The organism is Parasedimentitalea maritima, assembly GCF_005771405.1.
Classification (GTDB): domain Bacteria; phylum Pseudomonadota; class Alphaproteobacteria; order Rhodobacterales; family Rhodobacteraceae; genus Parasedimentitalea; species Parasedimentitalea maritima.
Genome location: NZ_VAUA01000009.1, coordinates 1 through 57,671 on the forward strand (window position 1 = coordinate 1; position 57,671 = coordinate 57,671).

General features: G+C 54.0%; 50 protein-coding genes and 1 tRNA gene (1 of these 51 running past the window's edge). 22 read left to right on the top strand and 29 right to left on the bottom strand.

The window, feature by feature from the left end; genetic code table 11:
• Positions 1-481: 481 nt before the first annotated feature.
• The gene (locus FEE96_RS16720; protein WP_138164270.1) at positions 482-1,021 is read right to left on the bottom strand and encodes an NADPH-dependent FMN reductase; all 540 of its coding nucleotides are present in this window, start codon (positions 1,019-1,021) and stop codon (positions 482-484) included.
• A gap of 113 nt (positions 1,022-1,134) precedes the next feature.
• On the bottom strand, positions 1,135-2,031 hold the full coding sequence (locus FEE96_RS16725; RefSeq protein WP_246079496.1) for a LysR family transcriptional regulator: 897 nt from the start codon (positions 2,029-2,031) through the stop codon (positions 1,135-1,137).
• Between the two features lie 76 nt (positions 2,032-2,107).
• On the opposite strand from FEE96_RS16725, the gene FEE96_RS16730 reads away from it, so the two are divergent.
• Positions 2,108-2,389: a DUF1330 domain-containing protein gene (locus tag FEE96_RS16730; protein WP_138164271.1), complete on the top strand. Its 282-nt coding sequence runs from the start codon at positions 2,108-2,110 to the stop codon at positions 2,387-2,389.
• A 128-nt stretch (positions 2,390-2,517) separates the two neighbouring features.
• On the opposite strand, the gene fdhF is transcribed toward FEE96_RS16730, so the two are convergent.
• From fdhF to FEE96_RS16745, 3 genes are all read right to left on the bottom strand, one after another.
• Positions 2,518-5,295 (bottom strand): formate dehydrogenase subunit alpha, encoded by a 2,778-nt coding sequence (gene fdhF, locus FEE96_RS16735; RefSeq protein WP_138164272.1) that lies wholly within the window; start codon positions 5,293-5,295, stop codon positions 2,518-2,520.
• 3 nt (positions 5,296-5,298) lie between these two features.
• Entirely contained in the window at positions 5,299-6,987 is a 1,689-nt protein-coding gene (locus FEE96_RS16740; RefSeq protein WP_138164273.1) for an NAD(P)H-dependent oxidoreductase subunit E, read from the bottom strand.
• Between the two features lie 94 nt (positions 6,988-7,081).
• The gene (locus FEE96_RS16745; RefSeq protein WP_138164274.1) at positions 7,082-7,969 is read right to left on the bottom strand and encodes a LysR family transcriptional regulator; all 888 of its coding nucleotides are present in this window, start codon (positions 7,967-7,969) and stop codon (positions 7,082-7,084) included.
• 221 nt (positions 7,970-8,190) lie between these two features.
• On the opposite strand from FEE96_RS16745, the gene FEE96_RS16750 reads away from it, so the two are divergent.
• The 3 genes from FEE96_RS16750 to FEE96_RS16760 all read left to right on the top strand — a co-directional run bounded on the left by FEE96_RS16750 (position 8,191) and on the right by FEE96_RS16760 (position 12,343).
• Entirely contained in the window at positions 8,191-8,853 is a 663-nt protein-coding gene (locus FEE96_RS16750) for a response regulator (protein ID WP_138164275.1), read from the top strand.
• A 110-nt stretch (positions 8,854-8,963) separates the two neighbouring features.
• Entirely contained in the window at positions 8,964-10,142 is a 1,179-nt protein-coding gene (locus tag FEE96_RS16755; protein ID WP_138164276.1) for an FIST N-terminal domain-containing protein, read from the top strand.
• A complete protein-coding gene (locus FEE96_RS16760) occupies positions 10,139-12,343 on the top strand; it encodes a hybrid sensor histidine kinase/response regulator (RefSeq protein WP_138164277.1) in 2,205 nt (734 codons plus the stop codon). Before FEE96_RS16755 ends, FEE96_RS16760 begins: the two co-directional genes overlap by 4 nt.
• Positions 12,344-12,348: 5 nt before the next feature.
• Here FEE96_RS16760 and FEE96_RS16765 read toward each other — a convergent pair whose 3' ends face one another.
• Positions 12,349-12,696 carry a RidA family protein gene (locus FEE96_RS16765; protein ID WP_138164278.1) on the bottom strand — a complete coding sequence of 116 codons (348 nt, stop codon included), beginning with the start codon at positions 12,694-12,696 and terminating at the stop codon, positions 12,349-12,351.
• Between the two features lie 263 nt (positions 12,697-12,959).
• On the opposite strand from FEE96_RS16765, the gene FEE96_RS16770 reads away from it, so the two are divergent.
• Together FEE96_RS16770 and FEE96_RS16775 are read left to right on the top strand one after the other, a co-directional pair.
• On the top strand, positions 12,960-13,538 hold the full coding sequence (locus tag FEE96_RS16770; RefSeq protein ID WP_246079498.1) for a hypothetical protein: 579 nt from the start codon (positions 12,960-12,962) through the stop codon (positions 13,536-13,538).
• A 43-nt stretch (positions 13,539-13,581) separates the two neighbouring features.
• The gene (locus tag FEE96_RS16775) at positions 13,582-15,411 is read left to right on the top strand and encodes a methyl-accepting chemotaxis protein (RefSeq protein WP_138164279.1); all 1,830 of its coding nucleotides are present in this window, start codon (positions 13,582-13,584) and stop codon (positions 15,409-15,411) included.
• Positions 15,412-15,538: 127 nt separating this feature from the next.
• Here the strand turns inward: FEE96_RS16775 and FEE96_RS16780 are convergent, their stop codons facing one another.
• From FEE96_RS16780 to FEE96_RS16805, 6 genes are all read right to left on the bottom strand, one after another.
• Entirely contained in the window at positions 15,539-18,316 is a 2,778-nt protein-coding gene (locus tag FEE96_RS16780) for an ATP-binding protein (protein WP_138164280.1), read from the bottom strand.
• Positions 18,317-19,849: 1,533 nt separating this feature from the next.
• Entirely contained in the window at positions 19,850-21,580 is a 1,731-nt protein-coding gene (locus FEE96_RS16785) for a hypothetical protein (RefSeq protein WP_138164281.1), read from the bottom strand.
• A gap of 541 nt (positions 21,581-22,121) precedes the next feature.
• Positions 22,122-22,493, bottom strand: coding sequence for a hypothetical protein (locus FEE96_RS16790; RefSeq protein WP_246079500.1), 372 nt, complete (start codon positions 22,491-22,493; stop codon positions 22,122-22,124).
• A gap of 827 nt (positions 22,494-23,320) precedes the next feature.
• Positions 23,321-24,772 (bottom strand): exopolysaccharide biosynthesis polyprenyl glycosylphosphotransferase, encoded by a 1,452-nt coding sequence (locus tag FEE96_RS16795; protein WP_138164282.1) that lies wholly within the window; start codon positions 24,770-24,772, stop codon positions 23,321-23,323.
• A gap of 451 nt (positions 24,773-25,223) precedes the next feature.
• The gene (locus tag FEE96_RS16800; RefSeq protein ID WP_138164283.1) at positions 25,224-26,150 is read right to left on the bottom strand and encodes an ATP-binding protein; all 927 of its coding nucleotides are present in this window, start codon (positions 26,148-26,150) and stop codon (positions 25,224-25,226) included.
• A gap of 11 nt (positions 26,151-26,161) precedes the next feature.
• Positions 26,162-27,556, bottom strand: a complete 1,395-nt coding sequence (locus FEE96_RS16805) for a hypothetical protein (RefSeq protein WP_212744791.1) — start codon at positions 27,554-27,556, stop codon at positions 26,162-26,164.
• A 176-nt stretch (positions 27,557-27,732) separates the two neighbouring features.
• Between FEE96_RS16805 and FEE96_RS16810 the strand changes: the two genes are divergently transcribed.
• Entirely contained in the window at positions 27,733-28,677 is a 945-nt protein-coding gene (locus FEE96_RS16810; protein WP_212744792.1) for a hypothetical protein, read from the top strand.
• Between the two features lie 204 nt (positions 28,678-28,881).
• Positions 28,882-31,077, top strand: coding sequence for a hypothetical protein (locus FEE96_RS16815; RefSeq protein WP_138164285.1), 2,196 nt, complete (start codon positions 28,882-28,884; stop codon positions 31,075-31,077).
• Between the two features lie 168 nt (positions 31,078-31,245).
• Here FEE96_RS16815 and FEE96_RS24000 read toward each other — a convergent pair whose 3' ends face one another.
• Positions 31,246-31,368: a hypothetical protein gene (locus tag FEE96_RS24000; RefSeq protein WP_281278369.1), complete on the bottom strand. Its 123-nt coding sequence runs from the start codon at positions 31,366-31,368 to the stop codon at positions 31,246-31,248.
• A 159-nt stretch (positions 31,369-31,527) separates the two neighbouring features.
• Here FEE96_RS24000 and FEE96_RS16820 point away from each other — a divergent pair, with 159 nt between their 5' ends.
• Entirely contained in the window at positions 31,528-33,198 is a 1,671-nt protein-coding gene (locus FEE96_RS16820; RefSeq protein WP_281278370.1) for a TniQ family protein, read from the top strand.
• 365 nt (positions 33,199-33,563) lie between these two features.
• Here the strand turns inward: FEE96_RS16820 and FEE96_RS16825 are convergent.
• The 3 genes from FEE96_RS16825 to FEE96_RS16835 form a co-directional block, all read right to left on the bottom strand.
• Positions 33,564-33,640 (bottom strand) — tRNA-Arg (locus tag FEE96_RS16825).
• A gap of 35 nt (positions 33,641-33,675) precedes the next feature.
• Positions 33,676-34,152: a GNAT family N-acetyltransferase gene (locus FEE96_RS16830; protein ID WP_138164287.1), complete on the bottom strand. Its 477-nt coding sequence runs from the start codon at positions 34,150-34,152 to the stop codon at positions 33,676-33,678.
• Complete coding sequence (locus FEE96_RS16835) at positions 34,153-34,464, bottom strand: ETC complex I subunit (RefSeq protein ID WP_138164288.1); 312 nt, start codon at positions 34,462-34,464, stop codon at positions 34,153-34,155.
• 172 nt (positions 34,465-34,636) lie between these two features.
• On the opposite strand from FEE96_RS16835, the gene uvrB reads away from it, so the two are divergent.
• The gene (uvrB, locus tag FEE96_RS16840; protein ID WP_138164289.1) at positions 34,637-36,829 is read left to right on the top strand and encodes an excinuclease ABC subunit UvrB; all 2,193 of its coding nucleotides are present in this window, start codon (positions 34,637-34,639) and stop codon (positions 36,827-36,829) included.
• A 118-nt stretch (positions 36,830-36,947) separates the two neighbouring features.
• Positions 36,948-37,226, top strand: coding sequence for a DUF4926 domain-containing protein (locus FEE96_RS16845; RefSeq protein WP_138164290.1), 279 nt, complete (start codon positions 36,948-36,950; stop codon positions 37,224-37,226).
• A 143-nt stretch (positions 37,227-37,369) separates the two neighbouring features.
• On the opposite strand, the gene FEE96_RS16850 is transcribed toward FEE96_RS16845, so the two are convergent.
• Positions 37,370-37,654, bottom strand: a complete 285-nt coding sequence (locus FEE96_RS16850; protein ID WP_171021743.1) for a cupin domain-containing protein — start codon at positions 37,652-37,654, stop codon at positions 37,370-37,372.
• A 208-nt stretch (positions 37,655-37,862) separates the two neighbouring features.
• On the opposite strand from FEE96_RS16850, the gene FEE96_RS16855 reads away from it, so the two are divergent.
• Both FEE96_RS16855 and FEE96_RS16860 read left to right on the top strand, forming a co-directional pair.
• Complete coding sequence (locus tag FEE96_RS16855; protein ID WP_138164291.1) at positions 37,863-38,333, top strand: aminoacyl-tRNA deacylase; 471 nt, start codon at positions 37,863-37,865, stop codon at positions 38,331-38,333.
• 85 nt (positions 38,334-38,418) lie between these two features.
• Positions 38,419-39,018 (top strand): hypothetical protein, encoded by a 600-nt coding sequence (locus tag FEE96_RS16860; RefSeq protein WP_138164292.1) that lies wholly within the window; start codon positions 38,419-38,421, stop codon positions 39,016-39,018.
• Positions 39,019-39,112: 94 nt separating this feature from the next.
• Here the strand turns inward: FEE96_RS16860 and FEE96_RS16865 are convergent, their stop codons facing one another.
• Together FEE96_RS16865 and FEE96_RS16870 are read right to left on the bottom strand one after the other, a co-directional pair.
• On the bottom strand, positions 39,113-39,703 hold the full coding sequence (locus FEE96_RS16865) for a rhodanese-like domain-containing protein (RefSeq protein WP_138164293.1): 591 nt from the start codon (positions 39,701-39,703) through the stop codon (positions 39,113-39,115).
• Positions 39,704-39,782: 79 nt separating this feature from the next.
• Complete coding sequence (locus FEE96_RS16870) at positions 39,783-40,190, bottom strand: universal stress protein (protein ID WP_138164294.1); 408 nt, start codon at positions 40,188-40,190, stop codon at positions 39,783-39,785.
• A gap of 343 nt (positions 40,191-40,533) precedes the next feature.
• On the opposite strand from FEE96_RS16870, the gene FEE96_RS16875 reads away from it, so the two are divergent.
• Entirely contained in the window at positions 40,534-41,091 is a 558-nt protein-coding gene (locus tag FEE96_RS16875; protein WP_138164295.1) for a hypothetical protein, read from the top strand.
• A gap of 8 nt (positions 41,092-41,099) precedes the next feature.
• On the opposite strand, the gene FEE96_RS16880 is transcribed toward FEE96_RS16875, so the two are convergent.
• Positions 41,100-41,420 carry an antibiotic biosynthesis monooxygenase family protein gene (locus tag FEE96_RS16880; protein WP_138164296.1) on the bottom strand — a complete coding sequence of 107 codons (321 nt, stop codon included), beginning with the start codon at positions 41,418-41,420 and terminating at the stop codon, positions 41,100-41,102.
• Between the two features lie 162 nt (positions 41,421-41,582).
• Here FEE96_RS16880 and FEE96_RS16885 point away from each other — a divergent pair, with 162 nt between their 5' ends.
• Positions 41,583-42,065, top strand: coding sequence for a HugZ family pyridoxamine 5'-phosphate oxidase (locus tag FEE96_RS16885; RefSeq protein ID WP_138164297.1), 483 nt, complete (start codon positions 41,583-41,585; stop codon positions 42,063-42,065).
• Here FEE96_RS16885 and FEE96_RS16890 read toward each other — a convergent pair whose 3' ends face one another.
• The 3 genes from FEE96_RS16890 to ettA all read right to left on the bottom strand — a co-directional run bounded on the left by FEE96_RS16890 (position 42,066) and on the right by ettA (position 47,420).
• Positions 42,066-44,351, bottom strand: coding sequence for a glycosyl hydrolase family 28-related protein (locus FEE96_RS16890; protein ID WP_138164298.1), 2,286 nt, complete (start codon positions 44,349-44,351; stop codon positions 42,066-42,068).
• A 634-nt stretch (positions 44,352-44,985) separates the two neighbouring features.
• The gene (locus tag FEE96_RS16895) at positions 44,986-45,705 is read right to left on the bottom strand and encodes a hypothetical protein (RefSeq protein WP_138164299.1); all 720 of its coding nucleotides are present in this window, start codon (positions 45,703-45,705) and stop codon (positions 44,986-44,988) included.
• Between the two features lie 59 nt (positions 45,706-45,764).
• Positions 45,765-47,420, bottom strand: a complete 1,656-nt coding sequence (gene ettA, locus FEE96_RS16900; RefSeq protein WP_138164300.1) for an energy-dependent translational throttle protein EttA — start codon at positions 47,418-47,420, stop codon at positions 45,765-45,767.
• Between the two features lie 95 nt (positions 47,421-47,515).
• Between ettA and FEE96_RS16905 the strand changes: the two genes are divergently transcribed.
• Positions 47,516-48,076: a hypothetical protein gene (locus FEE96_RS16905; protein WP_138164301.1), complete on the top strand. Its 561-nt coding sequence runs from the start codon at positions 47,516-47,518 to the stop codon at positions 48,074-48,076.
• 92 nt (positions 48,077-48,168) lie between these two features.
• Positions 48,169-48,783 (top strand): nicotinate-nucleotide adenylyltransferase, encoded by a 615-nt coding sequence (locus FEE96_RS16910; RefSeq protein ID WP_138164302.1) that lies wholly within the window; start codon positions 48,169-48,171, stop codon positions 48,781-48,783.
• Here FEE96_RS16910 and FEE96_RS16915 read toward each other — a convergent pair.
• Entirely contained in the window at positions 48,763-49,590 is an 828-nt protein-coding gene (locus FEE96_RS16915; RefSeq protein WP_138164303.1) for a DMT family transporter, read from the bottom strand. The two genes, FEE96_RS16910 and FEE96_RS16915, sit on opposite strands and share 21 nt — an antisense overlap.
• A 90-nt stretch (positions 49,591-49,680) precedes the next feature.
• Between FEE96_RS16915 and dacB the strand changes: the two genes are divergently transcribed.
• From dacB to FEE96_RS16930, 3 genes are all read left to right on the top strand, one after another.
• Positions 49,681-51,165 carry a D-alanyl-D-alanine carboxypeptidase/D-alanyl-D-alanine endopeptidase gene (dacB, locus tag FEE96_RS16920; RefSeq protein ID WP_138164478.1) on the top strand — a complete coding sequence of 495 codons (1,485 nt, stop codon included), beginning with the start codon at positions 49,681-49,683 and terminating at the stop codon, positions 51,163-51,165.
• Between the two features lie 206 nt (positions 51,166-51,371).
• The gene (locus FEE96_RS16925; protein ID WP_138164304.1) at positions 51,372-51,611 is read left to right on the top strand and encodes a hypothetical protein; all 240 of its coding nucleotides are present in this window, start codon (positions 51,372-51,374) and stop codon (positions 51,609-51,611) included.
• Between the two features lie 8 nt (positions 51,612-51,619).
• Positions 51,620-52,114 (top strand): hypothetical protein, encoded by a 495-nt coding sequence (locus tag FEE96_RS16930; RefSeq protein ID WP_138164305.1) that lies wholly within the window; start codon positions 51,620-51,622, stop codon positions 52,112-52,114.
• A gap of 158 nt (positions 52,115-52,272) precedes the next feature.
• Here the strand turns inward: FEE96_RS16930 and FEE96_RS16935 are convergent, their stop codons facing one another.
• The 4 genes from FEE96_RS16935 to FEE96_RS16950 form a co-directional block, all read right to left on the bottom strand.
• Complete coding sequence (locus FEE96_RS16935) at positions 52,273-52,788, bottom strand: GNAT family N-acetyltransferase (protein WP_138164306.1); 516 nt, start codon at positions 52,786-52,788, stop codon at positions 52,273-52,275.
• 47 nt (positions 52,789-52,835) lie between these two features.
• Positions 52,836-53,504 (bottom strand): pentapeptide repeat-containing protein, encoded by a 669-nt coding sequence (locus FEE96_RS16940; RefSeq protein ID WP_171021744.1) that lies wholly within the window; start codon positions 53,502-53,504, stop codon positions 52,836-52,838.
• Between the two features lie 76 nt (positions 53,505-53,580).
• A complete protein-coding gene (locus tag FEE96_RS16945; protein ID WP_138164308.1) occupies positions 53,581-54,003 on the bottom strand; it encodes a tellurite resistance TerB family protein in 423 nt (140 codons plus the stop codon).
• A gap of 89 nt (positions 54,004-54,092) precedes the next feature.
• Positions 54,093-54,551: a cupin domain-containing protein gene (locus tag FEE96_RS16950; RefSeq protein ID WP_138164309.1), complete on the bottom strand. Its 459-nt coding sequence runs from the start codon at positions 54,549-54,551 to the stop codon at positions 54,093-54,095.
• Between the two features lie 96 nt (positions 54,552-54,647).
• On the opposite strand from FEE96_RS16950, the gene FEE96_RS16955 reads away from it, so the two are divergent.
• Positions 54,648-55,535, top strand: a complete 888-nt coding sequence (locus FEE96_RS16955) for a LysR family transcriptional regulator (protein WP_138164310.1) — start codon at positions 54,648-54,650, stop codon at positions 55,533-55,535.
• Positions 55,536-55,656: 121 nt separating this feature from the next.
• Positions 55,657-57,303 (top strand): lysine--tRNA ligase, encoded by a 1,647-nt coding sequence (locus tag FEE96_RS16960; protein WP_138164311.1) that lies wholly within the window; start codon positions 55,657-55,659, stop codon positions 57,301-57,303.
• A gap of 56 nt (positions 57,304-57,359) precedes the next feature.
• Here FEE96_RS16960 and FEE96_RS16965 read toward each other — a convergent pair whose 3' ends face one another.
• Positions 57,360-57,671, bottom strand: partial view of a DMT family transporter gene (locus FEE96_RS16965; protein ID WP_138164312.1) — the end only. The gene runs 576 nt beyond the window's last position; the window shows 312 of its 888 coding nt (coding positions 577-888); the start codon falls outside the window, past its right edge; it ends in the stop codon at positions 57,360-57,362.

Here is a 57,671-nt window from a genome sequence, read left to right on the forward strand (position 1 = left end):
TATGCACAGGTTGATCCATCGAATGAACCAAACCGCCCACATATCTCTTCAGATATATAATTTGTCAAAGAGCAAGAGACAAAAACCAAACAGATGCGCCAATCTCTCAGCGCGCCCGCCTAACCCCGTATCTCCATCCCCGTCTCTCCGAGGCGTCCCACTGTCTCTCCAGCGTGTCCCTCCGTCTCTCCGAAGCGTCTCTAGCAGCGCCTCAGCGCCGCCGGTAAGGGGGGTTCTAGGGTGAGTACGAAGAACCCGCAACACTAAAATCACAAAATTACGAAGTTTCTTAACCCCAACCACTCAATCTCAACAAAAACAAAGACTTAAAGGGGGGAAAGGTCAGAAATCCTGACACAACTTTCAACCCAAAATCCGCCAAGCAACACAAATCCAACCCCACAATCCTACCATCTAGTACAATCCACAGACCTATCCACAGACTCAACTCAAGAAAACAACAAAAACGAGTCGGAATATGTCAAAACGAGTCGGTATGTTGGATGTAGGCGCTAAAATCCTTCAGGAAGGCCTCGATAGCCGAGGCGTTCTCTTCGGTCTCTAATGTGCGCCGTACATCCCGTGGGGTTTGCGACATCAGTGGGAACTGCACAAACAACTCCGCATTGAACCTCTGTGATACCGTGCCTAGCACCAACCGTAGCGAAGCCAGCATATCCAAGCCGCGATGTGAGGCATGCGCCAGAACAATTGGCTTTGCGATGATCCCGTCGCCTGACACCAGCCAATCTATCGCATTCTTCAATCCACCGGGGATGCACCGGACATGCTCAGGGCTGGCCACAATGATCCCCTCGGCCTGACGCACGGCTGAAATGAACTCGCTCGCCAATGCCGGAGTATTCTCACTTTCACGGTCAGGAGAGAATATCGGCAAGTCGGCCAGCCCATGAAAAAGCTCCAGTTCAATATCAAGTGGAGCCAGCCGGCAGAAACATTCCAGCATCGCTGTGTTGGTTGAAGCAGCGCGTGCACTTCCAAAGAGAGCAAGAAGCTTCATCGCCATTCCCAACCAGAGCTGTTCATGGGCAGCGTGTCTTTCATTTGGCTTTGCATTGGTCCTCCTTTGGCAAGGGCTAAAACAAAGCGAAGCTACCAACCGAGGACATGGGGTCAATGGCAGGTAAACAGATCAGCGTGCTCTTTGAACCAGGGTAATAGTACCCCCTTGAAGGCAGCCAGTTTGCCCGCATGTTGCAGATCTCGGTGGCTGAGCATCCAGATTGGAGCATATGGGGTTGTTGGTACCTGCGGCAGGGGCACCAGTCCAGGGGTCGCTCGCGCCAGGAATAAGGGCAGTCGCAAGGCCCCCATTCCAGCCTGCGCCGCTGCGATCAGGGCAACCATATCATCAAACCGACCACGGATGCGCGCATTGGGGTAGCAGGCCAGTGCTGCTTTGGGGGCGGCGGCGTGTTCTGAGAATAGAACCCAGTCTAACGGTGCACTTGGATCCTCAGAAGCGCGCCGTGCCAGCTCGGGCGTGGCGTAACAGGCACTGCGTTGATCACAAAGCCGCCGCCCAACCAGAGTATCACCGGGTTCAGCGCTGATCCGAATGGCCAAATCTGCTTCACGTCGGGTCAGGTCCAGCAGGTCGTTGCTGGCTTTTACTCTTAATTCTATTTCTGGATAGCGCAGGGTGAATTCAGCCAGCAAAGGGGCCAGCTGTGCCTGTATCAATAGTTGCGGTGCAGTTAGGGTAAAGGGGCCAGACAAGGACCGATCCTGCCCTGCCAGCTGGCGCAACAGTTGATGCTCCTGTTGTTCCATCTGCTCCGCTGCGTCCGCCATACTATGGGCCTGCGCTGTAGGCAGGTACCCATCGGGGTGGCGCTCAAACAGCGATTGGCCCAACATGTCTTCGGCCCTCTGCACCCGACGGGCGACTGTGGTATAGGTCACGCCCAACGCTTCACCCGCGCCAGCCAGTGTCCCCGCCCGCACCAGCGCAAGCACCGTGCGCATATCATCCCAGTTCACCTGCACCCAAGCATTTACGCATGTCATGCGTGCAAATGCACGTGTTTTCGTTTGCCGCACTTCCTTCCATGTATGCCGTGTCATTCAAACACGGAGCTTCAAAATGGTTTATGCCTACGCAAACATTATCGTAACTGCGCCTGAGTCACTGGCCGCTTACAAGGAAAAGGCAGGCGACGCGCTGTCCAAACATGGTGGCCGCGTTGTACAGGCCACCCCTCAGCAAACTGTGCTTGAAGGTACTCGCAGCGAAACGGGTCTTGGTGCCATTCTGGAATTTGAAACAGCCGACGCCGCAAAAGCCTGGATCAATGACCCTGAACTATCTGAGGTACACGCCCTGCGCCGCGGCGCAGGCAAAAGCACCGTAACCCTGATGGCGTGACCTCCGCGCCCTGTTGACAGGCCAATGAGGGCCACCCCTGCGCCGCGCGTCAGCGCGGCGCTACTAGAAATACGGGCGCGGAACCATTGGTTCCGCGCCCGCCTTGTTTCATAAAACTGGACCGCAACTCACTCTGCCGCGATCTGCCCTTCGGCTTTTTCCACACGCACCGCAGCGAATTTGAATTCGGGGATCTTACCATAGGGGTCAATCGCAGGGTTGGTCAGGATATTGGCAGCGGCCTCGACATAGGCAAAAGGTACAAAGACCATATCCTCGGCAATCGCCCGGTCTGCCCGCGCCATGATCTCGATTGAGCCACGGCGGGTTGATAGTCGCACCATATCGCCCGGCTCAACTCCCATCAGCTTCAATGTTCGTGGGTTCAACGAACAGTTTGCCTCTGGCTCGACCGCATCCAGCACTTTGGACCGACGGGTCATCGACCCAGTGTGCCAGTGCTCCAGCTGACGACCAGTGGTCATGATCATCGGATATTCAGCATCAGGCGCTTCATCCGGCGCAATAACGCTGGCTGGGGTAAACTTCGCCCGCCCTTCGGGACGTGGGAAGCCATCACCAAACACAATCGCCTGACCGGGGTCGGTCTCGTGCAGCGACGGATAGGTGATCGTCTCAGTCTTCAGACGCTCCCAAGTGATATTGTCCAGCGACTTCATGTTCAGCTTCATCTCGTTGAAGACTTCGCTGACATCTGTGTAGCCCCAATTCAGCCCAATACGCTGCGCCAGTTCCGTGGTTATCTTCCAATCCTCACGCGCCTCACCCGGAGGTGCCACCGCTGGACGCACCCGCTGAACCTGACGGTTGGTGTTGGAAACCGTGCCGTTCTTTTCATACAGAGTCGAAGCCGGCAGGATGATGTCCGCAAAGTTGGCGGTTTCGGTCAGGAAGATATCCTGCACAATCATCAGGTCCAGCTTGGCAAAGGCCTCGCGCGCATGGCCTGCGTCCGGGTCTGACATCGCCGGGTTTTCACCCTGAATATACATGCCCTTGATATTGCCTGCATAGACCTGATCAACGATCTCAGTGACGGTCAGCCCCTTCTCGTTCGAGAAATCATCGCTGTCCCAAACATCAGTAAAAGATTTGCGAATGCCATCATCCATCACCGACTGATAATCCGGCAGGAACATCGGGATCAAACCCGCATCCGAGGCCCCTTGGACGTTGTTTTGCCCACGCAACGGGTGCAGACCGGCACCCGGCTTGCCCACGTTGCCGGTCATTAGCGCCAGCGAAATCAGGCAGCGCGAGTTATCGGTGCCATGAATATGCTGGGAAATGCCCATACCCCAGAAAATCAACGCCGCTTTGCCATTGGCATAAATCCGGGCAACCCGGCGCAATTGCTCGGGGCTTACGCCACAAATCCCAGACATCGCTTCAGGGGTGAATTGCGCCAGATGGGCCTTCTCGGCCTCCCAGTTTTCCGTGTACTTCTCAATATAGGCCTCATCATAGAGACCTTCCTCGACAATCACATTCATGATCGCGTTCAGCATCGACACATCAGCGCCGGGACGGAACTGCACCATCTCTTCGGCAAAACGTCGCATGCCCACGCCGCGCGGATCCATTACAATCAGCTTGCCACCACGTTTGGTGAACTGCTTGAAATAGGTCGCGGCAACGGGGTGGTTTTCAATCGGGTTCGATCCGATGATGATCGCCACGTCCGAGTTTTCGATCTCGTTGAAGGTTGCGGTCACCGCGCCAGATCCAACGTTTTCAATCAGCGCCGCAACAGAGGACGCGTGGCACAACCGCGTACAGTGATCGACGTTGTTGTGCTTGAACCCCTGACGAATGAACTTTTGGAACAGGTAGGCTTCTTCGTTGGTGCACTTGGCCGAACCAAAGCCCGCAACCGAGCGCCCGCCGTGTTCATCCTTCAATCCTACCAGCCCTTTGGCCGCCAGATCCATCGCCTCTTCCCAAGTTGCCTCACGGAAATGAGTGCCCAGATTACCAGGATCGACGTTCAACCCTTTGGGTGGCGCGTCATCACGACGGATCAGCGGTTTGGTCAACCGGTGTGGGTGGTGGATATAGTCAAAGCCAAAGCGGCCCTTAACGCAGAGACGGCCTTCATTGGCAGGACCATTGATACCTTCGACCAATTTGACCTTGCCGTCTTTGACTTTCAGCGAGACCTTACAACCAACACCGCAGAACGGGCAGACGCTTTCGGTTTCACTGTCGAAATCCTTGGAATCCCCCTGCCCGGCGTCATCCAGTACTGCGGATGGCATCAGCGCCCCAGTTGGGCAGGCCTGCACACATTCGCCGCAGGCCACACAGGAGGATTGACCCATCGGATCTGCGACATCAAACACCGGATAGGCATCATGACCACGACCGGCCATGCCAATCACGTCATTGACTTGCACTTCACGGCAAGCCTGCACACAGAGATTACAGGAAATACAGGCGTCCAGGTTCACCGACATGGCAACATGAGTGTCATCCAGCAGCGGAATACGGGCTTTTTCAAGCTTGGGGAAGCGTGACTCCGAAACCCCGTTCAGCTCGGCCATGTCCCACAGGTGGCTGGATTTATCATGCGCCTCTTCCTGTTTGGGTTGGTCTGCGACCAGCAGTTCCATCACCATTTTGCGGGCACCTTCGGCGCGGGCGTTATTCGTGGTAACAACCATGCCTTCGGCAGGTTCACGAATACAGGACGCCGCCAGCACACGCTCGCCCTCAATCTCAACCATACAGGCGCGGCAATTGCCGTCAGGACGGTAACCCTGCGCTGGCTTGTGGCACAGATGCGGGATCTTCAATCCACGCCCATTGGCCACTTCCCAAATGCTCATGCCTGCTTCGGCGGTGACTTCTTTGCCATCGAGGGTAAAGGTGATCGAATTGCTCATGGCTTATACCTCGTCCGGGAAATGTTTCATGGTCAGGCGGATCGGGTTCGGTGCGGCCTGTCCCAAGCCACAGATCGAGGCATCCACCATGGTTGTGCTCAGCTCTTCCAACAGATCCTGATCCCACTTGGGCGCGTTCATCAGTTTGACCGCTTTTTCGCAACCAACGCGGCACGGGGTACACTGGCCACAGCTTTCATCTTCAAAGAACCGCAACATGTTCAGGGCCGCATCACGGGCAGAGTCCTGGTCAGACAAAACCACCACAGCGGCTGACCCGATAAAGGTGTCATGCGGCTGCAGTGTGTCAAAGTCGAGCGGCACATCATGCATCGAGGCTGGCAACAGACCCGACGATGGTCCACCCGGCTGGTAGGCCTTGAACACATGACCTTCCAGCATTCCACCGCAGGCCTCGATGATATCGGTGATGGTTGAGCCGGCTGGCAGCAGATGCACGCCGGGGTTCTGGACGCGACCTGATACAGAATACGACCGCAGCCCTGTGCGACCGTTTTTTTCCACCGCGTTCAGACACTCTGGCCCTTCGCGGTTGATCTTGGCGATCCACAGCAGGGTTTCAACATTGTGCACCAGAGTCGGGCGACCAAAAATGCCCACCTGCGCCACAAATGGCGGCCGGTGACGCGGCATGCCGCGCTTGCCCTCGATGCTTTCAATCATCGCGCTTTCTTCACCGCAGATATAGGCCCCTGCCCCACGACGCAGATCGATATAGCCTTCCTCGACAAGACCAGCCTGTTCCAGCGCTTTGATCTCAGTCGCGAGGATTTCCAACACCGCCGGATATTCATCGCGCATATAGATGAATGCTTTTTCAGCTTCGACAGCCCAGGCCGCGATCAGCATGCCCTCCAAGAACAAATGTGGCGTACGCTCCAGATAATAGCGATCCTTAAACGTGCCCGGTTCGCCTTCATCGCCGTTCACTGCCAGATAACGAGTGCCCGCATTGGCGCGCACAAAACCCCATTTGGTGCCCGACGGAAAACCTGCGCCCCCCAGACCGCGCAAACCGGCCTCTTTGATTTTGGCTTGCACCTCTTCCCAGTCGCCATCCGCGCGCAAAGATTTCAAGGTCGCGTAGCCACCCTCGGCAACGTAAGCGTCATAGCCCTCATAATCAGGCACATGGGCATGGGTGTCATCCGCAGCAATTGCAGCCTGCACTTTTTCCGGCGTGGCGTGGTCAATATGGTTGTGACCGATTTCCAGCACCGGCGCGGTATCGCAACGGCCCATGCAGGGCGCGCGCAGAACCCGAACCTGACTTTCGTCCAACCCGTCCTTCAGCGCCTGTTGCAACTGTTCAGCACCGGCCAACTCGCAGGACAGTGAATCGCAGACCCGAATGGTCAGTGCAGGCGGAGGCGTTTCATCTTCGCGCACCACATCAAAATGGGCATAAAAACTGGCAACCTCATAGATCTCGGCCTGACCCGTGCGCATTTCCTCGGCCAAGGCCCGGATATGTGCCGCGCTAAGGTGGCCATATTCATCCTGTATAAGATGCAGGAATTCGATCAGCAGGTCGCGGCGACGCGGGTTATCACCCAGCAGGCTCTGAACTTCGCCCAGCGCGATGTCATCAACCTGACGTCCCTTGGGCGTTTTGCGGCCCTTGCCCTTACCGGACTTCCAAACGCCTTTGCCTTGATCCAATGGTGCCACGGTGATCTCCAATTCGCACGAGTCTTTCCAAGCGGAATGTCATCAGGAATGAATATCGTCAAATCTGAAAATCCAAAGGCACAATAACGAATGCTTATCGTGAAAAACCGGCAACCAGCTGCTTCAAGGCCCGCACGGTGGTCAACTCCGGTGTTCGGTCCAAAGTCGCTATACAAATCGGCTTTGCCTGCTCAGGCTCAATCAGCGTCAACACCCGTGTCCCCCCCAGATCGCCCAGGGCATCGACCAGCGCCAATGGTAGGATCGTCGCCGTAGACCCAGCCCGCGCCATCACCATCGACGTCATGAACCCATTGGATTCAGATACAATTTTTGGTGTCAGCCCAAGATCATCGAAAACCCGGTCCAGAATGCGCCGGTTCTGCATCTGTGGATCCAGCAAGCTCAACGGCAATTTAGCGGCCTCTGCCCAGCTGATGGAACCGTCGAACCCGGACACCATCTCTGTTGGTGCGAGCAGAACATAGGCTTCTTCATACAACTGTATGATATTGACCAGATCACGGCCCAGACTGTCATCATAAGTGATGCCAGCGTCGATTGTCCCATCATACAGCCGTTGCTGGATAGACAGCGACGTGGTCACCTCCACCCGCGCCAATATACGTGGGTGTTGGGCCAACACCTGATCAACCAGCTGCGCAGCATAGGCCGTAGCTGTGGGCACCACCCCCAGCACCAAGGTCCCGGACACCTCACCACGACTGGCAGCAATTTCTTGTTCCAGCGCTTTGACATCGTCCAAAATGCTCCGCGACCGTTGCAGGATCATCTGTCCTTCTTCGGTCAATCCCTGAAAACGATTGGCACGCCGTACAATTGAAACCCCCAGTCGCTCTTCCAGGTTGCGTATCCGCATGGAAAATGCCGGTTGTGACATGCCGCAATCCTGCGCGGCCTTGGCAAAATGCTGGTGTCGCGCCAGCGCGCTCAGCAGCTGCATGTCTTTCAGCTCAATCATCATAGACCTTTTTTCGGTTTGCCACATCTTGGCGTTGGATCGGACAAATGAACAGGGCAAAGGCACTCAATCGACAATCAGAAGCGGGGGCTGTCTGCCCCCGCACCCCCGAGGATATTTTTAGCTAGATGAAGGACCCCAGGCCAATGCCCCCTGCGACCTATGTGGCGGTTTGACCCGCAGGGAGGTTTTGCTAGTCTGCCCCTGCAAGGAGCCTGAACATGACCCTATCCGCTGCAGAGATTGCCCCTACCGGCTTTACTTCGGCCTTGATCATCGATGATCACCCGTTGTTTTGCGATGCACTGTTGATGACATTGCAATCGGTAGCAGGATTGCAGGAGATCGCCACCGCCCCCTGCCTGCAAGAGGCATTGCCGCAGCTCGAACTAGCCCCGGATTTGATTTTGCTGGATCTGAACCTGCCAGACGTTCAGGGCTTGGATGGCTTGAAGCAGCTGCGGCGGCTGACCAAGGCCCCTATTCTGGTAATCTCTTCCATGGCCGACAACCGGGTGATCAGCGCCGCGCTGCATGCTGGCGCCGCCGGGTTTATCCCCAAGCACAGCCAGCGCGAGGTGTTTCGCGCCGCAGTTGATGCCCTGCGCCGGGACGAACGCTTTTTACCTGCGGGGTATGTGCTGTTGCCAGAACAGCAAGACCAAGGTGGCACCGATGCGCTCAGCCGTTTGCGCAGCTTGACCCAACAACAAGCCCGCATTCTGCGACTGATTTGCGAGGGGAAACTAAACAAGCAAATCGCCTTTGACCTGTCGATCGCCGAAACCACGGTCAAGGCCCATGTCACCGCCATTATGCGCAAACTCGCCGTCCAAAGCCGTACACAGGCTGTGCTGCGGGCCAAGGACGCAGGGTTTCGCTAATCTGAACTCTGGATTTTTCTCTCCAAAGCGGCAACGCTATAGCTGTCGCAACCATAGTCAGAACGAAAGCCCCGAGCCTGAAACACCTCCCCGAAACCTCCCCCTCATTAATGAGAACAGCCTATGCAGACTGCCTGCACCCCGAAGCTGTAGCTCAGCTTGCTCAGGGTTTGGCCCCGTCCGACACCGCGAAAACAGCAACAGATTGTCCTGACCAGGAATTGGAACTGGTGTTGTTGTTTATCTCCCCTCTGGCGGACATCGCCCGGATTGCCGCCGAAGCATGTGCACAATTTGCGCCGGTCACGGTAGTAGGCTGCACCACAGCCGGAGAAATTTCACAGAGTGGGTATGGTGAGGGCGGGATCGTCGCCGTGGGCTTCCCAAAATCTCACTTCACCACATGTTGCACATTGATCGAGACACTGGACACCCCCGAGATACAAACCGCCTTGCACCAGATCATTCGCAACCGTCGTCAGATGACCCTGGCCGCCCCGGATTGGGAATCTGAATTCGCCTTTTTGATGGTCGATGGCCTATCGCGACGCGAGGATACCTTGACGGCACAACTGGCCCCGGGCCTAGGGCCTGTCCCGTTGTTTGGCGGATCCGCTGGCGATGGAGACGCTTTTCAGCAGACCTCAGTGTTGTATGATGGGAAGGTCTTTGAAAATGCTGCTGTCCTTACACAGGTCCGGTCAATCTGCCCCGTGAAGGTGTTTAAAGCAGATAATCTGACCCCGACGAATAACAGAATGGTGGTGACAGCCGCAGACCCGGGTCAGCGCCTTGTCCATGAGATCAACGCCGAACCTGCCGCGCGCGAGTTGGCCCGGATTCTGGGAAAAGATCCCGAGCAACTGTCGACCTATACCTTTGCAGCCCATCCCTTGCTGGTGCGATTGGGCGACCAACACCATGTCCGCGCCATTCAACAGGTCGCCCCAGACGGGTCGTTGGTGTTCTTCTCTGCCATCGACGAAGGCATGGTGCTGGCGCTAGCGGACCAGCAGGATATGGTGACACACCTGCAAAAGGAAATGCAGAGTTTGGGGCAGCAGAGGGCACCTGACATGATTTTGGCATGCGACTGCTTGTTGCGCCGTATAGATGCCGAGCAAAAACAACAAACCAATGCCGTGTCGCACATCCTTTCCGCCAATCGGGTGTTTGGGTTTTCCACCTACGGTGAGCAGGTGAATTCCATGCACGTAAACCAGACCCTGACCGGTGTGGCGATCTATCCGCCCCCCGATCTGGTACCGACACAGGCTGACGTGCCGTGAGCCATACATTGATCAACCCTGCCGACACGCTGGAACGACAAAACCAAAAGCTACTGAAAATCGCTGAAACGCTGATGCGCCGGGTCGAACAAAGCCCGTCAGATAGCGGCATGGCCTATGCTCAATTTGAACGCGCCGCACTACTGGAAGAGGAAGTTCGCAGCCGGACACTGGATCTGGAGCAGGCTCTGGATCAGCTGAATTTAACGCACAATGAGCTGGCAAGCGCCAATGCCGCCACAGAACGCGCCCGCGCTGATCTAAGCAATGCCATCGAAACAGTGCGCGAGGGTTTTGCACTGTTCAATGCCCGGGATGAGCTGGTGATGTGCAACAGCCGCTTTGGCAAATGGATGCGCGACGTACACCCAAAATTGTTACCGGGGTTAAGCTTCAAAACCTACGTAAAACTGGTTTCAAGAAGCAGTTCACTGGCCCTGCCCAAAGGGATCTCACCTGTCACTTGGGCCAAACGCAGGATGCTGCACCACCGGGACAAACACGCGGTATTCAATACCCGCATTGCGGGCCAACGCTGGTTACAAGTGAGTGAACAGCGCACCACTGACGGTGGTACTGTCATTCTGCAAACTGATGTCACCGACATGATGCGTTTGGAACGGCGCGAGCGAGACCGGCTGCTGGACGATCAGGCACAGTTGATCCGTGCCACTCTGGATCATCTGGATCAGGGGGTCTGTATCTTTGACACCCATAACCTATTGGCAGGCCGGAACCAGCGCCTTGGAGAGTTACTGGCATTGCCGCTGCGCCACCTGACGCTGGGCAGTCGTGCCGGGGCGCTATTCCAGCTGTTGCAGGACCAAGGACAGTTCCCCGATCCAGATGCCGCCGACACGTTTCATTCTTGGATTGCCCGCAAAGAAAACCGTGTACCACTGTCGTTTGACGTTTTGATCGGCTCGCGTGCACTCAGCGCCTTTGCCCAACAAATGCCAGACGGTGGTTTTGTAATATCTTTCTCTGACGTCACCATCGAACGGACCGCAGCCCGCGCCCTGGCCGAGGCCAACGAGACCCTGGAACGCCGCGTCGCAGAGCGTACTTTGGAACTGGAAGCCGCCCTGGCGGATGCCGAACGGGCCAATGCCTCCAAATCTCGTTTTGTTGCCGCCGCCAGCCATGACCTGTTGCAACCTTTGTCAGCAGCAAAATTGTATATGGCATCGCTCGCCGAAGGCATCACCACCCCCGAATTGCAGGACCGTCTTGATAAGGCTACCAATGCGCTTGTTGGCGTCGAAGACATTTTAGAAGCCCTGCTAGACATTTCAAAGCTCGATAGTGGTCGGGTAGCTGTTGATGTTACAGATGTGTCTTTGGCGGATATACTTGCCCAACTGGGTGACGAACTGGCGCCGCTCGCAATGCAAAAGGGGCTCGATTTTCGCATTGTCCTGCCGCGCGCCACCGTCCGCAGCGACGCCACCTTCTTACGCCGGATCTTGCAAAACCTGATTTCCAACGCTGTACGCTATACCAACAGCGGCAAAGTTCTGGTTGGAGCTCGTCGTTGTGGTGACAACCTGAGGATCGAGGTACATGACACCGGATCTGGTATCCCTTTGGATCAGCATCAACGTGTATTTGACGAATTTCACCGCATTGTCACGCCGTCCCACCCAAGCGAGGGCGTAGGACTGGGGCTTGCCATAGTCAAACGGGCCTGTGACTTGCTTGATCATCCACTTCAGCTTCGCTCAACCACTGGTCGCACGGTGTTTAGCGTCACGCTTCCTATTGTCAGCCCTCAAAAACCTGACAGCCCCCTCCCCGATCAAGTACTAGGGCCTGCCATCATGGCCCCGGCTATAGTGCTGCTGCTAGAAAATGACACCGGCCTGCGCAAAGCTTTGACCGCAACACTGGAAGATTGGGGGCTGGAGGTATTTGCCTGCTCAAGCGAAGCAGAGGCTCTCGCACTACTACATGAAGTGGACATCGCCCCGGACCTGGTGATTGCAGATTACCAGCTCGACGACGGGCTGTTGGGCAGCGACGCAATTATCCACCTCAGACAACAGTATGGTCCGCTGCCTGCCTGCCTGATCACAGCCAACCGCGATCCTGAGGTGACCGTTTTGTGCAGTGGTATAGACGTCGGTCTCTTGCACAAGCCGATCAACCCAGCCGCCTTGCGCATTGTCTTGCAACGCAGTCTGCAGTCAACGCAGACCTGATCCCATCAGCGGGCTGCGATTACCATGAATTCAACCTTGAATTCTGGTAGCGCTAGCTTTGCTTCACCACAGGCCCGTGCCGGAGTATGGCCCTGCGGCACCCAAGCATCCCAGACTGCATTCATCTCGGCAAAGTCAGCCATATCGGCCAGCCAGATGGTCGTTTGCAGGATTTTTGTCTTGTCTGACCCAACTTCACCAAGCAATGCATCAATTTTTTCCAGGCAACTTTGCGTTTGTTTTGCGACGCTTTCGCCAGCGGTGCCAACCTGGCCCGCCAGATAAATTGTGTCGCCGTGCATGACAATTTGGCTCATGCGAGCGCCGGTGTGTTTGCGAGTAATCTCAGACATATTATACCTTTCAGGACAGAGTATTAGGAGAAGCTAAATACGCGAACTCCACTCCCCTTTTACTTACGGCACCCATGCGCGGGGGAACAAGCCTTTCAATTCTGCCGCCACCTCTTGGGACACTGCCACAACAGAACTTCACCCCTCATTTCCTAAAATTTTAAGCAACATTCCAAAAGTGAATTAATTCACCGTAAACACCCTGTCCCCAAATTCAGCCTGTCCTCATTCACTCTGAGGGAACTATTCTAGGGGAACGACCAATGAAAACGATTACACTATCGGTACTCGCTGTAACGACCTCCATGCTGTCTGCTCATGTTCACGCAAATGAGTACGCGCCAGCCATGTCAGCTTTCTTGGAAGCAGAGATCCGGGACTGGGCCCAATCTCCAATCTTAGTGAGAGCAATTAATGCTCAGAACGAACACACCAGTACTTATGATCAGGGGATGATCGACCAGCTGGACAAAACCTGGCGCGCTGAAATCGGAACGCCTTCTACCCCAACTATTACGCCAGTCATCGTAGGCGCTACTGCGGACTTTCTACGCGAGCAGGTTGAAGCGTCTGGCGGCCGCGTCACCGAAGTTTTCATCATGGATGCCCAAGGTCTAAATGTGGCTGCTTCCAGCATGACCTCTGACATGTGGCAAGGCGACGAAGCCAAATTTTCTCAGACCTACAGTATAGGCCCTGATGCAGTTCACTTTGGAGATGTGGAGCTCGATGAATCCACCCAAAGTTATCAAGGCCAGATCTCGTTGACGATAATTGATCCTGAAACCGGGCAGTCCATTGGCGCAATGACCATCGGCATTGATGCAGAAGCCCTAATATAATCTCAGCCAACGCCGCTTGGCCTGGAACCGATAAGGCACTCACATGAAAATTCGAAATCCACTAAAACCAGTGTTTAACGGCATGTCGGTTTTTATCAAATGTACCCTGCTGATTACCGCGACAACACTGATTGTGGCTAGCGTTTTGATGTTTCAGAACCAACGGATCGTCAACAAGGCCATCGAAGATGGCGTTCTGGGCCTTGCGGCCGAAATCACTCAGGCCGCAGGCGCCCGCAATGGCGGAGCCATGCGATTTGGCGATGCCAGCGGTGTTCAGATCGCACTCGACCGCATTCTGGAAGAGTCCGAAGGTCGCGCACGTTATGCCATTGCCACCAACAGCTCGAATGAGGTGATTGCAACATCTGGTGTCGCCGATGAATCCCAAATGGGCCAACTGGCGACCCTGGCGCAGGCCTCTTTTGCAACGGGTGCAGGTGAAACCACGGGGGATGGATATTTCATCGCCATGCCAGCAACAGCTGGGGCCAAAGGGGACAGCATCGTGGGCGCGATCGCGATCATCTGGTCACCAGATCTGGCCCTTGCTGAAGTTGCCGAAGCCAAGCTGATTTCCTACATCGTAGCAGGCGTCGCTTTCCTGATCATGTGCACAATTTCTACTTTCTTGCTGCGTTCGATGATGTCACGCCCGCTGCAGGATGTTGGCAAACTGATCGACGAAATTGCTCATGGCACTTACGATCAAGACCCAATCCATCTGGAGCGCGGTGACGAAATCGGTGCCATTGCACGGACTGTGGAAAACCTCAAAACACAGCTATCCGAGGCCCGAGAAGTGGAGCAGCAACGCATCCAGGCTCAGGAAGGTCAAAAGAAAGTGGTCGACGATTTGACCGGTGCTCTTCAGCGGCTGTCAGAGGGCGATCTGACTGAAACCATCGACCAGCCCTTCGATCCTGAATACGAAACCCTGCGCGAGAACTATAACCTCACAATTGAAACATTGCTTGGTATCATCGGTTCTGTCGTTGGAAACTCAGAAAAGATCCGTGGCAGTTCCGAAGAAATCAACCAGTCTTCCAACGATCTGTCACAGCGCACCGAAAGTCAGGCCGCAACGCTAGAGCAAACTGCTGCTGCGTTGGACGAATTGACCTCCAGTGTGAAATCTGCGGCTTCTGGCGCAAAAGAGGTCGAGGGCATCGTTGCCAGCGCCAGCACCACAGCAGAGCAAAGCGGCGTTGTTGTGCGTGAAGCAGTAGATGCGATGGCAGAGATTGAAAAATCCTCGGTACAGATCTCTCAGATCATCTCGGTGATTGACGACATCTCATTCCAGACCAACCTGCTGGCTCTCAACGCCGGAGTAGAAGCTGCACGCGCTGGCGAAGCCGGTCGGGGATTTGCGGTGGTTGCCTCCGAAGTGCGGGCCCTTGCCCAGCGCTCCTCGGATGCCGCACAAGAGATCAAACAACTGATCAGCGACAGCTCGCAGCAGGTCAACCACGGCGTCGATCTTGTTGGACGTACTGGGGAAGAGCTGCGCAAAATCATCGACAGCGTCGGTACCATTTCCACCCATGTGGTTGGCATTGCTTCGGGTGCAGAAGAGCAGTCGATCGCACTGGCCGAAATCAACGCTGGCGTCTTACAGTTGGATCAGGTCACCCAGCACAATGCGGCTATGGTTGAAGAATCCACCGCTGCAAGCCAACTGCTGCGCAATGACGCCAATGAACTGGCTCTCCAAGTGTCCGTGTTCAAAACCGGCGATGGCAACGATAATCTGGTCTCGTTTGACAGTGCACCTGCAGCACCAATGGGGGACTCAGACTTTTCAGCGCACGAGCCTGATTTCGAAACACCCGAGCCAAGACGCGCAGCTTCGGGATGGGAAGATTTCTAAAGCCACCTTGCTATGTTGAAGTCTCATAAAAGGCGCGGTGCGATTTCGCACTGCGCTTTTTCCATTTGTGTTCAAAGGGGCCAATATTGAACGATTGCCAGCCGCCCCTTCTAGTTTACATGGGCCTTCAGCCGATCATAGTTTCCTTGATTGCAGTCAGAAGGTCGGTCCGCATGACAGGTTTCATCAGGCGGATGTCTTCGGGTCGTAACCCATTGCCGTGGACAGTTGCTTCGTTGGCGTAGCCGGACATAAAGATGACCGGTAAATCTGCCACTTTTTCGCGAACTGCCCTGCTTAATGCTATGCCCTTAAGAGTTCCGGGCATCATAATATCCGTCAAAAGCAGATCAAATGTCGGATCGGCTTCAAACAGGGCAAACGCTTCATCTCCAGATCTGGCTGCGGTTACACCGTAACCCGCCTTTTCAAGCGTCGCGACGAGAATGGGAAGAACATGTTTGTCATCCTCAGCGACAAGAATTTTCTGCCCGTCTCCATTTAAACCTACTGTTTGAACCCGCTCTGTTACTGTGGCCTCTACCTCATCGGTGAAAGCCTTGAAGTAGAGTTTAAACGTCGTGCCAACATCTGGTTCCGAGTAAACCTGCACCATACCACCAGATTGCCGCATAAAGCCTAGGATCATCGAAAGCCCAAGACCGGTTCCAGCGCCAAGTGCTTTGGTTGAAAAGAACGGTTCAAAAATCTTATCCAAAGCTGCATCCGGAATGCCATGCCCTGTATCACTGACCGCAAGCATGACATATCGGCCCGGTTCCATCTTCTCCTGACGCGCATCCAGATAGTCCTCGTCAATACGGATATTTGAGGTTTCAATCGTCAGCTGGCCTCCCTCACGCATCGCATCTCGGGCATTGACGATCAGGTTTAAAACCGCACTTTCAGTGGAACTAATGTCGGCCTTAATCGGCCATAATCCGACTGTTAGAAACGTATTGATGTCGATGCTGGAGGGAAGAGTACGCCCGGCCCAGTTGCAGGTTTCATTCACCAGTGCATTAAGATCAATCACACTGGGATCCAGACTAGCCCTGCGCGCAAAGGCCAACATGCTGCGGGTCAAATCGGCTCCCCGTTGGGTAGCCCTAATACCTGCATCAATCAGAGCTTGGTGCTCGGGGTCTGTTTCGTCATCTCGCAACAATTCCAGACTACCCATAATGGCCGCAAGCAGGTTGTTGAAATCATGCGCCATACCACCGGTCAGTTGACCAATGCTTTCAAGTTTTTGCGCGCGATCTGCAATTTTCCGTTGCCCTTCCAACTGTTCTTGTGTCCGGACTTCCGCACTCACATCCGAGATGAATCCTACGGTTAAAGTGCTCCCATCGTCTTGCATATAAGCACTGGAATTTGTTTCCAGCCACTTGCGCTGCCCCGAGCGAGAGGTGATTTGATAGCGGTGAGAATAGGGTTTGAGAGTCTCAGCGGAGGTCACAAAGAGTTGCCGAAGTGTGATCAGATCTTCTGGATCAAGCGTCCCCTCTAAAACACCCTTGGTGGTGTAGATTTCCTCGGGTGTATACCCCCAAACATCTTCGCACTGCGGGCTTACATAGATGACTTCAGACTCCCCAGTTTGCGAGAGTTTTCGACTAAGAACGACACCTGGTAAATTACTGATAAGCCGTTCTAGGCGGGCTTCAACGAGGGTGCGTTGTCTTTCTGCCCGGCGGCGTTTCGATATGTCGCGCACCACCAGAACCAGCTCCTCGCCTCCAGAGATGGGGCAAAGATGTGCTTCGCGGTCCCGCCGCTCACCCTCATATTCCAGAGTGTACTCCCAAGACACGACGCCCTGTGTATCCTGTTGCTTACGCATATTTTCCTGGAACAACAAAAGTGGATCAGGGGGAAGAATATCTGCCAAATTGCAGCCGAGAAATGCAACCGGGTCATTGACCGGACCAAACCCTGGACGAACCCGGTATTCTAAAATGGCCCCCATTTGGTCAATGCGGAAATAATTGTCAGGCAAGGCGCCCAGCAAAGCCGTCATTCGATCAACGCTTTCTTTGGCAACATCGTTTGCACTCTTCAGATCATTGCGCAGGTTGACCAGCGTCTTGCCAATCTGCCCTAACTCATCGCCTCGACTGGCTGCAGAAATTTCACCCTCCATATTTCCAGCAGCCAACACATCCATGTTTTCGCAGATTTTGGTAATCGGGCGGGTGATCGTTCGGGTTGTCGCCCAGACTATGAGGAGAAGCCCCAAACCCGCCAATGCGACACCAATCAGGATATTGCGCGTCAGATCAAGCGAAGCTGCCAGAGGCGCCTGGATGTTCTCACGCACCTCCAGCACGCCGCGAACGTCACCCAGCTTCCAGCCGTTTTTTGGTGAGTCGGGGTGTGAGTTGTGGCATGAAACACAGGCATCAACCACCATCAGATCCGCGACTGCTACACGCAAAAACGTCACCCCATCCACAACCTCTTGACGTTTAAAAGTCCCCTCCGGGTTTTCATTAAGATAGGTCCAAGCCTCTTGCATAAAACCATCCATTTGACGGTCTCGCCGGCCCGGAAACGGTAAGGCACTGTATAGTGAAAGGCTGATATCCTGATCTGCAATCAAATCACTGATATCGTGAACAAATGTGGCAGGCAATGGAACTACACCTGGGTTATCTTCGTGGTCTACCCCAACCGACAAACCCTCCACAGCCTCGACATCCACCACCACATTCCTGGTATAGTACCCGCGGATTTGCTTGATTTGGTTCGCCGCATTGGTGGCAGATTTCGTAACAAAATCTACAGTGCTGTTTTCAAGAATGCGTGGAACGGTAACCCAAGCGATACCCATACACAGTAAGAGAAATAGTGGGATTGGCATGGATAGTCTAAAAGCAATTGACTGAACCATTTTCTTCATACTGCCACTCCATATTTCCTACAGGATAGCGCATCCGCTCTGGCCCCAAACAGGCAGGCCTTTTGGTGGAATTGGCAGACTGGCCAGTAGGTTTGCAGAGAAAATTACCACATTTCCACCATCTGCGGCAAATTTTTGAGACTCTCGTCAAGGGGGGATGAGATGAGTAGGCTATGCACTGCGTTTCGACCAGCTGGCGATCCCTGAAGGACGGCTCTGATATTTATGTTTCAAGCCTTTATGCTGTAAAACATCCCTATCTACCCTCATTGATTGCTCCTCTATTGGGATCAGCGCCTCATTCGCAGCGCTTGGTAGAGCGAAATGCCAAGGGCCAGAACTGTCAGGGAAATCCAGACTTGCCCCGATTGTTCTAGATATACCGTTCCCGTTTCACGGTCATAGCATCGACCCAACTCATTAAAGCACGTTCGCCACTTAAAATATTGAACGTAGAAGAAAAATCCGAATATGGCCGCCAAACCGAGGGACACCAAAGAAATCAATTTTCTAACCACCAGCTCTCCTTTGATCAACTGACCCCACGTCACTCGATCGATTGACCCAATACTGTAAACTTTGATTAACTTCACATCTGTAGGCAGAAACAAATAAGTACCCTCATAGATGTCTGCACTCAACACTGGTTCTGTTGAGCGTATGTACAAGGCAGATTTGAGAGTTGAGAGCGGATGCGCAAGAAGTCCTCAGTGTCCGCTCTCACACAATTTTTAAGAACGAAACGCTCTCCTGTTGGACATCTCCTTCTCATCTACTGCCAACGTGCAACGTCCGCTCCGGGGGCCGCTGTAACCAATGCTGTGAGTGCAGAAATGAAAGCTCTCCGTAAAACTGAACGATGCGATATTTTCCTGACAAAATGAGTGTAACCTGCCAAAAAACAACCACCCTGAGTTGTTCAACCTTGAGCGAAATGCGCACCCTCAATGGCAGCTTGGGAGTACTCTGAGGTCGTTCGCCGCAGCGTCACGCTTGCTCGCTTTCGGTTATTCTGCACTCGTGGACAAAAGGTACTCAACGTTGAGACCTCTGATCTCAAGCGTACACATTTTAGCATATTTTCAATAGCCTGCTTGAAAAAACAGCCGATTTCCCGCAAGCATTCCGCAGACCAAAGTCACTTTCAAAAGCTTCCCCAAGGCAGGTTTTCTTTTTCTTGCTCAAGTAAATTATTTTAAAGGCCCATAATGCGCGCAGTTGGTTTCTTTCTATCGTCTTTTTTCTTATTCATTGGTGGAGCAGTTCAAGCTCAAGACGTCATTCCCCTTAGTTTTTGCCTTGATGCGCTGTCGAATGTTCAAAGCTAAAAGTCGCAGTTAGCATCACAGTGATAGCTGCCATAAACAGTGAAACTGAGCTTCAATAAAAATGGCTCCTGTCGGCCGCTTGCTGCGTTTTTTACAAATGCCTGCAAGTGCACACCTTATCCAGCCTTCGCAATGGATCGGCACCCCCAATTTTTAGTGGGATTGCCACAACGATAGTAGCAGGCGGGTTGGTACGAAACGAGTTTCACGCCACCCGTTGTTCAAGATCTGCCAGCATTTGTTTGACGTCTTCAAACTTGGCCTTGGTTCTGATGTAAGAGTTCCGCGAACCAGAATAGTGCTGATGTTTGACCGCTCTATCAAGATGCCCCCATGGGAAGTACCCCGACATTGAATATCCACCCTGCCCACTTGTAGACATTATTGTGGCTCGTGAAACGGCCTCCCGAACCAGCTTTCTAGTCTCTGCAGCTTCCGCTCTATTGTCTTCCCAATCCTTGACTATTGATTGAGCGGCTTCCGCCATAGCCTGAAGGTCGTCTGTATCTGCGCTAACGGATTGCACCATTTCCTCAACCAGTCTGGGCGCGTCATCATAGGCTTGTTGGGCGGCTTCAACGCTTTGATGTAATTTCCCGCTTTTGCAGTTGGCTTCCAGTCGGGAATTCAAAGTTTCCAATTTCTTCAGGGCACTAAGAAGTTCCTTATCGTCCTGACCGGCTTCAGAGCGAGATTTTGTGATCATAGCTGAAATTTTATTGACGGTGGGAATAAGGGTATCGTTCAACCCCGTCGTCGCCGTTTCAAACCATTCGTCTGCTGAACGACCTAACCTGCTACCCGTCGTACAATCCAAAAACATTTCCTTCGCATGCACCGCTGCGGTTTCGACGTCTTTTGCCAGTTTCGTAATCTTCTTAAGCGCGTCTTCCAGCTTGTCGACCACCTTGAAACTTCGCTTGCCGGGTGAGGCTTCGGTCGTCGTGGCGTCTATTTCATCCGCAAGTGTTTTGAACTCTGCAGTGGCCGTTGTAACACGCCGACTGGCATCGCCCAGTGCAGACGCGACAAGGCGCAGCGGAAATTCGTCGGAATGAATGCCGTTTTTCTGAGCCTGAAGTGCAACCAGACGCTTTGTAAAGGTTTCACTTGTTTCTTCGGTGAGTTTGTTCAGGTTGAGTTCGGCCTCAGAACGGCAACGCAAAGCACCTCGCTGGTCGCCAGCTGCAAGACACTTCTTACCTTGTTGCACAGACTTAATAAGCTCGGCCGATCTTTCTTTCGAAGTCTTAGTCAGAAAATCAATAATGACCCGCAGCACATTGCCGGCTTTAGCCTGGAATTGATCTTGTTTGGCCCGAACCGCCTTTTCGTGGAAAGCAATTCCAGCAACCAGTTTTTTAAGAAGAATGCGATCATTTTTAGCAGGAAAGGCAGCAATGACTTTACGGGCCTCTCCTTTGATACTGTCCAAAACCTGAATGGTTTCGTCAAACGCGCGCGCGGTTGTTATTCCGTTCAAAGTCTCGAGCTTGGATTGAAATTGTGGGATCATCGCATTCAAGTCTGATGGGTCCTGGACGGTTGAGCCTAGGGTCCTTTGCCACCATTCTACTGTCAGCGGATCACGCGCCGTCGCGCGACCCAAAACACCCTGATTTTTGGACTTACTGCTTAGCGCTTCCTCGCCCGAGATATCACCATAGTTGCGGATCAGAATAATGTCGTCTTCACCGAAATGGTGTTTCTTGTCATGTTTGATCCTGAAAACAAGGTTTTTTTGTACCAGTCCGATTTTGCAATAGGGCTTTTTTAACGCAGCCCCGGCAGCTTGGCCCATCAAGTTTTTGGCACGAGTGAGGCCTGTGGAATCGAAATCCACACCAACAAAGGCGCGGGCATCATTCCATTTGAATTGGCGGAGTTCGCGCTCATATTCCTTTTCCGATTTGTCCATTTTTGGAAATTTTGCCATGCGCACAATCCTTTTTGACCTGAACAGGCAAACGAATAAAACCGGCTAAATCCAACCGCCATTGCCCAACTTGAATGCAATCTTCTGCATGTTGTCGCGTTTTCATGTTCCAATCAAGCTGTCCTTCATCCCTTAAGAGGGACGGTCACCTGAGTTGCGCTATGCCAGCGACCGGAATTACCTGACCCCAAAAAAAGGCCTTCGTTTCGCTTCGATGCCACAATTATCAATTTTGGGTAATTGTAGCAGACCTTGGCTACACCACAGAAAATTCGCGAATGGTCCGCTGCTGCCACTCGCGACACCCTCCACGAAAGTCCACAATGTGCGTTCATGAACTCTCATATTGCATCAGGTTTAAGAGAATACTGTCGACCTCACAAAGACAGATTTAATTCATATATTCTAATAGGTTAATCGGCAAAAAGTATAGGCACCCCCATTGACATTCAACGATCTATTTTTCGATTTGTAAACATGTCGGGCGTTTTCGGCTGACGCACTGTCATTCATTCTACGTCAGAGCCTGCCTCCGATGAACTCAGACTCCTACACCTTCAAAGGTTTCAACCGAACCACCAGCAACAAAGTGATCTAGCAACAACCGACGCTGCTCTCCACTGGTCGCGTTCAGCACCCGAACCTCATGTTCAGTCAATTCACGCCGGGCATATCCCAGATCGGCCAAACATCTATCCACAGCACTCATTGCACCGCTGGTGCGAATACTGTCTTCTGTCGAAGCCACAACGACCGGACCAACAATGAGCCCCCCCAGCAGAACCCCGGCGACATAGCTGCCAACCACTGCGTTCTTTCCGCCTTTTGGCCCATTTGGAGCGCAGCTCAGCACTGCAGTCCGTGCTGAAGTGAAGTTCTTTCCGTTTTGAAACGGCACGGAGGGTCCCGGCATACCACTGCATCCTGCAATAGCTGCAACCATGGCCAGCAGAAGCAATTTCAGAAAAGTTTGGGATCTAAAAATCCAAGAGCAATGCAATATCACCAGTGTAATCCAATAAGTTCGCCAACAAGTTCCTCTAATTAGCCGAATTCAGGTTGTACAAACAAGACGATACTCTCCTTAAAAGCCCCTATCTAAGGCTCCCTAGTTGGACGTCTCGCGACTAGACGGTTCAGGTGGAAAGGTAATCCCCCCAAAATGAGTGGTGTTCAAATGTAGAGTTTTCTCGGCAAGATATCCGAGGAGATTTTTGATAAAGAACGGACGATTTGGCGACGCACAGATCATGGGCAGTCTGAAGCAGACAGAGGGCGGTGTGCCGGTCTCAGAGCTTTGCTGAGAGCATGGGATGAGCATGCCGAACGATCTGTTGAAGGCGGCGCTTGGGAAAAAGGATTAAGCCCGCCCACTACCCGACAGGCGAATGTCGGCATGACACCCGCCCTGAAACTAAAACGGCCACATGAGTTCTACTGCTGAGCCCCATTAAAAATTGGGGGGAATTGCCGGAACACCAGTGATCTCCACGCTTTACTGAAACATCGTCCCTATCTCAGTAAGCCCTTTCTATAGCGGGTCGAGACAGTTCATTGTGTCTGGAAAGCGTAGCCTCGCCGGCGACACAGCGCCCCGATCAACGTCGCCGGAGGTGAAGGATCTGCGCTCCGCGCCATTGGCTTTGAAAATATGCGTCGCCGATCTAATCCTACGAAACTGTCTGCTCAAAAGCATGGTCGGAGGTAAGGAGGCAGATGTTGGTTCTTTCTTAAGCAGCCTCAATAGGCTCCTTTGCTATGGAAAAGGCTCAAAGGCGTGCGAAAAAGAATTTTTACGTCCAACCAGAATGACCAGTTCTCAATGTAGAACAAATCGTGTTCAAATCGCTCCACTAGCTTTTGCGCCTCATCTATTTCGCCACGCCACCCGTTGATTTGAGCCCAACCGGTGATGCCAGGTGGCAAACGGTGTCGAGCCGAGTAACCCTCAATGATTTGGGTGAACCGTTCATGTTGACTAGACACTGCTTCGACCGCATGGGGACGCGGCCCAACCAGTGATAAATCCCCACGCAATACATTGAAAAGTTGGGGCAGTTCATCGATCGAGCTGCGCCGGAGGAAGCGACCGATGCGGGTTACTCGGGGATCGCCTTTTACCACCACCTGTTTGGCCAATGGATCTGACATTTCGGTATACATCGTGCGGAACTTAGTAATCTCGATAATTCGATTGTTATAGCCATGCCGAAGTTGTCGAAACATTATGGGACCGGGGCTATCAAACCGGACCGCAAGGGCTGCAACAAGGAGTACAGGCCACAGCACAGCCAAGGCACAAAGAGCAAAGAAAACGTCAAAGAGGCGCTTGATCAGTCGGCACTTTGGAGAAAAGCTACGCTCCAGTTTTCTCATAAAGGCAGCCTGACCGGATGGAGAAAAGGTATAGTCCTTGCTGTAGTTCGACAGGCCCACCTCGACTGGAAGGACGCGGAATTCATCCAACAGCCATTTGATGCGCTTTTCTGCGGTAAAGGGAAGGGTAATTATGACCAAATCAATTTCCGAGGAGCGAACAAAGGCGACTAGGTCCTCATATCCCCCGATCTTTGGAATTCCTAATATTTGCTTGGGCGATCGCGTATCGTCACGGTCGTCGAAAATACCATACAGGCGAATATCATTGACTTGCCGGTCGCCCAGACTCCGGATGAGGCACGCAGCCTCCTCTCCGCCGCCCGCGATGACTGTTCGACGCGCAATTAATCCCGTTTCGACGACCCATCTGACAACTATCTGGGCACCAAACCGGGTTGGCACAATAGCTATCGCCAGGCTAATCACGGCTGCCGAGAATGCCAATCCATGGCTCTCAATCGGAGCCAGAGAAATTAGTCCGATGACCGGAGCAATCACACACAAAACTGAGCGTGCGATGAACGAGGCCCGATCAGTCATCAACGCACTGCTATAGCCGTTGGTTATCGCCATAATGGTGACAAAAAGAACAGCGCCCAGTCCGGCCCACCCCCCAACGATCAAAGGAGCGAACCCATCGATCGACGTCGAGCCATAAAGCGCAAACCAAAAAGCCAATGTAAAGACTGGGAGGTCAATACATGCGGCCACGCAAGTCAGCCAAAGAGGTTCCAAAGCTCCGCGCTGCAGCCCAAAGGCTACATTTTGGGAAGCTTCGTTCAATTTGACCGCATGTCCACCCGCACTAGTCATGTTGACGGTTCCCCATACATTAGTTTTCCAGATCAGACGGTTTAGCCCGCAGCATAGCTATCAGCCCTTAAGGCCCAGTTATCGGAAACAAGACTGCTTACTTTCACCGAACTGTAGGGTTGGCTTCAAAACCACTTCGATAGGGAGTTCGCCTGCTACTGACCTCGGTGTAGGTCACAGGCTGTCAACCCGTCTCGTCCGGCATGATTTGCAACGAGTGAATTATGCGCAGTGGCTGCCAATGGAGCATAAGTGTGCACGAATCATTAGCTTCAATCGACAGATGGTGGCGCAAGTAGTTGATAATAAATCAATATGTTCACACCTACTTTGTGCCAAACACCATTAGCATGCACGTTGGAAGTATAAGCATGCACACTATGATCAAAGAAAAGGCCCGCCAAATGGCGAGCCGGGCACATCTTCTTTAGACCATTTACGACTGTTCCATTTATCCGCTCAGGTCGAAGAGCTTTTTCGGATCAAACGCTTCCATGAAATCTGGCGCAGTGAACGGCGAATAGTCTTTGGAAATTCCGGTTCTTGAAGCGTACTGCGCAGCAAAGTGTTGTACTCTCAGTTGAGTTTTTCCCTTCAGTTTCGCGTCAATCAACGTCTCGGTCAGAAGCTCAATGACAAGGCCCCATCGATGTGAGCTGGCATGATCAAGGCGAGCCAAGAATTCGGGTGTGACAATCTCCTCAATTTCGATTTGAACTTGATCCGCGAAAGCAAACAAGAGCATGACCAGCTGCTCCTTATCGCGCTTCAGTTTGATGGTACTGAAATGAACTGGGGCCAGGAGTCTATCGAGTTGCTCGTAAGACTGAATATATTTGGCCAGAGATGGCACCCCTGACAGGATCAACATCAAGGGCCAGCGTGGCTCTTTCATCATAGATTTGAAGCTGTCCAAAAATATTCTGTTCGATTTAGCCCCTTCGTAGAATACATGCTGGCATTCGTCATAGTGAATTCCGATAACACCTTGTCCTTCAGCCTGATCAAGAACCCTCTCCCAAATATACTCTTGGGTACGGGTCCCTTTGATTTCATACCCGAGGGCCTTCAGCGTCTTAATGCCGAGATCTTTGAACGTAACGCGCCCAGAAAGCAGGCAACTAACAACCTGTGCGGGTCGCTCATCTGGCATGAGTGTCGCACTGTCATTGAAGTCTCTGATCAGCTTCTTCATCTCACGTGATTTTCCGACTCTCGAATCTCCAGTCACTACCAGCCCACGCACCTCCAAGTCGCTGATTTCTTGACTTAAGTAGTAATCTTCCACACACTTTTGAAAGGCCACTCTTAGCTCTTCTGCCCTTGGCAGATTTAGGTGAGCGGCCTTAAGTTGCGCAGCGACTGCAATCTTGTCCATATTTACAAAGCTCACTTGAACGTACCTTTGTTTTTAGGTCGACCGATTGGCAGCAATTTTTGTTCATGCTGTCTTGTGTTAGGGAGAACGACGGGCTCTGGTTCTTGAACTGAATAGATTGGTACTTCGCCCTCGTCATCGGCAGTCGCGTACTCAACTGAGACAGCGGTCAAACCGTCATTCTGATGATCTATTGCTGCACCGCCATCACCAATCGAAAGAACACCCGGACCATTGAGGCTGGAATTGATTTCGCCGGGTTGTACCGTTCGACAATCATCGAATGACCGAACGATGCGGGCGCCTCCAAACACGTGGCTTGCTTTTGTTCGACATTCATCAAAGGTTGAGTAGCTCCGAGGCAAGTTGTTTTCGACGCCAATCCTTCTGAGCTGGTCAAATCGCTTGCGTCGCGTCGACGCGATACGATCTTCATGGATTTCTGTGACGCCTGGATGCTCCCTGCGGTGGGCCTCAGTTAATTCAAGCACTTCCGGAACAGTCATATCCGCAAATGCCGTAACCTGAAGCTGAAGCCGAAATTCACCTGCGACCCGTGGAATGATTGCAGTAGCTTCATTTACGTTATCGGGATCGACAAAAACAGAAACCTTGGTCACTGCATTGTCGTCTACGGCAATTTGAAACTCCGGAGAGTTGAACCAAATCCCTGAGAACACCCGAACACCTTCATCATTCGGCGTAACTTCGAGCTTCCAACCCAGATGAATTCGCCGTTGGTCTTCATCCATCAACTTGAAAAGGCCGCGCGTCTTATTGAGTTCTTTGATAACCTCAGCAGGGCGCCGTCCACCCATTCCAACACCCATATGGCGCAAGGATGGATACTCATCGATGAAGAACCGGGTCAGAATACCATAGAGTTCATCTATATCGAGGACGCCATTGGCTTTGGAATCATAGCCAGGAAGTTCGCCCGCTTTTCTGCCAGTGTATCCATGGATCAGTTTAACCAAGATAGACTCAGTTGTACCTATCAAGCGTTCTACGTAGGGCTTGTCAGCAGAAGCATGAGTTCTGACAGCTGTATATGCCGCAACTGTTCCGAGAAGGCTCTGGATGACAGGCTTGGCCCGCAGCCCAACGCCATTATCTGTTTTTACCATCCCTAAACCCATTGGCGGGGCAGGGTCTCCTTCGCAACCGTACTTGGCTTTTTCTTTCGCCTTGTCTCGCGTTGCCATCCTCAAAAGCGCAAGTGTCGCTACAGCTTTTGGCTGATCGCTTACGATCCACGCCAGCGGCATTCTTGTCGCCACATCAATCATCACGAGCAGAGTAAGGCGCGTCCTGATTTCCGCGTCGATTTCTTCGAGCGCTTTTTTGTCATTACTCGACAATCTCTCCCAATAACCCCGTTCCTTTGAAGAAGAGACCAACGACAATTTGCATTCATCTGCTTCGACAAGCTCACCAGGAAACAAAGCGCGAATATCTGTACTGCCACGTCCTCTTTTGTTCCGCCCGTGACGCTCACCCTTAGTTGCGACCAAGTATTCGGTAGGATTGAGCAGGAAAGATCGATGGGCTGTCAGGGTCTTCTGAGATGGGACAATGAGAGGTGCCAGGTCGAAGCATACCAGAGCGGGCTGGATCGGCGCAGCGCATTATGGCGACCGTGCGCCGTGAAAATTTCGATACGCTGGAAAACCGCGTCTTCCACGCCTACGTGCGTCTCGCTGTTGATGCCGCACGTGAATGGCTGCGCGAACATCCCAAGGCAATATCAAGCGATCGCTATGCACAAGTGGAGGGCTTCAGGAAAGCCTGTCGTTCGGCCGTTCGAGCTCTTCGTGATCTGGGAGTAGGCGTTGCAGAAGCCGGCGTGCAACCGAACTATGTCTTGATGCAGGACAAGGCCTACAGGCAGGTGCAAGAAAGCTGGCTCCGTTTGCTGTCGCGTAAGAAGATCGAAGACGATCTTTGGGCATGGCAAGCCGAAACCTGGACTGACTTTTCGGTGCTCGCAATCACTCTGGCCATCGATGAACTGGAGGAAGCGGAGCTTGTCGCACAGTCCCCGATTACCTGGAAGGAAGAAGCTGTTGGCGGGCGGTGGTTTGAGCAGGACCGACCGATTGCTGTGTTCTGGTTAAAAAAGACCGGCCGTATTGTCGAAGTGCGGTCCCGCCCTGAAAAACCCGGGGCTTTGTTGAGTGCAGCACGGGCACACGCAGCGCTGAGGATTACCGATCCAAGCCGGTCTGATGTGCCACGTAGGGTCGCTGTCTGGACGCCCCACGCCATGGAACGGTTGGATCTTCAGGAGGATGCAGCCCAAGCCGGATTGCACCTGCAACAGATCCAGCCGTTGGCTGTGAGTGAGGTGTTGCGTCACGGTTTAATTCTGATCCCGGCCCGAGGGAAGGCACAGGCTGTTTCGGCTACGCGAGGCCGGGCCACAGTTAAGGCGATTGCTCTTGGCCCGGCCGGAGATGAGCTTGCCACCGGATTCAAAGAGGTTCGTGAGTTTGTCCGCGGAGAAATCTACAGGGATACGCAATGACACTGAGGAAAGCCTGCGGTTGCGACTTGAACGGGTGGCGTGACTTCACTGCCAGAAACTGGCTTGTTCTGCCTGGGGAAGAGGAGGAGCGGGGCCCTATTGAGATCGTGGAATGCGGGCCTTTGACGTCCGTCGTTCAAATTGGAGAAGCCGATCCTGCTCATGGAAAAAAGGCTGTTCGGTGGGTAGGCGGACCTCAGGCTGATGCGGCACCGCATGGGATGGGCGGCGGCTGGGGGGGACATCGGCAAGCAGGATCGGCGCGTTGCAGTTAGGTCCCTGCTAACTACCGCAGACGGCGATGCAAGGCAACTTTCTGCTGCCTTTGAGAGCACAGCTAAAGGAGCTGCTTACACGGCAGTATCAATTGATGACGGAGAGGTTGACCCGGAGAAACTGCAGGAAACCTTGTTGAGTGCGCTGGCTGAGGGGAAAGTACGCAATCCGATGCTCGTGTGGCGTCCAGTTCTGGTGGCACTGCATGCAATAGAAACCGGCGTCTTATCCGAAGGTCAGAATATTGCCGTCATTTGTCACAGCAGCAAAGGCTTGTCCGTCCAGAAGCTAAACATTCGACGAGCTGACGGTCGTGGCAGTGTTCTGGCGCCGGAGCGACGGGAAGCAGCGATTTCCGTTCCTGGGGACATTGGCTACGAATGCCTTGTTCAAAACGCCCGCATAAAGGCGCTGGGGCCAGATGGGTTGTCACCAAGAACGGCCCACCGCGCCCTGGCCAAATCGGTCGGCCGTTCCGCATTGGGTTTGGAATGCCGACCAGAGATTCTCAGAATGCCGAACGGAGACTGGGATGTGCTGGAGATGGCGGATGATAGGTCTTTAGTCCCGTCAGCGATTTCAGGCCCTTTGCCGGATCTGAGTGGCTGTGCTCTTGTCTTGGTCGAAACGGTAGCTGGGAGTTCTCTGAGGGAGCGGATCACACTTGAATTAAAGTCCCGTACTAAGCGGCCTGTCATCAGTTTGGAACCCGATGCTGTTGCCCGCGGGGCGCTGGTGGCGGCTGGTAGAGCGGGCGACGGTGACCCGGTGTATTTCGATTTTCTTCCGGTGTTGTCCACAATCGTGTTCGGGAGTGATGGTGCGCAGAGCTTCGACCTCATCAATGCCGACGAAACCTTAGAGGCAGGCCGAGTCTACCGCAGCCCTGAGCCTGCCCAATTTGCAATTCCTGCAGGTCAGCCCAGCGTCTCGGTTTTCTTGCGCAAGGAGGCAGAGAGCCGACCGCGAATGGCGACTGTTCCTCTTGAACAACAGCTTTCAGCCCCCACGCCGGTTTCACTCTGGGTCGAACAAAAGCCAGCTTCCGGGCGAGCCCGCATTGTACTGGAGGCAAGCGAGCTTGGTCGCCAGTTTGCAATAGATTGGGACGAGGCTCTTGAGGATGAGCGGAGCTGGGAACAAATTATTGCCGATCTGGAGACGCCCCCTCCTGCGGTCCCGGATCGGCTGGTGTTGAAATGTGGTATGCACCCTTGGGAAGAAAGCACCCGATCAGAAGGTCTGTTCAGTCTTCTCGAGGCTGAATTGGAAGCAGGGAAGGTGGATTGGGCCACGTTCGCTTCGAAGTTGGCTGCCCGCCCCTTCGGTGAATATTGCATTTCAAGTGACGGAATACTGCCCAATTCTATTCCGCCGGAGACCGTCAATCGGCTCGACCAGCTTACCGAGATGGCAATGAGGGAGACACAGGCACGTATCGCTTCCAAGCCGACAGCTGCGAATAAGGACAATGCTGCCCTGCAATTTTTGACATGGCAATTCCGACGCTGTCCGAAAACCGTCGCGGATTGGCTGATTGATTGCGCCGGGTACAGGTCCTTTCCAGTAGGTAGCCATCCTTTCGTGCAGTACCAAGCAAGTTGGATCCTGATTTTTCAGGGCCTTGGCCGAATTGCTTCCGATGTAGAGACCGAAAACCGGATCATCCAGTTGTTAATGTCGATTAAACCGGAAACTTGGAGCTGGCGTATCGAAAGCGCGAGTATGGCCTTCTTGCTGTCGAGGTCAGACAGCGCCCCATTGCTATTGGATCCAGACGACTTTGAACGGCTGGTCAAGCAGGCCGTGGCAGACTTTAGGGCCAACCTTCACAGCAATTATACAAAATTCAACTATGCACCATTCTTGACTGCTGGATTGCTACGCTACCGGCTTAAAGAGCCAATGGCGCTACTGCTGGGGCATGATCCTCTCGCTGGGGATCTATTTAGGGCCATTGAAGCGGCAGAAACGGACCTCTTGCGTAATAGATCAAAGAAAGATCCCGGTTTTAACAGGAGAAAGGACAAATTTCTTCCCATTCTGGCAGACTTGAAGACCTACCTTGAAGGTGACGATGGCAATCCTAATCTGCTTCTGGATATCTATGGAGCAGGCCCCTGAATTGGGGGGAGGATAAATGCGATCTGGTCGCTTCAGCAACATGGCTATTTAATAGAGTTTACCACAGTAGACGGCTATCAAGGACTATTGGCTTTCGTCTTGGTCAATTTGGATAGTTGTTTGCAAGCCGCATCAACATCTGTGGAAACGTGGTTTTTACTCATCTCTTCATACCGGTTGAACCAGCGGCTGGTTGGCGGATGTCTCAGAAAAGGCTTCAATTGGCCTGAGGCGGCGTACGGCTTTGTTGATGGCGTGGATGATCCTTTCTTCTGTGATGACTTCATCCATCACATTTGGAGTATCCGCAGCAAGTGCAGCTCAAGCACCCATTGAGTATTTCAGCCTTCCTCTGATGGACTGTGGTGAAACCCTCAGCCATAGTGGCGTCACCTCTGCCTAAATACGTAGTTCGCTCCATCTGTGCCAAAACCACTCCCCCTCCGCGCTGTGCCAATCCACAGGGAGACAATCCCGTCATTTCTGTCTCGAATGGCGGCACTAAACGGCGTCTGTTCTGCTGACTTCGCCGTCGATATGGGCTTTTCACTCAAAAGGGTTATTCATCTCGAAGAAACTGTTTTGCGTGACCTCGCTGCATGTGGCGGTCTGACTGATACACAGCTTGAAGAACTAATTTCTTGGACCGGGCGAGGCATTGGCGATGTCCGGATGATCTTTCGAGGTGAGTTTTTTGTCTCTCGTGCGCTCAGGAAGCCGATCATCCGAGGCTGTCCTATCTGTTTGCGCGAAGATATTAAAACTGACAGTGCCCGCCCTCTCACTCAAATGGCTATGCGTGGGGACTGGCAAATGCGAGAGGCCAGTCTCTGTATCACGCATCGCCATCCCTTAGTGCAGCTTTGGGAACACCGCCGCCCCGAAGATAGGTATGATTTTTCATTGCGTTTCACCGGCATCCTGGAAGACATCAAGGACGGTAGGTTGGAGCGTCCACGTGTGACACCTTCGCCATATAACTGGTGGCTCAATGCTCGCCTTGAAACTGGTGCAGACCATACGTGGCTCGCCGGCCAATCGCTTTATGCTGCAACAACATTTTGCACACTTCTGGGATCAGAACTTTTACGTTTGAAAGATCCTACCGGTTTGGATGTAGCTGCGCATCGGCAGCTCGCTCAAGCCACGGGCTTTGAGATAGCCCACCGAGGAAAAGCTGCTATCCGGGATGCATTAACCGAACTCGCTGCACTTGCTGATGGCTCCAACGACACGCCAAGTAAAGCCTTTGGAAGGCTATTCGGAAACTTGAGTCAGATCAATTTGAGTAGAGATGACTTCGCTCAATTCCGCCAAATACTACGGGACTGCATCGTCGATATCTGGCCAGTTGCTGCTGGGGAAAGCGTTTTGGGGATTATCCAGCCTGAAAGGCAACTACATTCAGTCGTTACCGCTGCGCGAGAAGCAAACATAGGATCGGCCCTACTTGAGCAATTTCTGGTCGATGCCGGTGCGATTGATGCAGACGATGATAGACCCACCTCCCGAAAAACCTTCAAAGCCACAGCGTATGCTGACCTGCTGGCGGAAGTTCCAACATTGGTAGGCCCCACCGAAATGCAGCGAGTGATGGGAGCGACGCAGGCTCAACTGATGTCATTGGCGGAAGATGGTGTGCTGGCGCCCCGGATCAACATCCCCACGGTCAACTCGCCGTGGCGTCCGACTGACGGCATTGCATTGATTGCCGAACTTCAAGAGTTGTCTGTCCCAATAGAACCCTCTGACAAACGGTGGGAAGGAATTCAGCAAGCCAAGAAACGCTCTGGTGCGCGCGTCGGTGCGATCATCACCTCGCTTCGTGAAGGCAAACTTCAGCTCGGTCGACGCACTGATCTTGAGGGATATGCCGGGTTTTGTGTTTTGATGGAAGAAATCGACCAGATGAGTCGTCAAAAACAAGATCCTGCTGAACTCACTTTTCTGACTGCCGCTGTTTTTAGCCGGCCCGTTGGCATGCGCACCCAAGGGTGGTTCGAAAGACTTGCGGCTGCGGGTCACACGCCTGCAACACGCAGGCCCCACCCGAAATGGGGGGGGGTGAACGGGTCTATGTCTCTCCTTCTGATATCGACGACTTTCACAGACGCTTTCTGACTTCTACGACCATGGAAACAGAGTTCGGACAACATCGAAGAACTCTGCTTGCGAAACTGAAAGCCGCAAAGGTGAATCCCTTTATGCCAAATGGAGAGAGTTACGGTGCTCTTTACCTCCGCGAGGAAGTCGAAGCTGTCCTTAGATGACTTTTTAGTTCGGCCCTTGATGCGCCCGGGAATGCACGAAATGCGCAACGAGCGTTACTAAACACCCAATCCAATTGCAGCGATCAGCACGAATGCACCCAACCGCCGCGCGGAATGGTGGATGGTGCAAAAACAAACCTATTGACAAGCGGTTTGCATGAAAGCGGGCGATTTTGCACGCTTATGCTCCATTGGCAATGGCATTTAAAAGAATACTGGCGATCCCTGAAGGACTCGAACCCTCAACCTGCTGATTAGAAGTCAGCTGCTCTATCCAGTTGAGCTAAGGGACCGCTTGATGCCTGTTATGGCATGGGTTCAGGGGGGGTCAAGACGCGCTGGACAAATCCAGGTACATAAATGTCGACAAAGGGTCTTCTTCATAGGTCGAAAACGGTGGGCACTCGACAAAACCAAGCGTCGCATAAAGTTGGCGCGATGGTCTGAACTCTTCGGCCGAGCCGGTTTCCAGGAAGACACCTGTCGCAGCTTCTTTTCGGGCAAGAGCCACCAGATGCGTCAGCATTGCGCGACCGGCACCACTACCGCGCGCCTCTGATACGGTGTGCATGGATTTCAACTCCAACGCACCACCCTCCAGAGATTTCAGTGCCCCCATGGCAATCGCAACGCCGTCCTGTCGCAACAGAAAAAGCCGCGCACCAGGGGCCTCCAGATCGGATTGGCCCTGTGCGTGGCAGCTTTCAGCTGGCGATTGAGATGTCATAAGCGCCAAATGTCGATGGATCAGCCGCGCCGCATCCGGATCACCGGCCGGGGCCAATGCAATCGTAAACTCGGGCATTTAGTGGGTCCAGACACCACGTCGGTCGGTGGCAAAATTTGCACCATATCCGCCGGGTCGCACATTGGCTTTACGCGTTTTGGGCTCAACCACCTGTGCGTCGATGCCGTGTGCCTCAGCATAATCAACTGCAGCTTCCTTGCTATCAAAGCGAAGGCGTACCTGTGTCTGGGTGTCACTGGACGATGTCCAGCCCATCAGCGGATCCACTTCACGCGTATTGGACGGCGCATACTCCAGCACCCACTTGCGTGTTTTTGCCATGCCCGATGTCATTGCATTTCTGGCAGGCTTGAAAATCCGCGCTTGCATCGCAATCTCCTGATAAATCACTGCCCCCTATATGCGCAAAACAGGGCTGCGCGGCAAGGTACCTTTTGTCTCACTTCGCCCATGATTTGCCGCAGTTTTTTATCACCTGTACGAATCCGCTTGAACAAGAACAAAAACAGATCAAAATCGCCCGCCAGACAGGAGAGCCAGTATGCCCTATGCCCATTCCGACAAAACCAACCCCGGTATGGGGGAAACGGATGTGCGTGACCGGCCCAAGCTGGAGGGCGGCAAGGCCTTTGCTCTGAACACCGAGTTTGATCCTGCTGGCGATCAGCCCACCGCAATCAAAGAACTGTCGCAGGGCGTGTTGGACGGCGAACGCGATCAGGTGCTGCTGGGGGCCACCGGCACCGGTAAAACCTTCACCATGGCCAAGGTGATCGAAGCCACGCAACGCCCGGCCATCATTCTGGCCCCAAACAAAACGCTGGCAGCACAATTATACGGCGAATTCAAAGGCTTCTTTCCGGACAACGCCGTCGAATACTTTGTCTCGTTTTATGATTACTACCAACCCGAAGCCTATGTCGCGCGCTCCGATACCTTCATCGAGAAGGAAAGCCAGATCAACGAACAGATCGACCGGATGCGCCACTCGGCCACCCGCGCGCTGTTGGAACGTGATGATGTGATCATCATCGCTTCGGTGTCCTGCATCTACGGTATCGGCAGCATCGAAACCTACGGCGCCATGACCCAGGATCTGAAGGCCGGCGAAAGTTATGACCAGCGCCAGATCATGGGGGATCTGGTGGCCCAGCAATACAAACGCAACGATCAGGCCTTCCAGCGTGGCTCGTTCCGTGTGCGCGGCGATTCTCTGGAAATCTTCCCCGCCCACCTGGATGATCGCGCCTGGCGGTTGTCCTTTTTTGGCGAAGAACTGGAAACCATCACCGAATTTGACCCGCTGACCGGCGAACGCACCGGCACCTTTGAACAGATTCGCGTCTACGCCAACTCTCACTACGTGACCCCAAAACCAACCCTCAACCAGGCCGTCGTCAAAATCAAAGAAGAGCTGCGTCAGCGGTTGGACCAGCTCAACAACGAAGGCAAACTGCTCGAGGCGCAGCGGCTGGAGCAACGCTGCAAATTTGATCTTGAGATGCTGGAGGCCACCGGCCACTGCAACGGCATTGAAAACTACTCGCGCTATCTGACCGGCCGCGCCCCCGGCGAGCCGCCCCCCACCCTGTTCGAATTCATCCCCGACAACGCCATTGTTTTTGCCGATGAAAGCCACGTCTCGGTGCCGCAGATCGGCGGCATGTACAAAGGTGACTTTCGGCGCAAATCCGTGCTGGCGGAACACGGCTTCCGGCTACCCTCCTGTATGGACAACCGCCCACTGAAGTTCGAGGAATGGGACGCCATGCGGCCCCAGTCGGTGTTTGTTTCAGCAACGCCCTCCAAGTGGGAGATGGAACGCACCGGTGGTGTGTTCACCGAACAGGTGATCCGCCCCACCGGCCTGCTGGACCCGCCCGTTGAAATCCGCCCCGTCGGTATGCAGGTTGATGATCTGCTGGATGAGGTTCGGATTGTCACTGAAAACGGCATGCGCACGCTGGTCACCACCCTGACCAAACGCATGGCCGAGGATCTGACCGAATACATGCATGAACAGGGTATCAAGGTCCGCTATATGCACTCAGACATCGACACGCTGGAACGGATCGAGATCCTGCGTGACCTGCGCCTTGGTGCCTTTGATGTGCTCATCGGCATCAACCTGCTGCGCGAGGGTCTGGATATCCCCGAATGTGGTCTGGTCGCCATTCTGGACGCGGATAAAGAGGGCTTTTTGCGCTCTGAAACTTCGCTGGTGCAAACCATCGGCCGTGCCGCGCGTAACGCTGACGGTCGCGTCATCATGTACGCCGACAAGGTCACCGGCAGCATGGAGCGCGCGCTGGGTGAAACCAACCGCCGCCGCGCCAAGCAAGAGGCCTATAACATCGAGCACGGCATCACCCCAGCCACGGTGAAGAAAAACGTCGAGGATGTTCTGGCTGGTCTCTACCCTGCCGACACCGACATGTCCCGCGTCACCGCCACCATCGACAAACCGATGCACGGCGCCAATCTGGAAGCCGTTCTGGACGGGCTACGCAGCGACATGCGCAAAGCCGCCGAGAACCTGGAGTTCGAAGAAGCCGCCCGCCTGCGCGACGAGGTGAAACGGTTGGAAGCAGTGGATCTGACGATTTCCAACGACCCACTGGCCCGGCAATACGCGGTTGAGAAAGCATCGGAAGCGGCAGTTAAGTCGCGCGGGCGGTCCACGGCTGGAAGGTCGGGGCAACGAGGCGGGAATGTGAAGCGGCGGGGGCGGTAGCTAACGTAACAAGAGGGCAGCACCTGACCTTGGGTGGGCGCAAAGCGCCTTCCCGTGGGGAAGGTCAGGCGCTGCCCGTGCGAGGCACGGGCATTGTGCGTTCTAAGGAGATCTTGAAATGATCAAACAATATGACAGCGTACAACTGAAATCCCCAGCCAATCCGTCACTGATAGATAGCACTGGAGTGGTGGTGGATGTCCTGTCAGAAAATCCCCCCTTCTACACCGTCGAATTCATAAATAGCGACGGCAGCACACGGGCGCTGCTAGACCTTGCCGCCGAGGATCTCATCTTGCTGTCTTCCTACACGCCTGCCCCAGCCACTACAGTCTCACAGTATTCAAGAGCAGCTGCTGTTTGGAAAAAGCTCAAACAGATCGTCGCCAAGCGCTAAAATTTCTATCTTCCTCAGCTAATCCCTCGATCCGCTTTCGCCTTCTGCCCACTCGGCACCACCGGGCAGCGCCCCACCCTTCCCGTTAAACCTGAAATTTGCCTTCGGGAAAACGGGAAGGCGCTGCCATCCTAGCCCGCCCCCTACTTCAACTCCACCTCAACAAAACTCATCACCTCATCGCCGATGTTGATCACATTGTGCTCCACGCCTTCCTCGCGCCGATAGGCGGTGCCGGCGGGCACGACGACTTCGCGCATCTCTCCACCCGGCATGTCCAGCCGCATGTGGCAGTCGGTGACGGCAGTGATCACATAGTCCATCGCGTGGGTATGCCAGCCTGTCTCTGCCCCCGGTTCAAAATCAAACCGCGTCACCCGCACCCGTGGGTCATCAATCATCTGTATTGCTGTGGCCTCAATTGCCATTATGTTTATCCTCCATCTATTGTTCGCAACCTAGCGGCCAACCAGCCGGCGCTATACCTCCAGTTGACGCGAAAACACGGACCAGTCCTGCCCCTTGCCCGACTCGCACAATCGGGGCACACTAGCCCCCTACCCTCAATCACCGGCGCAATGGCCGCGCTGGTTGGATGGCTCTGCGGCCTTGCGCCTTCGCAAAACGGAGGACACCATGACTATTGCCGCACGCCTGAAACACCACCTTGATGCGCAGGGACTTCCCTTTGACATGATCTCGCACCCCTATGCCGCCACCGCCAGTGGCTGCGCCGAAGCTGCGCATGTACCCGGCGATCATTTGGCCAAATCTGTACTGATTCATATGGAAGAAGGCCCAATGCTCGCGGTGGTCCCGTCAAACCACCAGGTTGATCTGACCCAGTTACAGGCGATGATGGACCGGCGCCTGGGGCTGGCCGCTGAACGCGAAATCGAGGCCCTGTTCGATGATTGCAATCTTGGCGCTGCCCCACCGGTGGGTGAGGCTTATGACGTGCCGACTATTGTCGACAACAGCCTGTCCGGGCTGGACAAAGTCTGGTTCGAAGCAGGCGATCACAAAACACTGGTAGAAATGCAGGGTAAACATTTTGACCAGCTGATGCAGGGGGCAAAACACGGCTCGTTCTGCACCATGCACTAAAGGCAGCATCTGTCGTTTGCGCTCCTGACAGCAGGCTTGCCGCCTGCTGTATTCAGGCTATGCTCAATCCACAGAGGTATTGCGTATGTTTACAACAGTTTTTCGTTTTCTGCTGATTGCAGCCCTTGCCACCGCTCAACCGGTTATCGCCGGCGAGGGCGGCGGAAACGAAGGTGGTGACCGGGGCGGTGGCTTCAGCACCAGCACCCTGAATGGCTCGGCCACCAGTCGGGTCGTGGATATTCTGACCCGGGGGTTTGGCAAGTGTAAACGTTTGCCAAAAATCTACCGCTATGACTGCTACTGGAAAACATACAAAAAAGCCCAGGATTTTCTACACGGCAGCCTGGTCTACTCACAGGCCCACAAGGCAATATCGGAGGTTGAAGACACCCTTCGGCTTGTGGTGCGCAACAATGTGGATCCGAGCAAGAAACCAGTCCGGCGTGGTCTAAATACCTACCGGGCCATTAACGAAGCGGCTATTCCCGAAGCCAAAGCCCGTACGGAGCGGGCCATGGACCAGGCTCAAACTATTTTGCTGCGGGCTCCGGATAACAAACAGGCGCATTTTGCCCGCATCGCTGATGCCGTCAATTCCAACAAGGTTTTGCTTCGGTCCGCTTTGTTGCCTGGTGGCCTATTGCGGTTCGCTTGGTATCTGATGCAACTCAGGTCGGCATAACGACTTCGATACCCATCTGAGCATAAAAGCTAAAAAGGCAGTGACGACCCATTGGGAGCAGTCTCTGCCTTTTCTTCTATGAACGGGGTTCCGCTTATTCGGTGACCGTCAGCCCCAACATCCGCCAGTTCTGCATCCCGCCGCGATAGTAGAAAATCTTATCAGCGGGATATCCAGCGGCAATCATATTGCGCGCAGCAGTTGGCGACTGGCCACACCATGGACCATTGCAAAACAGTGCCACAGGCTTGGCAGCCTGACAGTCAAACCCGTCAAAATCAATCTCACAGCCAAGCTCGTCCAATCGATCAGAGGCCTCGGCAAACGGAATATTGACCGCGCCAGGGATTGACCCTCCAGCAAAGTTAGCAACAACCCTGCTGTCGACCACCATAGCCTCTGGGTCGACCAACATATCCATGAGTTCAAGTTCACCAATCGCCGTCACGCCTTCGGCAGGAACCATGGGCTGTACGCAAAACGGCGGACAGGCCCGCGAGGTCCGGGCCCAATTTTCGTCAACCCGGTTTTCGGTGTCCTGAACACGGGAAATTCCAACCGGGCCGTCTGGGGTCTGCACCGTGACCTCATTGATCGTCTTGGTGATCCCGACCGTTTCCGCCAACGCACACCCAGCACAGGTTACCGCAACACCGACAGCCGCCAGCGCATGAAATATCCGCATTATCTATCCCTTCCATTTTCACGCACCCAAGCACGTCCGAGCGAACTACTCAACCAGAGCGCAGATAACCTACTCTTGTTTACCGCACTACATGCACAGCACAGGCCGCATGACGCACCACTTGGGAAGCCGTCGAACCAAGTAACAGATCCTGCATTCCCGGACGGTGTGACGCAATAATGATCAAATCCGGGCTGTTGGTCTCAGCCCAGTCCAGAATTGAACGCCCAGAGTGACCTTCGATAACAACCCCAATTGCATGCGGCAGACTGGCTGCCAAGCTGTCGAGCTCTGTTTGCAGCGCGGCCCTGGCCTGCGCCAGATAATCAAGGGGCATATATGAAATGGCATAGGCCGGAATATGCTCCACCACATGCAGCAGCGTCACTGCTCCACCCTCGGTACACAACAGCTTGGCCAATTTGAGTGGCCCATTTATATCGCGGTCGGGATCAAAGGAAATCGGCACCAGAATTTTATGATACATCAATAGTCTCCTCTCTTGCGGTTTCAGGCTATTCCACAGACGGGCAACTGACCTTGATACAGGTCAGCCAACGCTAAAATACAACTCGTCAGGAAATTACGCATTTGTTGTTGCCCAATACCTTGGTGTAAATATACTCGGCTCAGTCTCACATAGCCGACCCAAGACAGAATTCAGCATTGGGCACACCACTATTTAGCGCTTCGACTTCAGTTAGCGAACGCCCAACCGGTTCTTCAAACGCGTAGTGCGAAACATTATTGGGCAGTTTGTCGGACGAAGTAGGCCTGTTTGATAACGGCAGGCCAAAACAACTGTTTTAATTAGTTAAAGGCGTACTCACATGTTTGCCCACTCTCTAAAAATTCTATTGGTCCTATCGCTCCCCACAATTGGCGTCGCTGCATCCAATCCTTCGCCAAACGAGGCGGGAACCATACAACTGGCGATGTCTGACACTATAACCAGCAAAGTCGTATTGGTATTGCAGGAGGGCGGCGACGAATGCCGTGGCATCCCGAATGTTTACCAGTTTGATTGCTACCGGCAGATGTTCCGCCGCGCCGGCTCGTCCGTCAGCAAGTTCCCCGATTACGGTGAAGCGCGCAAAGCGTTCCGCCATGTTGAAAAAACCCTGAAAGCGGTGCTGAAACAATACCCGGACAAGGCAACGGCACCGCTACGCAGCAATGGGCGCACCTACAAACCCATCCAACCTGATGCGGTAAAGTCCGCCTCTGCGGCTTTTGAGCGTGCGAGGGCTGAGGCCACGACTATTCTGCTACGTGCCAATGGCCCGATCAGAATTCACTACGAACGTATTGCCTCAGTTGTCGGCTCCAACAAATTGATCATCCGCTCGCAGTTGTTGATGCAGGTCCTGTTCAAGCATCTGACATAACGCTGGTGTCAGCCAAAAGTGTCGGCAACGTCATACATCACGGGCTCAAAACTGCGGCATAATTCGTGTATTTTTCGATTTCGATCCCGCATTTCCTGGGTTCTCAGCATTGCCAGAAAATCCTCACGCCGGTTCCACTGGGAATAGTTGGCGATCCGGGTTTGGGCGTCATTGACGTGCAGGCCCGCCGAAATAAACCCGGGCTGTTGTGAAATGAATTCAGCATAAGCTTCGGTCAGCGCATCCAGCAGATCCTGGCAGGTCCCGGGGGTCATCTCAAACGTGGTGATGACCGTCTGGATATCAGCAGCTTTGGCGATTGTTGGCATTGGCTCCTCCGTTGAATGGGTCCAGCCTAACCGAAGACATTGCAAAAGCAGAAGAGTTTTCAGCAATCCGCACAATAGAAATGAAGCCTGTTGCGCGTGTTTTGACTTGTCTGTCGTTAGCCGATGGATAACATCACGTCGCACAAGTGGAACCGCCAAGACATGACAAACCCAATTCGACCTACAGACAACGAAGCCCGCGCATTGGCACAATCCCTGATGGTCAATGCCCGATTTGCAGCATTGGGCGTTGTAACAGACGATGGCACACCTCTGGTGACCCGTATTGCCTTTGGCCTGTGCCCACAGGGCCGTCCTGTTAGTTTGGTGTCATCCCTGTCAATGCACACCCGCGCCCTACAGGCGAACCCAGCTTGTTCACTGTTGGTGGGGGAACCCGGTGACAAGGGCGATCCCCTGACCCATCCTCGGTTGAGCCTGATCTGCCGCGCTTCGTTTGTGCGTCATGGTGAGGACGGATACAGCGAACTGGCCGCACATTATCTGCGCGACCATCCCAAATCCAAACTCTACATCGGGTTCAGCGATTTTGCATTTGCCCAACTAAATGTAATTGAAGGCCATCTGAATGGCGGCTTTGGCAAGGCTTTTCACCTGACCGCCGAGGATCTGGGTCAGAGCTGATCATTTATCCATACGCATGGTCACCTGTACTTCTCCATGTACGGATTCTTCCCAAACCAAATCTATCTGATCCCGGTTGCTTCCCTGCTCCAAATCGACATAGGGCATCGCATAACGGGACGAGCCACCACTGGTTCTGATGGCCCCCAATGCAATCACGCTGTCCACGCCGCGTGATCGACCGCCAAAGGGCAACCCATCGTCAGGATCAATCGTCCAGGTTTTGGTCGCAGACGATTGATCATGCCGCACGCGCAACGGGTTCGAAACAGCGGCACTGACATTGTGAAATGTATTACCCTCAAAAAACACGTTTTTGGTGCGACTGAAGTCCAGACTGGAAAAACTGGTATCCACCTGCTCGGCACGGTCAATTGACCCATTGATTGAACGGAACTTATTGCCGCTCACGGACATCCCGTTCAGGAAGTGGTCACTGCCGTAGGGCTTGATCACAATGTAGCTAAACCACGGTGCAACATCCCCTGACAGAAAGACGTTGTCGGTGATCGACAGCGAACTGAACGAGAACCCGGCGGTGAAATCCGGAGTTGAATCCAGCTCATTGGTCCATTCGATAAAGCAGTTATCGACATAATTGTCCGACACCGTCGTTGAACAATAGGTGCTGGAAATCACCAACCCAGCCGTGCGAACACCGTTTGCAACCGTATCGCCTTGAAAGAAATGGTTGCCAGTCACCGTGTTGTTCTCACCTGCCAAGATAGCAAAATGGCGGAACTTGGTGGCCCTGTTGTTGCGCAGTTTGGCATCATTGGCGTTGACGTTCAGCGCCACGCTGACGCGGTCCGGCACATCGTCGGGCTCCTCCGCAGACAGGAACTGGCAATTGTCGATCAAAATGCCCTGACAGCCCGACCCAATCGACGAAATGCCGCGATCCTTGGGCCGTGAGATAAAACAGTGATCCAGACTGAACACCGACCCTGCCGGGGCCAACCGTATGGCACTGCAATGACTGTTGCACTGTATTTCGACCTCGGTCATGCCAAATTTGCTCAGCGAACTGAAACCGCTGAAATCCAGCATGTATTTGAAATCTTTGAAGGTAAACACCTGCGTCCCGGCCGCATCATAGAGCGGAGAATTCAGCGTCAGCTCACCCGCGCCAGTGTTCTTGGACTTCACATAGACTTCGCGCCCCACCCCACTGCCTTCAACCAGGGCCCCAACCGGAATATTGGCGATATTGGCAACGGATGTCAGGGTCCGCGAGTCGTTGGGATTATAAGTGGCCTGTGCCGTCACGGTTTCGGTATCCCAAACCGCCCCTGATTGCGCCTCGATCTGGCCATTGCGGATTATCCGCCGGGTTGAATAATTGGTCTTGTTGGGCACCGCCGCCTGCATATCCACCGGACCACTCAGACTGACCTTGCGCCCGCCCAGATCCAGCGATTCATGATCTGAATTATTGAGCAGCGCCTGAAAGGCCTTTTTGAACCCCAAGTCTTCGCTGCCAAATGCGGAGGCATAGCTGGGGAAATCAAAATCCTTGGTCAGCAATAACATCTTATCAGTGGGCATTGTGACCGTGCCCTCAAACAATACGTGGTGGTTCAGGGACACCGTGTCATCCAGATAAAATTCACCAGCCGGCACCAGAATACGCCGCCCATCTGCTGCGTCATCTGCGGCCTCAAACGCTGGCGCATCATTGGTTACCCCATCGCCCACCGCGCCAAAGTCAGTGACATCCACCAGACTGAGCATATCGCGCAGATAGGCGCTGGTGATATCGATGATCTCGATATCTTCAATCCGCACCACGCCACCGGTTGGCCCGGTCAGATCCAGCCCCATGTGGCCGTAGGTTGCATTGCGCCCCCAGGCCATATCCACCCCACCGCGCGCACCGGTGCCAATGATGGCACTCACCTCAACCACCGCGCCATAGCTGGTCAGGGTGGTGCTGGGACCCGTTTCAACCACACCGCCAATGTGGCTACCGCCCGACCCGCCAGCCCAAGCGGCAATACGCACGCTGGGTAAGGCACCACTGATCGCCTTGATCCGCGCCTTGACCTGCAAATAACACCCCGGCAGTAGCGGCGTTTGCCCCATATACCGCAGCTTCTGGGTCGAGGCGGTCTTTTGCAATTCCAGACAGCCACCAAAATCCGCATCCGACGGCACAAAGGCCGCGTTAACCGCGCCGTCATAGGTATCCGACCCCGGCGTGCCATCCCCGCTGGACCACTGGTCCAGACCATCCACAAATGCAGGTGGCATCAATGCGACGCCCTCGGTGATTGCCTTGTTCATGTAAAACCCTTTCCAACAGCGCCAATGTGTTTGGGAGTGAGGGTTTAAGACGTCAGGATTAATTCACCCCAAGCACAGCGCACGCTGGGTGGGCAACACCCGGTCGAATACAGAACAGTTGAGCTTTCTTTGGGGTGTGCCACCCAGTGGCCCAGCCCCCGCCTGACCTTCCCCTCGTGGAGTTCAGGCCGGTTCCCGCAGGGACAAACAGTGCGGGACAGTGAGACCCGTCTAGGAAATGATCTGGGGGATCATTTCAGGGTCGAACCGGCGGAGCCGTGAGGCATGAACGGGCGGAGCCCCGCGCACCAACAGATACCCCAAAACGCAACGCTGGCAGGAATTCCCCCTTGGGACGTAAGGCGTAGCCGCACGGCCCGCGCCTGACCTTCCCCACGTGGAGTTCACACTGGTTCCTGAAGGGACAAACAGTCCGGGGGACTGTTTGAAGTGTGGACGGGCGGAGCCCCGCGCACCAACAGTTCAAATCAAAAACACAGTTAGCAGGAGTTCCCCTTGGGGACGTAAGGCGTAGCCGCACGGCCCGCGCCTGACCTTCCCCCCGGGAAGGCGCTTTGCACCTCCCCAAGGTCAGGCACGGGCCTTTTGTTAGGAGCTTTAACTTGGCTCCCACTTACAGTTTGTTCTTACTAACTTCAGGAACGATTTGATTATTCCAAAGGCCGCCTTCGATCATCAAAGTTACATCCAGAATTTTTGCTCTAATAGCCGGGCCGCATCCTTCCCCAACTTTCGCTAATTGGCACAAATAGTTCTCGTAAAATTTCACGTTTTCATGACGTTCATCAAAAAAATTCAACAGCCTATTTTTGAATTTTGATTGGTAGGCACTATAGGATGATTTTTCCTTCAATGCGTTACTCGCATATTGATCAAAAGGCGGAAACTCCACTGGGTTCCAAAAACTACATATTTTGGACACAAGAGACCTTGATTTTGAAACTTGGGATCTTTTGGCTAGTTTGGATAGATTAGGGAGACCGGGTGCTGAATTCGCCTGTTTCGCGAGTTCCACGGCATATTCATCTATTGATTTTGCGTTAATGGGGGGATCTTCTCGAACCAAGTTCATTATGAATTCTCTCCTGCCTTGTGCGAGAATTCGCTTTTTTGCTTGCTCAGAAGAAGAGCCTTTCTTGTCTACAGGACCACCTGGGATATTTCGGGACAGATTATAGTCCTTTGTGAAGGCTGAAAACCGATCAATGCAATTGAGAATAGGGAGTTTGTCAAACCCACTATTGGATAACCGGTGTTCGAAATCATGTTGCCATAACCTCCAATTCGCTAGAGTAAGAGATTCTGCTAATAAAAACTTGTCTGTTGGTTTCATGCTCAAAACTCCTAAATAAAAAGGCCCGCCAAAATAGACGGGCCTTTGGGAATTGCACCTTACCGCACAAACTTCTTATGCTTCAACCGCTTGGGCTCTAGCGCGTCAGCGCCGAGGCGACGTTTCTTGTCTTCCTCGTAGTCTTCAAAGTTGCCCTCGAACCATTCCACATGGGCGTCGCCTTCAAAGGCCAGCATATGGGTACAGATTCGGTCGAGGAAGAAACGGTCGTGGGAGATCACCACGGCGCAACCGGCGAAATCGACCAGCGCATCTTCCAGTGCGCGCAGGGTTTCCACGTCCAGATCGTTGGTCGGCTCATCAAGGAGGAGCACATTGCCGCCCTCTTTCAGCAGACGCGCCATGTGGACACGGTTGCGCTCACCACCGGACAACAGGTTCAGCGGTTTTTGCTGATCGCCACCCTTGAAGTTGAACGAGGAACAATAGGCGCGGGAGTTCACCTGTGCATCACCCAGTTCGATGATCTCAGCCCCACCGGAAATGGCTTCCCAGACGGTTTCTTTGTCGTTCAGATCATCACGCGACTGATCCACATAAGACAGCTTGACGGTATCACCGTATGACACCGAACCCTCATCCGGGGTTTCCTGACCGGTCAACATGCGGAACAGGGTGGATTTACCGGCGCCGTTGGGCCCGATCACGCCGACGATGCCACCGGGCGGCAGATCAAACGACAGCCCCTCAACCAGCTGTTTGTCACCATAGTGCTTGGCCAGACCTTCGACCTCGATCACCTTGTTGCCCAGACGCGGGCCGTTGGGGATGACGATCTGGGCGCGGGTGAGTTTCTCGCGCTCGGACTGCTCTGCCAGATCGTTATAGGCGTTGATCCGGGCCTTGGATTTCGCCTGACGGGCCTTGGCCCCCTGACGCATCCACTCCAGCTCGCGCTCCAGCGTTTGCTGTTTGGATTTGTCCTCACGGGCTTCCTGCGCCAGACGCTTGGCCTTTTGCTCCAGCCAGTCGGAGTAGTTGCCCTCATTCGGGATACCCTTGCCGCGGTCCAGTTCCAGGATCCAGCTGGTGATGTCATCCAGGAAATAGCGGTCGTGGGTAACGATCAGGATGGTGCCTTTGTAATCCATCAGGTGTTGCTGCAACCAGGCGATGGTTTCAGCGTCCAGGTGGTTGGTCGGTTCATCGAGCAGCAGCATGTCCGGCGCTTCGAGCAGCAATTTGCACAGCGCCACACGACGTTGTTCACCACCCGACAGGTTGGCAATCTCAGCATCATCTGGCGGGCAGCGCAGCGCCTCCATCGAGACATCGATCTGGCTGTCCAGATCCCACAGGTTTTCAGCGTCGATCTTGTCCTGCAGCTCGGCCATCTCGTCGGCGGTTTCATCCGAGTAGTTCATCGCCAACTCGTTATAGCGGTCCAGGATCGCCTTTTTCGACGCCACACCCAGCATGACGTTTTCACGCACAGACAGGCTTGCGTCCAGCTTTGGCTCCTGCGGCAGATAGCCAACTTTGGCACCTTCAGCTGCCCAGGCCTCACCGGTGAAGTCCTTGTCCAGACCGGCCATGATCTTCATCAGGGTGGATTTACCGGAGCCGTTGACCCCGACAACACCGATTTTCACACCGGGGAGGAAGGACAGGTGAATGTTTTCAAAGCATTTCTTGCCACCGGGATATGTCTTGGAGACACCCTGCATGTGGTAAACGTATTGATAGGCGGCCATGAGACAGCTCCGTGATGGGGGATTTCTATTTAGCAATTGGTCTAGACAAGCTGCGGGTAAAGGGCAATTAGGAACCTATTCTGAAGGATATCAAGATGAAGAGATTTTTGCTGGTTCTGTGTTGTGTTGCCAGCGGGACAATAGCGCAGGTCACGAATATTGAGGCCCCCGGCAATTTGAAGTCGGAGCATGACGTTGGATGCATCTCCGTCGAACAAGTCGCTGCAGACTTCTCGCCTGCTGATCTGTTTGGTGGCATATCTGAATGCCACCGTGACCGCAGCTATGACAAAGCGGTAGAACTGATGATTGTCGCTCAGCTGCGCGGTGAGTTTGATAAGCTGCGCGTTGCGGACAAGACAGCACATCAAGCGATGCAGGTTTTGGCTCTTCAGACACAGGATGCAGGTGGACGTCGGTACCAAAGGCAAATGCAAGAAGCCTTTCAGCGTTTTGGCGGCACTGGATCGCCTCATCACACCAAACTCTGCCAACAGGTTAAACAACAAGGCCTGCCCAGGCATTCCCCATCTTATATGATTCAGCATGGCATGAAGGCCATTACCGGATTTGAAGGTGACGGTCTGGTGGATGATTTCAATGATCAGCGCGCCTGGGACAATCTGTTGAAGAGCTATCTAAAGTGCTCTGGCTGACCATCAGACTATCCATCTAGCACTCACCCAAGAACAGGCAGCGCCCTCGGTTACACTTGGCTTCCCGGCCAAATATGTGCATCAAGCCCCGGATGAAACATGGCTTTCCCTTTTTACGCCCCGGTATGACCGTTGGGTTGTTGGGCGGATCTTTTGATCCGGCCCATATGGGGCATGTGCAGATCAGCCGAGCGGCGTTGAAACACTTTGGGCTCGACCGGGTGTGGTGGCTGGTGTCCCCGGGCAATCCGCTGAAACGCCATCAGCCCGCACCACTACAGAAACGAATGCAAGCGGCCCGCCAGATCATGCGGCATCCGCGCATCCTTATCAGCGATGCCGAGGCACAGTTGGGGACCCGTTATACGGCGCAAACATTACGGCATTTGCGTCGACTCTATCCCGGGGTACGCTTTGTTTGGTTGATGGGTGCGGATAATCTGGCGCAGTTCCATCGCTGGAAAGACTGGCGCGATATTATGGAAACGGTCCCAATCGGCGTGTTGGCCCGACCGGGAGATCGGATCTCGGCACGGCTGTCTCCTGCGGCGCAGATCTATGCCCATGCGCGGCTAAAGGGGAATAGCAGTCATTTGCTGGCCCATGCGCAGTCACCAGCCTGGTGTTTTATCAATGTGCCAATGGTCGATGCCAGCTCTTCCGCCATTCGCGCAAACGGCAACTGGTCAGCGACGCAGGAGTGCTGACCCCAGACCAGCGCTGACAACCACCAACAACCCCAACCAGGTCAGCATATCAGGCAGTTGTCCAAAGGCCGCCCAGCCCAGCCCCACCGCCGCAATCAGCTGGAAATAGACCATCGGTGCCAGTTTGGTTGCTGCCACCTTGTTGTAGGCAAACAGCAGGATCAAATTCCCCAACATTGAAAACACAGCACTACCGACGGTAAGGGCAGTTGTGCTCGGCGTCAGTTCCGGCAGGTTTGCCAAACCCAGAGGTAGCATTGCCGCAGCAGCTAATAGCAGTTGGATCAGGCTCAGCTCCAGCGGTGATCCGAGATGTGCAAGCCAACGGCCTGTGGTCAGAAATGCGCCATAAAAACTACCTGCGAGCACCGCCCACAAAAGGTTGATAGACCCGCCAAATCCCGGTCTTACAACAAGAATTACACCGGCAAACCCTACCGCCATAAGCAAAGATCGCAGCCAGGTGGTGGGTTCGCGTAAGAACAGTGCTGACAGAACGTAACTGATAATTGGGCCTATAAAAAAGGCTGCAAACACATCGGCCATAGGCTCGGTCTTAAGGGCAGTCTGAACTGAAAAAATGCCACCAACCAAAAACAGGGCACGCAGCCACATACGCCAGTTCTTCAGGAGCAAATAGGCCCGCCGGGGAACAAACGGCAAAAGCAATAGGCTGCCCACGACAAATCGCGACGAGGCAACAAAGGCAGGTGTTGCTATGCCGCTGCTGGTCAACAGCTTGCCACACAGATCCCCAGCAGGGATCATTGACATCGCGACGAACATAAGAATGACTGCCTGTAACATGAGGCTCCCTTAACAGGCAGCCCACTTACTAAAAACCCCTAATGGTGATTGTTTGCCGTTTTGAAACGAATTTATTAGACTATGAGCAATATGGTTTCTCGTCGACATTTTCTGCTATCCAGCTTGGCCCTGATCGGAGCTCGTGGCGCTTGGGCCAACGCCCCGACCACTTCATTGCGACCTCATGCCCGGCGTGAGGCGGTCCGTATCATTACCGCTGACGGTCTAAAAGGCGTCTTACGACGCGCGGCCCTACCGGGCAAAGTCGCCTGTGCTGTGGCCGATGTTGAAACGGGTCTGCGGCTTGAGGCTGAAAATGGGGCCGCCGGCCTGCCCCCAGCCAGCGTCGCCAAGGCACTGACCTCGTTGTACGCATTAGATATTTTGGGCGCAGACCATAGATTTCAAACTAAAGTTATCGCGACTGGTGGTCTGCGTGGCGGTGTTATTCAAGGAGATCTGATCCTTGTTGGCGGCGGCGACCCGACCCTCAGCACCGATCATTTGGCGCAGATGGCCAAGGCGCTCAAAAGCGCCGGGGTGCGTGAAGTCAAAGGCGGATTTAAACTGTGGGACGGCGCCCTGCCCTACGTGCGCTCCATCGACCCCGATCAACCCGACCACGTTGGCTATAGCCCGGCAATTTCGGGTCTGTCGTTGAACTATAACCGGGTGCATTTTGAATGGAAGCGCGCGGGCCAAAAGTGGGCCGTGACCATGGACGCCCGCACCGAAAAATACCGCCCCGAGGTGTCAACAGCGCGTATGAAAGTAGTGACACGCACAACACCAGTCTACACTTACTCTGACAAAGGTGGCGCAGATCAGTGGACCGTGGCCAATGCGGCCTTGGGCAAGGGTGGATCACGCTGGCTGCCTGTGCGGCGTCCTGCCGAATACACCGGCGATGTGTTTCGCACCATGGCCCGCGCCAATGGCATTGTACTGGGCAAACCCCGCAAGCTGAAATCACTGCCAAAGGGAGAGGTCCTGGCACAGCACAGTAGCGCCGCGCTCTCTGTTTTGTTGCGCGGCATGTTGAAATATTCCAACAACCTGATGGCAGAAATGATCGGCATGTCCGCCTCAGCGGCCAGCGGGCGAAGACCTAACTCGCTGAAAGCATCCGCAGACTCCATGAACCGCTGGGCCGCTGGCAAATACGGCATGACCAGCACCCGGCTAGTGGATCACTCGGGCCTGGGTGAAAAATCTCGGATGACTCCAAATGATCTGGTTGGCGCGCTGATTGCAGCCCGAAAGGGTGGTCAATTAAAGCCATTGCTCAAACCCTTCCTGATGCGGGATGCCAATGGCAAGGTGAACAAAAACCACCCGATCAAGGTGAACGCCAAAACCGGAACGCTGAATTTTGTCTCTGGCCTGGGTGGTTTTATGACCGCTGCAGACGGAACCGAATTGGCTTTTGCCATCTTTGCTGCCGATCAGAGCGCACGCTCGCGGATCAAACGCGCCGACCGTGAACGGCCAGAAGGCGCACGCGGTTGGAACCGAAAAGCCAAGAAGATGCAACAAAAGCTGATCGAGCGCTGGGGGTCGGTCTACGGCAGCTAATGTGACCGGTTCGGGCCCCCACTGCCAAGGGATCGCCCGTGTCGTTGTGATCTAATACTCAACCCACAAGTTAAACCAAGCCTACAGGCCAAAGACACTTACAATCAAAGATTGTTTCTTCGGATCAGCACAGCAAAACGGCTTGAATTCCAGAAAATGTATTCTGCTTACACCTTAGTAAACGTTTACATTGGGAAATCTGATTAATGAAATACAGCAATTTTGACAGTGCTGTGCGCGCAGAAAAATCACGTTCAGGCGCGGGCTGGCGAAAAATGGCTCTGATGGCAGTTGTTTTGTCGCAATCTGCCTGCACCGCAGCGGTACTGGCTACAGGTGCAGCTGATCCATTTTATTCAGCCGTAGATGACGCCGCCGAGCGTCGTGTTCAGGAAGAGTACCGGCAAAGTATCCCGGCGTCGACGTCACCGATGACTATGCTTTAGGCCGGGCCATGTTCGAAGAAGCCAAACGGAACGACCCTGCTCAAATGGGACATCTCACCTTTCCGTCCCGGTCTGTCTGGGAAGCCAATTATGCAAGCCTAAATGGCGGTGCCGCTCCTGCGTCAACTAGCCGATCAACTGCACCAGCGGCGGCAGCTTCGGCACCTGCAGTGTCGTCCTCTCGTGTTGCCCAGGATCAGGCCACGCTGAAGAACGCCAGCACACCTTGGGCGACACTCTCAAAAAGCTGGCCTCATGATATGCTGAACCTGTCATCCGTGGCCCCCTATGCCTGTGGGATCAAACAGATGCAGTTCTCGGTCAACGGTGGCGAAACACAGACACAGTCGTTCTCACCCTGTACAGGCGGCAAAGCAAAAGCCAATCCGCCATATTGGACCTTTTCTGGGGATTCCATCGAGACGGTCAGCGTGACAATGACCTTTGCAAACGGGTCTAAGAAAACCAGAAACTTTACACGCGCCCAAATACTGCAACCTTAAGTCAAGCGATGTGGTTGCAAATGTTAAGAAAGGAGGCGGCTGAATTGGCCGCCTTCTGCACGCCGCCCGAGGGACACAAATAAATTCCGCTCAGAAAATGAACCGCCCCAAAGACACGCCGCCGTACTTCATGCTCAAGGTTAGCTTTGCGGAACCTTTCACTTCTTGTCCTCTACCACAAAGACAAGATCGCCCTGCCCGGCGTCGGTAGAACGACCATCGGCCAACATTCCAAGTTTCTCTGCAACACGAATTGACCCGATGTTGCGTTGGTCAATCTCAGCAAAAATTCGCGGTATATTCAAAGAGGTTTGCACATAATCCAACACGGCTTTGGCCGCTTCCGTCCCGTAGCCTTTTCCCCAAGTCTGACGATTGAAACGCCATCCAATCTCTGCGCTCCCCCTGTCCTGACCATCAGGAAGTAGCATTATCCAACCCAGAAATCCCTGATCTGCGTCTTTCAGGCGAACCGTCCAGTACCCTAACCCGTCCGGATAGTTGGCTTGCATGCGTTCGGTCAGAAATGCGCAGTGTTGTTCCGGGTTGTTCCATGGCCCATCGACAAACTCGGTGACGTCGGGGTCGCGGTCCATCTTCAGGCAGTCGTCAAAATCAACCAGACCGCGTTGACGCAACTGAAGACGTTGGGTGACAATATCCGGAACAGACATCGTTGGTCCTTTGCTAAATGCATATGGCGAAGGGGAAAACTCCCCCTCTAGAAAACCTTCAAACCAAGTCCCCGTAACAGCTCGGTGGCCTGGTCTTTAGAAATAATTGCGCCTTTGAAATTTGCTGCGCTGGAAAAACTAAGGTCCCCCAGATCAGCCTCTCTCAGATCAGCTCCGGCAAAACGTGTTGTAGACATATGCGCATCGTCCAACCGGCACCGGTACAGCACCGCATCGCGAAAATCACAGTCCGCCAAATCAGCGCCAGAAAAATCAACCTCTTCCAGTTCATACTTTCGGAAATTCATCTTCCTAAGAAACGCATTGGACAAAGTGGATTTAGAAAACTGAACACCCAGCGTCCGTGCCTCGCCAAAATTGGCGCCTGTCAGTTTGCAGTCCGTAAAACTCGCTGCCGACAAGTAGGCACCCCGCCAAACAGAAAGCGACAGGTTGCAGTTGTCGAACCTTGCTTCGGAAAAATCACCATAGCTGAAGTCACATTTCAGGGCGCGACAGGATTTAAACGTAGCGCCTTCACAGGACAAATTTGTGAGGCTGCTCTCTGAAAAACGGCATTCTTCGAAAGAGCATTCGGTGAAATCCAACCCAGACAGATCCACACCAGTAATGTCGATCGACTGAAACGATGTTTGATCCTGTGACAGGCTCTTTTCGAAATCACGTCGGGTGAACCGCAGCTTTTCTTTTTCCATCAGTAAATTCAAACATATAGGCATAGGTCCCTGGTGACCAGGGCCACCAGATACTCTTTAGCAAGTACAAATTAGATCAGGTCACATGTCGTGCCCGCGCGCCGCGCTCAATCGCGGCGGCATGTAGCCGGTCTATGTTCAGCTCGTATCGGATCTCAGCCAAAAACTCCAATTCGGTCTCGGCCAGTTTCCCATCCGACGCTGCGACATCACAAGCCAGCGCATAGGCTGTCTCGTGTAGCCGTTCGGGCAGGTTATCGCGGATCAGGCCAAATAGCGCATCCAACCCGTCCTCTTGTTCAAACAGGTCGAACACGGTCTGCGACATCCGTTTGATCCGATCGATGTCATAGTCGGCAAAGATCGGCAGCATATTCACCGCTGACTGAATCTCCATCAGTTCAGAGGTGCGAATATTTTCGTCCGAAGCCGACACCGCCACCATGATCGCAACAAGACAATCCTGCGGGGTAAGCGGGTGTGGGGTTGGCTCGGTCATATGCGCATCCTTTTATGCTGTCTCTTGCAGAGGATAGGATAGGCAGCCTGCGGGATAGGTTCAACTGTTGCCTTTCATATTGGCGACAATCAGCCCTGCGCTGAGAATTGGTATTCGATGTCCTCAAAGCAGCCATTTGGAAACCCATAGGCAAAGCGCAGGCCTTCACCCCCCGCAACAGTGCCATGTTCTGCGCCTCCAGGAATGTAGATCGCAACGCCCGGACTGATATCATGTGGCATGCCATCAATTGTGACAATTCCGGCGCCCTCCAGACCAAAATAGAACTCGGCCGGGTCATGACGATGAGGTTGCAACCGGCCACCGGCCTCAAATTCTGCAATACCCAGAACCATGTCACGCGGAGTCTCAGCTGTGCCATTGATCAGCGTGCGCCAGCGCACTTCGCCATAGGTCGGATCAGTGCCGCCGGACAAAGGGACATGGGCCGCGTTCACCGCCAAAGGCGCATGCGGCAGGTTACTGGCTTGGTTCAGCACCTCAGTTTCACCAATCTCAGCAGCAAACCCATACAGAATCTCAGTCATAGCGCAGTCTCCTCTTCCTGCCGCCAGTTAGGGGGCTAGGCGGAGCCAGTTCAATAGGATAAAGCTGCATCACAACATACGCTGAGTTTATGATATATGCGACAACTTCCAGGCTTCTCAGGTCTCACTGCTTTCTACGCTGCAGCACGTCATGGAACTCTGACCGCAGCCGCACAGGAATTGAATGTATCACAACCCGCCGTATCGCGACGCATCGCCGCGCTAGAGGCGGATCTCGGGTGCCTGCTGTTTGACCGATCACATAAACCTGCCCAGATAACTCAACAAGGCAGGGACCTGCTGCAGGCGCTGCATAGTGGATTTGGTCAGATTGAAAGCACCGTTGCGCAAATTCGGCAGGCGGCTCTGTCGCGTGTTGTCACAGTCACCGCGCCCTCTGGGTTTGTGGCTTTCTGGCTGATCCCTCGGTTGGGGCAGCTGGAAGAAAGCTTCCCGGACCTGACCATTCGCATCATAAGCCAAGAGTATGGTGAGGCCGCGCGCCCTGGCGACGTTGTGATCCGGTTTGGCCTGCCCGATCTGGAAGCCTCTGAGGAAAGACGCCTGCTCAGCACTGAGGTTTTTCCGGTCGCCAGCCCCCTGTACCTGGATCGTCGCGGCATGACGCCCGAACAACATGACCTGTCCAGCGTGACCCTGTTGACGATGGAAGCCGCGCGCAGTCAGTGGCATGACTGGCCCAGCTGGTTTCAGACCGCCGGAATGGCGATGCCGCGGGGGGTGCGTTCTTTGGATTTCAGCTCTTACGCAATGCTGGTGAATGCGGGCTTAGCTGGCCAAGGGGTGTTTCTGGCCTGGGGTGGGGTACTGGACACCTTTCTGCAAACCGGAGCACTGGTGCGCCTACACGGTCCCAGCGCAACTTCCCTACGCGGTTATTTCGCGACAGCGCGGGATGGGCTGGCTGCCGGGCAGGATGTGCAGAAAATTCTGGATTGGATCACAAAAGAGGCCTGTAAATAGCGCCAATGTGGTGCTGTTCATTGACTCATGCTGCACTAGCACAATAGACCGGGCCAGTCGGCTGCATGGGGCAGCTGGATACGCGATGCGGCCCAATTGAGGCCATCCGATGGAGAACACTATGTCTGATCTGCGCGAAACTGCTCTGAAGAGCAAAGCCTGGCCGTTTGAAGAAGCCCGTAAGGTGCTCAAACGTTATGCCAAAGGCGCGCCGGAAAAGGGATTTGTCCTATTCGAAACCGGCTATGGCCCATCCGGTCTGCCGCACATTGGGACCTTTGGCGAAGTCGCCAGGACCACAATGATCAAACGCGCGTTTGAAGAGATTTCCGACATCCCAACCAAACTGGTGTGTTTTTCGGATGATCTGGATGGCATGCGCAAGGTGCCCGGCAATGTGCCCAATCCCGAGGCACTGGCCGACCATCTGCAAAGACCGCTGACCGCGGTTCCGGATCCATTTGGCACCCATGAAAGCTTTGGCCACCACAACAACGCCATGCTGCGCCGCTTTCTGGATACCTTTGGCTTTGAATATGAATTCATTTCAGCCGCTGAGTTTTATGGCTCCGGCCAGTTTGACGCGGTGCTGAAGCGCGCTGTCGACAAATACGACGAGGTCATGGCGGTGATGCTAAAATCGCTGCGCGAAGAGCGCCGCCAGACCTATTCCATCTTCCTGCCAATCCACCCGGAAAGTGGTCGCGTTCTTTATGTCCCAATGAAGAAAGTCTGCGCCGAGACCTACACCATCACGTTTGACGACGACGGCAAGGAATGGACCCTACCCGTCACCGGTGGCAACGTGAAACTGCAGTGGAAGCCGGACTTTGGTGCTCGCTGGGCGGCGCTGGGTGTCGACTTTGAAATGTACGGCAAGGACCACAGCACCAACACGCCGATCTATGACAGCATTTGCCGCATTCTGGGCCACCGCGCACCGGACCATTTCACCTATGAACTGTTCCTGGATGCCAACGGGCAGAAGATCTCAAAAACATCCGGCAATGGCATCTCGATTGACGAATGGCTGACCTATGCCAGCTCAGAAAGCCTGTCGTACTTCATGTACCTCAAGCCTAAGACGGCCAAGCGGATGCACTTTGATGTGATCCCCAAGGCAGTGGATGAATATCACCAGCAACTGCGCGCCTATCACGGGCAGGACACCAAGGGGCAGTTGAACAACCCAGTCTGGCACATCCACGGCGGTGACGTACCGCAGTCGGATATGGTGGTGCCATTTGCCATGCTGCTAAATATCGCCAGCGTCTCTAACGCGGAAGATAAAGAAACCCTGTGGGGCTTCATCAACAAATATGCCCCTGATGCAACGCCGGAAAGCAACCCGACATTGGATCAAGCCGCAGGCTTTGCGGTGGCCTATTTCAATGACTTCGTGAAACCGGCCAAGACCTTCCGCCTGCCAACAGATCAGGAACGCACTGCGCTGTCCGATCTGGCCGAAGCGTTAAAATCGCCCGAAGCAGCATTGGCGGCAATTGCCAAGAAGAATGAGATCGACGGCAAGGATGATGCGTTGCCCGAGGTTGATTTTGGCAGCGATGATTTCCTGCAGTCAGTGGTCTTTGCCATCGGCAAAATCCACGGGTTCGACCCACTGCGCGCCTGGTTCTCGGCAATCTACGAGGTGCTTCTGGGTGCGACCCAAGGCCCACGCTTTGGTGGTTTCATCGCCCTGTACGGTGTCGACGAGACCATCGCCCTGATCGACAGCGCGTTGAACGGTGATCTGGTCAGCGACTAAGGCTTAGCATCGGTTTGAAGATAGAAAAGGCGTCCCTGCGGCGCCTTTTTTGTTGCTTAGCTGGGCGATTTGGCTGCTGTGGGCTTATCACGGAAACTGACCAGATAGGCCGCGATCAGCACCAGACATGTGGCCGGTACAAAGGCAAGACCCGGCCAGATCTGAAACACCACCAGATCCGCACCCACGGCAAAAATCAGCGACAGGTATTCCACCCCGGCCAGCTTGGCGGTTTCGGCGAGTTTCAACCCAAGCGTCATGCAGATATGGGCAAGACCGCCGGCCAAACCTGCGCCAATAAGATAGCCATAGGTGACAAGATCGGGACTGGCCCAGCCTAACGGGAGTGAACACAGCCCACCAATCGC

What these genes read in the sequence shown, in the direction of transcription:
- FEE96_RS16720 (WP_138164270.1), bottom strand. Translation starts at nt 1,021, where the DNA reads ATGAAGCTTCTTGCTCTCTTTGGAAGTGCACGCGCTGCTTCAACCAAC.
- FEE96_RS16725 (WP_246079496.1), bottom strand. Translation starts at nt 2,031, where the DNA reads ATGACATGCGTAAATGCTTGGGTGCAGGTGAACTGGGATGATATGCGC.
- FEE96_RS16730 (WP_138164271.1), top strand. Translation starts at nt 2,108, where the DNA reads ATGGTTTATGCCTACGCAAACATTATCGTAACTGCGCCTGAGTCACTG.
- fdhF (WP_138164272.1), bottom strand. Translation starts at nt 5,295, where the DNA reads ATGAGCAATTCGATCACCTTTACCCTCGATGGCAAAGAAGTCACCGCC.
- FEE96_RS16745 (WP_138164274.1), bottom strand. Translation starts at nt 7,969, where the DNA reads ATGATTGAGCTGAAAGACATGCAGCTGCTGAGCGCGCTGGCGCGACAC.
- FEE96_RS16750 (WP_138164275.1), top strand. Translation starts at nt 8,191, where the DNA reads ATGACCCTATCCGCTGCAGAGATTGCCCCTACCGGCTTTACTTCGGCC.
- FEE96_RS16755 (WP_138164276.1), top strand. Translation starts at nt 8,964, where the DNA reads ATGAGAACAGCCTATGCAGACTGCCTGCACCCCGAAGCTGTAGCTCAG.
- FEE96_RS16765 (WP_138164278.1), bottom strand. Translation starts at nt 12,696, where the DNA reads ATGTCTGAGATTACTCGCAAACACACCGGCGCTCGCATGAGCCAAATT.
- FEE96_RS16770 (WP_246079498.1), top strand. Translation starts at nt 12,960, where the DNA reads ATGAAAACGATTACACTATCGGTACTCGCTGTAACGACCTCCATGCTG.
- FEE96_RS16775 (WP_138164279.1), top strand. Translation starts at nt 13,582, where the DNA reads ATGAAAATTCGAAATCCACTAAAACCAGTGTTTAACGGCATGTCGGTT.
- FEE96_RS16780 (WP_138164280.1), bottom strand. Translation starts at nt 18,316, where the DNA reads ATGAAGAAAATGGTTCAGTCAATTGCTTTTAGACTATCCATGCCAATC.
- FEE96_RS16785 (WP_138164281.1), bottom strand. Translation starts at nt 21,580, where the DNA reads ATGGCAAAATTTCCAAAAATGGACAAATCGGAAAAGGAATATGAGCGC.
- FEE96_RS16790 (WP_246079500.1), bottom strand. Translation starts at nt 22,493, where the DNA reads ATGCCGGGACCCTCCGTGCCGTTTCAAAACGGAAAGAACTTCACTTCA.
- FEE96_RS16795 (WP_138164282.1), bottom strand. Translation starts at nt 24,772, where the DNA reads ATGACTAGTGCGGGTGGACATGCGGTCAAATTGAACGAAGCTTCCCAA.
- FEE96_RS16800 (WP_138164283.1), bottom strand. Translation starts at nt 26,150, where the DNA reads ATGGACAAGATTGCAGTCGCTGCGCAACTTAAGGCCGCTCACCTAAAT.
- FEE96_RS16815 (WP_138164285.1), top strand. Translation starts at nt 28,882, where the DNA reads ATGCGGCACCGCATGGGATGGGCGGCGGCTGGGGGGGACATCGGCAAG.
- FEE96_RS24000 (WP_281278369.1), bottom strand. Translation starts at nt 31,368, where the DNA reads ATGGATGAAGTCATCACAGAAGAAAGGATCATCCACGCCATCAACAAA.
- FEE96_RS16830 (WP_138164287.1), bottom strand. Translation starts at nt 34,152, where the DNA reads ATGCCCGAGTTTACGATTGCATTGGCCCCGGCCGGTGATCCGGATGCG.
- FEE96_RS16835 (WP_138164288.1), bottom strand. Translation starts at nt 34,464, where the DNA reads ATGCAAGCGCGGATTTTCAAGCCTGCCAGAAATGCAATGACATCGGGC.
- uvrB (WP_138164289.1), top strand. Translation starts at nt 34,637, where the DNA reads ATGCCCTATGCCCATTCCGACAAAACCAACCCCGGTATGGGGGAAACG.
- FEE96_RS16845 (WP_138164290.1), top strand. Translation starts at nt 36,948, where the DNA reads ATGATCAAACAATATGACAGCGTACAACTGAAATCCCCAGCCAATCCG.
- FEE96_RS16850 (WP_171021743.1), bottom strand. Translation starts at nt 37,654, where the DNA reads ATGGCAATTGAGGCCACAGCAATACAGATGATTGATGACCCACGGGTG.
- FEE96_RS16855 (WP_138164291.1), top strand. Translation starts at nt 37,863, where the DNA reads ATGACTATTGCCGCACGCCTGAAACACCACCTTGATGCGCAGGGACTT.
- FEE96_RS16860 (WP_138164292.1), top strand. Translation starts at nt 38,419, where the DNA reads ATGTTTACAACAGTTTTTCGTTTTCTGCTGATTGCAGCCCTTGCCACC.
- FEE96_RS16865 (WP_138164293.1), bottom strand. Translation starts at nt 39,703, where the DNA reads ATGCGGATATTTCATGCGCTGGCGGCTGTCGGTGTTGCGGTAACCTGT.
- FEE96_RS16870 (WP_138164294.1), bottom strand. Translation starts at nt 40,190, where the DNA reads ATGTATCATAAAATTCTGGTGCCGATTTCCTTTGATCCCGACCGCGAT.
- FEE96_RS16875 (WP_138164295.1), top strand. Translation starts at nt 40,534, where the DNA reads ATGTTTGCCCACTCTCTAAAAATTCTATTGGTCCTATCGCTCCCCACA.
- FEE96_RS16880 (WP_138164296.1), bottom strand. Translation starts at nt 41,420, where the DNA reads ATGCCAACAATCGCCAAAGCTGCTGATATCCAGACGGTCATCACCACG.
- FEE96_RS16885 (WP_138164297.1), top strand. Translation starts at nt 41,583, where the DNA reads ATGACAAACCCAATTCGACCTACAGACAACGAAGCCCGCGCATTGGCA.
- FEE96_RS16890 (WP_138164298.1), bottom strand. Translation starts at nt 44,351, where the DNA reads ATGAACAAGGCAATCACCGAGGGCGTCGCATTGATGCCACCTGCATTT.
- FEE96_RS16895 (WP_138164299.1), bottom strand. Translation starts at nt 45,705, where the DNA reads ATGAAACCAACAGACAAGTTTTTATTAGCAGAATCTCTTACTCTAGCG.
- ettA (WP_138164300.1), bottom strand. Translation starts at nt 47,420, where the DNA reads ATGGCCGCCTATCAATACGTTTACCACATGCAGGGTGTCTCCAAGACA.
- FEE96_RS16905 (WP_138164301.1), top strand. Translation starts at nt 47,516, where the DNA reads ATGAAGAGATTTTTGCTGGTTCTGTGTTGTGTTGCCAGCGGGACAATA.
- FEE96_RS16910 (WP_138164302.1), top strand. Translation starts at nt 48,169, where the DNA reads ATGAAACATGGCTTTCCCTTTTTACGCCCCGGTATGACCGTTGGGTTG.
- FEE96_RS16915 (WP_138164303.1), bottom strand. Translation starts at nt 49,590, where the DNA reads ATGTTACAGGCAGTCATTCTTATGTTCGTCGCGATGTCAATGATCCCT.
- dacB (WP_138164478.1), top strand. Translation starts at nt 49,681, where the DNA reads ATGGTTTCTCGTCGACATTTTCTGCTATCCAGCTTGGCCCTGATCGGA.
- FEE96_RS16925 (WP_138164304.1), top strand. Translation starts at nt 51,372, where the DNA reads ATGAAATACAGCAATTTTGACAGTGCTGTGCGCGCAGAAAAATCACGT.
- FEE96_RS16930 (WP_138164305.1), top strand. Translation starts at nt 51,620, where the DNA reads ATGTTCGAAGAAGCCAAACGGAACGACCCTGCTCAAATGGGACATCTC.
- FEE96_RS16935 (WP_138164306.1), bottom strand. Translation starts at nt 52,788, where the DNA reads ATGTCTGTTCCGGATATTGTCACCCAACGTCTTCAGTTGCGTCAACGC.
- FEE96_RS16940 (WP_171021744.1), bottom strand. Translation starts at nt 53,504, where the DNA reads ATGGAAAAAGAAAAGCTGCGGTTCACCCGACGTGATTTCGAAAAGAGC.
- FEE96_RS16945 (WP_138164308.1), bottom strand. Translation starts at nt 54,003, where the DNA reads ATGACCGAGCCAACCCCACACCCGCTTACCCCGCAGGATTGTCTTGTT.
- FEE96_RS16950 (WP_138164309.1), bottom strand. Translation starts at nt 54,551, where the DNA reads ATGACTGAGATTCTGTATGGGTTTGCTGCTGAGATTGGTGAAACTGAG.
- FEE96_RS16955 (WP_138164310.1), top strand. Translation starts at nt 54,648, where the DNA reads ATGCGACAACTTCCAGGCTTCTCAGGTCTCACTGCTTTCTACGCTGCA.
- FEE96_RS16960 (WP_138164311.1), top strand. Translation starts at nt 55,657, where the DNA reads ATGTCTGATCTGCGCGAAACTGCTCTGAAGAGCAAAGCCTGGCCGTTT.